45 protein-coding genes, 5 tRNA genes and 3 pseudogenes (1 of these 53 running past the window's edge) are annotated in these 57,671 nt (G+C 54.4%); 19 read left to right on the top strand and 34 right to left on the bottom strand.

Annotated features, from left to right (window positions below; translation table 11 throughout):
- The 8 genes from OM794_RS06605 to OM794_RS06575 form a co-directional block, all read right to left on the bottom strand.
- Window positions 1-1,037, bottom strand: partial view of a mannose-1-phosphate guanylyltransferase/mannose-6-phosphate isomerase gene (locus OM794_RS06605; RefSeq protein WP_226251173.1) — the 5' portion only. It extends 403 nt beyond the left edge of the window; 1,037 of the gene's 1,440 nt are visible here — the first part of the coding sequence; its start codon is at window positions 1,035-1,037; its stop codon lies beyond the left edge, outside the window.
- A 149-nt stretch (window positions 1,038-1,186) separates the two neighbouring features.
- Entirely contained in the window at window positions 1,187-2,080 is an 894-nt protein-coding gene (locus tag OM794_RS06600; RefSeq protein WP_265154628.1) for an exopolysaccharide biosynthesis polyprenyl glycosylphosphotransferase, read from the bottom strand.
- Complete coding sequence (locus tag OM794_RS06595; RefSeq protein ID WP_265154377.1) at window positions 2,050-2,514, bottom strand: hypothetical protein; 465 nt, start codon at window positions 2,512-2,514, stop codon at window positions 2,050-2,052. The genes OM794_RS06600 and OM794_RS06595 overlap by 31 nt, the downstream gene beginning before the upstream one ends.
- A gap of 57 nt (window positions 2,515-2,571) precedes the next feature.
- Window positions 2,572-4,023, bottom strand: a complete 1,452-nt coding sequence (locus OM794_RS06590) for a TolC family outer membrane protein (RefSeq protein ID WP_226251171.1) — start codon at window positions 4,021-4,023, stop codon at window positions 2,572-2,574.
- Window positions 4,023-4,394 (bottom strand): HlyD family secretion protein, encoded by a 372-nt coding sequence (locus OM794_RS23245; RefSeq protein WP_319001109.1) that lies wholly within the window; start codon window positions 4,392-4,394, stop codon window positions 4,023-4,025. Before OM794_RS23245 ends, OM794_RS06590 begins: the two co-directional genes overlap by 1 nt.
- Window positions 4,375-5,400, bottom strand: coding sequence for an HlyD family type I secretion periplasmic adaptor subunit (locus tag OM794_RS06585; RefSeq protein WP_319001108.1), 1,026 nt, complete (start codon window positions 5,398-5,400; stop codon window positions 4,375-4,377). Before OM794_RS06585 ends, OM794_RS23245 begins: the two co-directional genes overlap by 20 nt.
- Before the next feature lies 1 nt (window position 5,401).
- Complete coding sequence (locus tag OM794_RS06580) at window positions 5,402-7,165, bottom strand: type I secretion system permease/ATPase (protein ID WP_226251170.1); 1,764 nt, start codon at window positions 7,163-7,165, stop codon at window positions 5,402-5,404.
- A gap of 156 nt (window positions 7,166-7,321) precedes the next feature.
- The gene (locus OM794_RS06575; RefSeq protein WP_226251169.1) at window positions 7,322-9,661 is read right to left on the bottom strand and encodes a DUF4214 domain-containing protein; all 2,340 of its coding nucleotides are present in this window, start codon (window positions 9,659-9,661) and stop codon (window positions 7,322-7,324) included.
- 217 nt (window positions 9,662-9,878) lie between these two features.
- Here OM794_RS06575 and OM794_RS06570 point away from each other — a divergent pair, with 217 nt between their 5' ends.
- Window positions 9,879-14,441, top strand: coding sequence for an ExeM/NucH family extracellular endonuclease (locus tag OM794_RS06570; RefSeq protein ID WP_226251168.1), 4,563 nt, complete (start codon window positions 9,879-9,881; stop codon window positions 14,439-14,441).
- A gap of 155 nt (window positions 14,442-14,596) precedes the next feature.
- Window positions 14,597-16,045 carry a phosphomannomutase gene (locus tag OM794_RS06565; protein ID WP_226251167.1) on the top strand — a complete coding sequence of 483 codons (1,449 nt, stop codon included), beginning with the start codon at window positions 14,597-14,599 and terminating at the stop codon, window positions 16,043-16,045.
- A 75-nt stretch (window positions 16,046-16,120) separates the two neighbouring features.
- Here OM794_RS06565 and glyA read toward each other — a convergent pair whose 3' ends face one another.
- A complete protein-coding gene (gene glyA / locus OM794_RS06560) occupies window positions 16,121-17,386 on the bottom strand; it encodes a serine hydroxymethyltransferase (protein ID WP_226251166.1) in 1,266 nt (421 codons plus the stop codon).
- A 243-nt stretch (window positions 17,387-17,629) separates the two neighbouring features.
- On the opposite strand from glyA, the gene OM794_RS06555 reads away from it, so the two are divergent.
- A complete protein-coding gene (locus OM794_RS06555; protein ID WP_226251165.1) occupies window positions 17,630-18,061 on the top strand; it encodes a LexA family protein in 432 nt (143 codons plus the stop codon).
- Window positions 18,058-19,428 (top strand): Y-family DNA polymerase, encoded by a 1,371-nt coding sequence (locus OM794_RS06550; RefSeq protein ID WP_226251164.1) that lies wholly within the window; start codon window positions 18,058-18,060, stop codon window positions 19,426-19,428. Before OM794_RS06555 ends, OM794_RS06550 begins: the two co-directional genes overlap by 4 nt.
- On the opposite strand, the gene OM794_RS06545 is transcribed toward OM794_RS06550, so the two are convergent.
- The 5 genes from OM794_RS06545 to OM794_RS06525 all read right to left on the bottom strand — a co-directional run bounded on the left by OM794_RS06545 (window position 19,390) and on the right by OM794_RS06525 (window position 25,626).
- Entirely contained in the window at window positions 19,390-20,853 is a 1,464-nt protein-coding gene (locus OM794_RS06545; protein WP_226251163.1) for a sodium-dependent transporter, read from the bottom strand. The genes OM794_RS06550 and OM794_RS06545 overlap by 39 nt on opposite strands.
- Window positions 20,854-20,985: 132 nt before the next feature.
- On the bottom strand, window positions 20,986-21,339 hold the full coding sequence (locus OM794_RS06540) for a hypothetical protein (protein WP_226251162.1): 354 nt from the start codon (window positions 21,337-21,339) through the stop codon (window positions 20,986-20,988).
- A complete protein-coding gene (locus OM794_RS06535) occupies window positions 21,326-22,732 on the bottom strand; it encodes an acyclic terpene utilization AtuA family protein (protein WP_226251161.1) in 1,407 nt (468 codons plus the stop codon). Before OM794_RS06535 ends, OM794_RS06540 begins: the two co-directional genes overlap by 14 nt.
- A complete protein-coding gene (locus OM794_RS06530) occupies window positions 22,729-24,639 on the bottom strand; it encodes a TRAP transporter permease (RefSeq protein ID WP_226251160.1) in 1,911 nt (636 codons plus the stop codon). Before OM794_RS06530 ends, OM794_RS06535 begins: the two co-directional genes overlap by 4 nt.
- 21 nt (window positions 24,640-24,660) lie before the next feature.
- A complete protein-coding gene (locus OM794_RS06525) occupies window positions 24,661-25,626 on the bottom strand; it encodes a TAXI family TRAP transporter solute-binding subunit (protein WP_226251159.1) in 966 nt (321 codons plus the stop codon).
- A gap of 156 nt (window positions 25,627-25,782) precedes the next feature.
- Between OM794_RS06525 and OM794_RS06520 the strand changes: the two genes are divergently transcribed.
- Complete coding sequence (locus OM794_RS06520) at window positions 25,783-26,667, top strand: LysR family transcriptional regulator (RefSeq protein WP_226251158.1); 885 nt, start codon at window positions 25,783-25,785, stop codon at window positions 26,665-26,667.
- An 80-nt stretch (window positions 26,668-26,747) separates the two neighbouring features.
- The gene (locus OM794_RS06515) at window positions 26,748-28,079 is read left to right on the top strand and encodes a M20/M25/M40 family metallo-hydrolase (protein WP_265154374.1); all 1,332 of its coding nucleotides are present in this window, start codon (window positions 26,748-26,750) and stop codon (window positions 28,077-28,079) included.
- A gap of 1,455 nt (window positions 28,080-29,534) precedes the next feature.
- Here OM794_RS06515 and OM794_RS06510 read toward each other — a convergent pair.
- A pseudogene (locus OM794_RS06510) lies at window positions 29,535-30,220 on the bottom strand (type 1 glutamine amidotransferase domain-containing protein).
- Window positions 30,221-30,313: 93 nt separating this feature from the next.
- Between OM794_RS06510 and OM794_RS06505 the strand changes: the two are divergent.
- Complete coding sequence (locus OM794_RS06505; protein WP_226251156.1) at window positions 30,314-31,093, top strand: CLCA_X family protein; 780 nt, start codon at window positions 30,314-30,316, stop codon at window positions 31,091-31,093.
- Between the two features lie 58 nt (window positions 31,094-31,151).
- Here OM794_RS06505 and OM794_RS06500 read toward each other — a convergent pair.
- The 4 genes and pseudogenes from OM794_RS06500 to OM794_RS06485 all read right to left on the bottom strand — a co-directional run bounded on the left by OM794_RS06500 (window position 31,152) and on the right by OM794_RS06485 (window position 37,272).
- A pseudogene (locus OM794_RS06500) lies at window positions 31,152-32,712 on the bottom strand (TRAP transporter permease).
- A gap of 384 nt (window positions 32,713-33,096) precedes the next feature.
- Window positions 33,097-34,224, bottom strand: coding sequence for a TAXI family TRAP transporter solute-binding subunit (locus OM794_RS06495; protein ID WP_226251154.1), 1,128 nt, complete (start codon window positions 34,222-34,224; stop codon window positions 33,097-33,099).
- Window positions 34,225-34,325: 101 nt separating this feature from the next.
- A complete protein-coding gene (locus OM794_RS06490; RefSeq protein ID WP_226251153.1) occupies window positions 34,326-35,522 on the bottom strand; it encodes a CaiB/BaiF CoA transferase family protein in 1,197 nt (398 codons plus the stop codon).
- Window positions 35,515-37,272 carry an acyl-CoA dehydrogenase family protein gene (locus OM794_RS06485; protein WP_226251191.1) on the bottom strand — a complete coding sequence of 586 codons (1,758 nt, stop codon included), beginning with the start codon at window positions 37,270-37,272 and terminating at the stop codon, window positions 35,515-35,517. Before OM794_RS06485 ends, OM794_RS06490 begins: the two co-directional genes overlap by 8 nt.
- A 149-nt stretch (window positions 37,273-37,421) precedes the next feature.
- Between OM794_RS06485 and OM794_RS06480 the strand changes: the two genes are divergently transcribed.
- Window positions 37,422-38,321, top strand: coding sequence for a LysR family transcriptional regulator (locus OM794_RS06480; RefSeq protein WP_226251152.1), 900 nt, complete (start codon window positions 37,422-37,424; stop codon window positions 38,319-38,321).
- 85 nt (window positions 38,322-38,406) lie between these two features.
- On the top strand, window positions 38,407-38,571 hold the full coding sequence (locus tag OM794_RS06475; RefSeq protein ID WP_226251151.1) for a hypothetical protein: 165 nt from the start codon (window positions 38,407-38,409) through the stop codon (window positions 38,569-38,571).
- A gap of 93 nt (window positions 38,572-38,664) precedes the next feature.
- Here OM794_RS06475 and OM794_RS06470 read toward each other — a convergent pair.
- The 10 genes from OM794_RS06470 to OM794_RS06425 form a co-directional block, all read right to left on the bottom strand.
- A tRNA-Ser gene (locus OM794_RS06470) sits at window positions 38,665-38,752 on the bottom strand.
- A 156-nt stretch (window positions 38,753-38,908) separates the two neighbouring features.
- On the bottom strand, window positions 38,909-39,418 hold the full coding sequence (locus OM794_RS06465) for a YiiD C-terminal domain-containing protein (protein ID WP_226251150.1): 510 nt from the start codon (window positions 39,416-39,418) through the stop codon (window positions 38,909-38,911).
- A 2-nt stretch (window positions 39,419-39,420) separates the two neighbouring features.
- On the bottom strand, window positions 39,421-39,981 hold the full coding sequence (locus OM794_RS06460; RefSeq protein WP_226251149.1) for a nitroreductase family protein: 561 nt from the start codon (window positions 39,979-39,981) through the stop codon (window positions 39,421-39,423).
- A gap of 61 nt (window positions 39,982-40,042) precedes the next feature.
- The gene (queF, locus tag OM794_RS06455) at window positions 40,043-40,876 is read right to left on the bottom strand and encodes an NADPH-dependent 7-cyano-7-deazaguanine reductase QueF (protein ID WP_226251148.1); all 834 of its coding nucleotides are present in this window, start codon (window positions 40,874-40,876) and stop codon (window positions 40,043-40,045) included.
- A 44-nt stretch (window positions 40,877-40,920) separates the two neighbouring features.
- On the bottom strand, window positions 40,921-41,694 hold the full coding sequence (locus tag OM794_RS06450) for an ABC transporter permease (protein WP_088701145.1): 774 nt from the start codon (window positions 41,692-41,694) through the stop codon (window positions 40,921-40,923).
- On the bottom strand, window positions 41,691-42,674 hold the full coding sequence (locus OM794_RS06445; RefSeq protein WP_226251147.1) for an ABC transporter ATP-binding protein: 984 nt from the start codon (window positions 42,672-42,674) through the stop codon (window positions 41,691-41,693). Before OM794_RS06445 ends, OM794_RS06450 begins: the two co-directional genes overlap by 4 nt.
- Window positions 42,675-42,927: 253 nt before the next feature.
- A tRNA-Gly gene (locus tag OM794_RS06440) sits at window positions 42,928-43,002 on the bottom strand.
- Between the two features lie 40 nt (window positions 43,003-43,042).
- Window positions 43,043-43,118: transfer RNA gene (locus OM794_RS06435), tRNA-Glu, on the bottom strand.
- A gap of 3 nt (window positions 43,119-43,121) precedes the next feature.
- Window positions 43,122-43,196: transfer RNA gene (locus tag OM794_RS06430), tRNA-Gly, on the bottom strand.
- Window positions 43,197-43,250: 54 nt separating this feature from the next.
- Window positions 43,251-43,326: transfer RNA gene (locus tag OM794_RS06425), tRNA-Glu, on the bottom strand.
- Window positions 43,327-43,698: 372 nt separating this feature from the next.
- Here OM794_RS06425 and OM794_RS06420 point away from each other — a divergent pair.
- From OM794_RS06420 to htpX, 8 genes are all read left to right on the top strand, one after another.
- On the top strand, window positions 43,699-44,802 hold the full coding sequence (locus OM794_RS06420) for a TRAP transporter substrate-binding protein (protein ID WP_226248743.1): 1,104 nt from the start codon (window positions 43,699-43,701) through the stop codon (window positions 44,800-44,802).
- Window position 44,803: 1 nt separating this feature from the next.
- On the top strand, window positions 44,804-45,313 hold the full coding sequence (locus OM794_RS06415; RefSeq protein ID WP_226248741.1) for a TRAP transporter small permease subunit: 510 nt from the start codon (window positions 44,804-44,806) through the stop codon (window positions 45,311-45,313).
- Between the two features lie 3 nt (window positions 45,314-45,316).
- Window positions 45,317-46,642, top strand: coding sequence for a TRAP transporter large permease (locus OM794_RS06410; protein ID WP_226248739.1), 1,326 nt, complete (start codon window positions 45,317-45,319; stop codon window positions 46,640-46,642).
- 43 nt (window positions 46,643-46,685) lie between these two features.
- The gene (locus tag OM794_RS06405) at window positions 46,686-48,272 is read left to right on the top strand and encodes a gamma-glutamyltransferase family protein (protein ID WP_226248736.1); all 1,587 of its coding nucleotides are present in this window, start codon (window positions 46,686-46,688) and stop codon (window positions 48,270-48,272) included.
- 127 nt (window positions 48,273-48,399) lie between these two features.
- The gene (msrB, locus tag OM794_RS06400) at window positions 48,400-48,798 is read left to right on the top strand and encodes a peptide-methionine (R)-S-oxide reductase MsrB (protein WP_088701139.1); all 399 of its coding nucleotides are present in this window, start codon (window positions 48,400-48,402) and stop codon (window positions 48,796-48,798) included.
- An 83-nt stretch (window positions 48,799-48,881) separates the two neighbouring features.
- Complete coding sequence (gene ylqF, locus OM794_RS06395; protein ID WP_226248734.1) at window positions 48,882-49,838, top strand: ribosome biogenesis GTPase YlqF; 957 nt, start codon at window positions 48,882-48,884, stop codon at window positions 49,836-49,838.
- A gap of 105 nt (window positions 49,839-49,943) precedes the next feature.
- The gene (locus OM794_RS06390; protein WP_226248732.1) at window positions 49,944-51,191 is read left to right on the top strand and encodes a pyridoxal phosphate-dependent aminotransferase; all 1,248 of its coding nucleotides are present in this window, start codon (window positions 49,944-49,946) and stop codon (window positions 51,189-51,191) included.
- Between the two features lie 129 nt (window positions 51,192-51,320).
- Window positions 51,321-52,226, top strand: a complete 906-nt coding sequence (gene htpX, locus OM794_RS06385) for a protease HtpX (protein WP_226248731.1) — start codon at window positions 51,321-51,323, stop codon at window positions 52,224-52,226.
- 75 nt (window positions 52,227-52,301) lie between these two features.
- Here the strand turns inward: htpX and OM794_RS06380 are convergent, their stop codons facing one another.
- From OM794_RS06380 to pdxB, 3 genes are all read right to left on the bottom strand, one after another.
- Window positions 52,302-52,565, bottom strand: coding sequence for a type II toxin-antitoxin system RelE family toxin (locus OM794_RS06380; protein WP_226248729.1), 264 nt, complete (start codon window positions 52,563-52,565; stop codon window positions 52,302-52,304).
- On the bottom strand, window positions 52,552-52,785 hold the full coding sequence (locus tag OM794_RS06375) for a hypothetical protein (protein ID WP_226248727.1): 234 nt from the start codon (window positions 52,783-52,785) through the stop codon (window positions 52,552-52,554). Before OM794_RS06375 ends, OM794_RS06380 begins: the two co-directional genes overlap by 14 nt.
- Before the next feature lie 104 nt (window positions 52,786-52,889).
- Window positions 52,890-54,059, bottom strand: coding sequence for a 4-phosphoerythronate dehydrogenase PdxB (gene pdxB, locus OM794_RS06370; RefSeq protein WP_226248725.1), 1,170 nt, complete (start codon window positions 54,057-54,059; stop codon window positions 52,890-52,892).
- 98 nt (window positions 54,060-54,157) lie between these two features.
- Here pdxB and OM794_RS06365 point away from each other — a divergent pair.
- Window positions 54,158-54,438 (top strand): annotated as a pseudogene (locus tag OM794_RS06365) (hypothetical protein).
- Window positions 54,439-54,459: 21 nt separating this feature from the next.
- Here OM794_RS06365 and OM794_RS06360 read toward each other — a convergent pair.
- On the bottom strand, window positions 54,460-54,795 hold the full coding sequence (locus OM794_RS06360; RefSeq protein ID WP_226248723.1) for a glutaredoxin family protein: 336 nt from the start codon (window positions 54,793-54,795) through the stop codon (window positions 54,460-54,462).
- Window positions 54,796-54,807: 12 nt separating this feature from the next.
- Window positions 54,808-57,045, bottom strand: coding sequence for a bifunctional 23S rRNA (guanine(2069)-N(7))-methyltransferase RlmK/23S rRNA (guanine(2445)-N(2))-methyltransferase RlmL (gene rlmKL / locus OM794_RS06355; RefSeq protein WP_226248720.1), 2,238 nt, complete (start codon window positions 57,043-57,045; stop codon window positions 54,808-54,810).
- Between the two features lie 348 nt (window positions 57,046-57,393).
- On the opposite strand from rlmKL, the gene rmf reads away from it, so the two are divergent.
- Window positions 57,394-57,603 carry a ribosome modulation factor gene (gene rmf / locus OM794_RS06350; RefSeq protein ID WP_035577708.1) on the top strand — a complete coding sequence of 70 codons (210 nt, stop codon included), beginning with the start codon at window positions 57,394-57,396 and terminating at the stop codon, window positions 57,601-57,603.
- Window positions 57,604-57,671 lie beyond the last annotated feature (68 nt).

The raw sequence follows: 57,671 nt of genomic DNA, 5'->3' as shown, positions 1-57,671 counted from the left end.
TTCACGATTAACTTTGTGTCCTGAGCCTGATGGCGGTCAGCAACTAACACAGCATCGTCGGTTTCGACAATGATCAAATCTTTAACGCCAACAGCTGCCACTAAACGTGAATCGCTATAAACTAAGCTGCTCTGGGTTTCATGAAGCATCACATCGCCATGGACGACGTTACCGCTCTGTTTATCCTCGCTAGAGCGCAGTTCGTGGAGCGCGTCCCAAGCGCCTATATCACTCCAGCCAGGTGACATAGGAACAACGGCTGCCTGCTTGGTGTGCTCCATCACCGCATAATCTATGGACTCGTTTCTGCATTGGGCAAACGATGCCTCTTCAATGCGCAAAAAGTCCATGTCTTCTGTGCGTGCTTGGTAGGCGGCTTGGCAAGACGTTAAGATATCAGGTGCATACTGCTTTAATGCTTCTAAGTAGCTGCTTGCTTTAAATAGAAATATTCCACTATTCCAGAGGTAGTCCCCACTTTTTAAGTAGCTTTCAGCCGCAGCTAAATCCGGCTTTTCGACAAACGCTTCAACGGCAAATCCTTCACTCAGTACTGAACCACGCTTTATGTAGCCATAACCTGTGTGCGGCGAAGCTGGCGTAATACCAAACGTCACTAGCTTGCCTTGCTGACTCAGCGTATGGCCTTTTTCTACTGCATCAGAGAATGCTGTTACATTTTTGATCACGTGATCAGCAGGCATTACCAACAATTCAGCTTCTACGTTTACCTCAATTGCTGCCAACGCAGCAATTGCTAATGCGGGTGCGGTGTTCCGACCGCAGGGCTCTAGTATAATTTGACTGCCTTTGAAGCCGACCTGCTGCATTTGTTCGGCAACTAAAAAACGATGTTCTTCGTTACATACAATCATGGGTGCGCCTGCATTGGCGACATCCTTCAGGCGAAGTGCCGCTTCTTGCAGCAAACTAACATCATCTTTATGCAGGTTCAAAAACTGCTTGGGGTAATGCTCACGAGACACTGGCCATAAGCGTGAACCTGACCCACCTGATAAAATTACGGGTAAAATCATAAATCCTCCTTGAGACAAGCCACTTGGCGGCTATCAGCATCCAAACTTAAAATTTTCATTTAGCATTTATACTCATGCCATCAAACACTAATTCACTTCAAAACTTTTAGCTGAGTACTCATTATTAGCCGTAAGCGTACTTTACTTTTTTAAGGCTGGCCGTTAACAAAACCCTTAGTCAAGGTCATTGTTAATATTTTCAAGTCAAATCCTAAAGACCATCGTTCAATATAATATAGGTCGTACTCTACTCGCTTCTCCATAAGCTTTACATCGTCGGTTATCCCTCGTAGACCATTGACTTGAGCCCAACCTGTCATACCCGGTTTAACCCGATGCCTTTGCATATAGATATCAATATGATCTTTGTAGTGGTCGTTATGATCCATTGCATGGGGCCTGGGCCCTACCAGCGACATGCGACCCTGAAGAACATTATAAAGCTGAGGCAATTCATCGAGGCTAGTACGCCGCAAAAAACGCCCCAGGGGGGTTACCCGCTCATCACAATGTGATGCCTGCTTGGTTTGGCTGCCATCGTGCAAGAGCATTGTTCTAAACTTGTAAATTCTGAAGCGTTTACCATCCAGACCATGACGCTCTTGTTTAAAAAGTACCGGGCTACCCATACTCCATTTGATCGCGACAGCCACAACTAGCATTACAGGAAGAAAGATTACAAAGAGTACTAGACCTAGCACACGATCCTCCAAGGCTTTAACTAAACGCATAGGGCCATTGAGGGGAGTATAATTGAGCTCTAATGAGTAAAGACCTGCCACCTGCGCAATGCGATGATTCAGAAAACGAATATCAGGTAGATCGGGAAAAAAGCGGATACTCGATGGAATACCGGCCAGTAAACGCATTAAGTGGCGCACGCGATTACCTTGAATCAATGGATAGCCTAACCATATTTCATCAAAGTTACGTTGAAATATATTTTCTTTCGCAAAAACAGCCATTCTGTGAAAAAAAGTTGTGTCGTCCTCATCTACGTAATGCCCTACTACTACATAACCAGCATGGGGCGTTTCGACGATTTTTTTTCTAATAGGGCGATATTCTCTTTTTTACCGATTAGCAGCACGCGCTTTAAATTGTGCCCCTTTGCACGCAGGCGCCTTAAATACCCATACAACAAGGTACGCATAACGCTGCCCACTGCCAGAACTGATAATGCAGAAACGCCCATCCATAACCGGGAAAAACTCTGTGTACCTTGAATAGCGACAAGCAAGAGGCTAAGCAGACCTATGGTAGCAATCCAGGTGGCGAGATAAATGCCGAGCATGGTGTAAAGGCTGCGCCCGCGCCATGGCTGGTAGAGTCCAATTAGCTCGCCTACTGCTGGCAGTAATAGACTGCCAATAAGTATTAAAAAAAGGTAATCATTGCCGTCGGAATCGATATCGGGCATTAGCCAAAGGGCAACCAATGCCACTAACGTGGCGATACCCGCGTCAAAGCAGCGCATAGCGCGCCGCAACCATTCGCTACCTTGACTTGTTTTTATAACGGCCATAGTTGCTGACTACCGCGCTACCTGCGATGAAGTGGACAACGAGGCCAGTAGCGACATGATGCGATTAAGATCGTCACTTTCTAAGCTACCCACTGCAGTGTGAAGTGACAACATATCCAAAGCATAGTTACCGACTGTGTCGACATACTGAATACGCTGATCATAGAGGCTTGCTCGTGCATCAAGCACATCCACTAGATCCCTCAATCCCAGTTGTTCACCCTTCTCGGCAGCTTCTAAAAACAGCTGACTGGATGAGATGGCTTGATTGAGAGCTTCAAGGCGGCGTTCGCCGCCATTGAGAGCCCTAATCCGTTGCCGCACCTCTTGTATGGCTAAGTTGCGCTCGTTGTCCAGAGCAGCCGAGCCCGCTTCAATACGTTTTTCGCCCTGGCGAACGCTTGCGTTAGTATAGCCGCCCCGATAAATTGGCACACTAACCTCGACATTGGCTCGGTAATCTTCGCTTTCACGAAGATAATCTTCACTTTGTCTATCCGAATAGCTAAGCGTTAAGTTTACCTCAGGGTAATAACCCGAACGCCTAACGCTTGTATTAGCTTGCGCAACTTGTTGCTCTTCCTGGGCTAATAATACCCTTAGGTTTTGGCTGGTGCGTGGAATCCATTCGTCGGGATTACCAATATCGCCATTGAGGGTAACAGTGGTCAGCTCACCAGGAGCTGAACTTTGAAACCTTGGCGTAACACCAGTAAGGCGTTCCAATTCGCTAAGCGCATTGTCTAACTCATTTTCAGCTTCAACTGCGTCGGATACTGCCTGATCGTACCTCGATTGAGCTTCCAGCAAGTCCACACGGTTACCAACACCTAGATCAAATGCTCGACTCGCTTGGCGTACCTGTAGTTCAAGAGAAGCTTGTTGAGACTCTAAGAGTCCTAAACGTTGGGAGGCTAAATAGGCTTTTATATAGGCTTCACTAACCTGCAGTGCCAATTCTTGCTCAACGACGGCAAGCTGTAATTCGGCGGCACTAACCTGAGCGTTAGCAACATCCATCTTGCGCCAACGCTCGAGGCTAAACAGTGGTTGCTGAAGCTGAACCTGGTAATAGGTTTCATCGATTTCAGCAGGGCGCGGGGCATCCCCTGTCAAGTTCAACTCATCAACCGTTTGAGAATTCGATGAGTCCTGCCATAAATAGCCTCCTGAAGCACTAACTTGTGGCAGAAGCTGAGAACGCGCCATCGGTACTTCTTCGCGAGTGGCATCCAACTCATAACGCTGACGTGAAAGATCTGCGTCATGGCGTAGAGCCCTGGAAAACAGATCAGGCAGTGAGGGCAACGCTTGGGACGTTGACTCGCTATTGGCAAGCGCTTCTAATTCGCTAAGGGCTTGCTGATCAGCAGGCACATCACTCTGTGCTAATGCGGTCTGACTTAACAGCGTGACAGTCAGTGCAAGCGCACTAAGAGCAAAACGTGGCGTCCGTGTCATTAATCCTCCCGGATAGCGCGAGCTAGCATGTCGGTAACAGGCTTAGCAATGTAGCTAGCAAAAGTACGTTCACCAGTACGAATCATGACCTCGGCCGGCATCCCAGAAAGCAGGTGCATCTGCTCGGTCATATCTTCTTTTCCTTCATCGGTTACCCGAATACGTGCTTTGTAGTAACGCTCTCCAGTTGCCTCATCTTCAAAACTATCGGCACTAAGGTGAATAATTTCACCGTCAATAACATTTGTTAATCGTTGATTGAAGGCAGAAAAACGAATTTCAGCAAGCTGGCCTATGAACAGGTTGTCGATGTCGCGCGTTGGTACACGTGCTTCTACCACAAAGCCATCATCAGAAGGCACTACTTCCATAATGGTGTCGCCGGCGAACTACCGCGCCAACAGTATGAACTTGACGCCCCACAACGGTGCCTGAAACAGGGGCACTCACCACGGTGCGATTTACTTGGTCGGTCAACGAGGTAATTTGCTCCTCAGCTTCCGCTATTTGCGCCTGAGCACTGCGTAGTTGCTCCCCCACTTCAGCCTGAAACTCCTGCTGAGTGATCTCTTTTTGCATACGGTTTTCGCTGATTTGCGAACGTAATTGGGCAATATTAGATTGGAACTCCGCATTATCGCCTTGGTATTGCAGTATTTGTCGTTCTAGTTCACGCAGCCGCTGGTTGTCACCCAGCCCTTCACGGTACAACGAACGAAAGTCTTCTGCCTCTGACCGCAATGAACTAATACGCTGGTTGTTGACTCGTTCGCGCGCCTCTAGACCTTCAATCTGCTCCTGCATTTGGATAATTTGCTGATCCATTGAGTCGAGCGTACTGAGCAGCGATTGACGGCGCGCATGAAACAAACTTTGCTGAACAGCTGTTACCTGCTGGATTCTTTCGTTGTCCACAGACATCAGCTCTTCGGGCATCTCAAGCGTTTCGGCACCTTGCTGCTCTGCCAGCAAACGCACCTCCATAGCACGATTTATAAAGTATTGTGACTGGGCAATTTCCAACTGCGAGCGTGCCTGTGTATCGCTCAAGATAACCAGTGGCTGCCCCGCTTCTACCTTATCGCCATCTTGCACCAACAGCTCTCGAACAATCCCCCCTTCAAGGTGCTGAACAGTACGCTTAAAAGACTCCATAGAAACATTGCCAGGGGCTACAACAGCCACCGCCAAAGAGGCAGTCGCAGACCATAATACGAATCCGCCAAGCGCTATACCTAAAATAGCGTAGCCAAGCCTACGATAACCTTTATCACTGGTTGGCAACTTCTCTTGCGCCTCGCCTTCGATGGTAGCAGGGCCTTGTGGCGTTACATCTATTTCGCTTTTAACTGGGAGCTGATCTTTGCGGTTGCTCATATTACGACTCCTCGCTGCCACCGGTACCACGCCCACCTGCTATGGCAGAGAGACGAGCAGCGCTTTGCTGGTTCACCTGGGGGCGCGATTTTTTAGCAAACTGAGCAAGCACTTGGTCGCGGGGCCCAAACATGCTTACTTGGCCTTCTTTCATCACCAGTAGCTTATCCATGTTTTTCAACACACTAGTTCGGTGGCTTATCACAAATAGCGTTGTGCCTTCAGCTTTTAGCTGAGCGATGGCTTGGCTCAGTGCTCGCTCTCCAGCATCATCCAGGTTGGCATTAGGTTCGTCTAAAACGACCAAAACAGGGTTGCCGTATAAGGCACGAGCCAGGCCTAAGCGTTGACGCTGACCACCAGAGAGGGCGCCACTGTTAGAACCAATAATGGTGTCATAACCATTAGAAAGCTCTAGCACCATTTCATGAACACCCGCTTTTTTAGCCGCTGAAACGACTTTTTCCGAGTCGATATTGCCGAACCGAGCGATGTTCTCGCTGATGGTGCCATCGAATAGTTCGATATCCTGGGGTAAATATCCGATATAGGGGCCTAGCTCGTCTCGGTTATATTGATTAATTGCCCCGCCATCGAGCCTTACATCACCTACCTGTGTTGGCCATATACCCAACAGAACGCGGGCAAGCGTTGACTTACCTGCCGCACTAGGACCGATAATCCCAACGTGCTCACCCTTCGCAACACTAAAGTTTATCCCGCGGATGGTGGCCATGCGGGTACCCGGCGGTGCGGCAGCCACGTTCTCAATATCCACTACGCCCTGGGGTGAAGGTAGCGACATGTGGCGCTCCTCATCAGGGATTTGTGTCAGTAACTCGTTTAACCGGCTGTAAGCACCACGAGCTGACACAAATCCCTTCCAGCCCCCTATCATTTGGTCAATCGGTGCCAATGCACGCCCCATTAAGATAGAGCCCGCAATCATCATTCCTGGTGTCATTTCACCTTGGAGTACTAAAAACGCCCCCAACCCCAGAATCATGGACTGAAACAAAAGCCGCATAACTTTTGAGGTATTCGTCAAAGCGCCAGCACGGTCACTGGCTTGCGATTGTTTAGCTAAAAATTCGTGATGACGTTTCGACCAGCGCCCCATGATACCAGGCAGCATACCCATAGCATGCAATACTTCGGAGTTTCTTAAGTTAGAGTTAGCTAGATTTTGCGCTTGAATCTGCTCGCTATTGGCTTCAGCAAGCAGGTTTTTAGTAGACTTTTCATTGGCAACGGCAAGCGCGAACAAAATAATCCCTGCACAGGTGGCAAATACGCCTAGCCATGGGTGAAAAATAAACAAAATACCCAGATATATGGGCACCCAAGGAGCGTCAAAAAAGGCAAACAAGCCATTGCCAGTAAGAAACTGTCGCAGGCTGGTCAAGTCATTTAGCGGCTGAGCGCTTTGAGACCCTGGTGCAACTAAACTACGGCGAAACATGGCACCATAGAGGCGCTGATTAATCGTGGTATCTAATCGGTTTCCTATCCTTACCAACATTCTTGACCGAACTAGCTCAAGCCCCCCCATCACCATAAAAAGAAAAACGACGACGAGCGTCAACATAATGAGCGTATCGAGACTTTGCGTGGTAAGCACGCGGTCATACACTTGGAGCATGTACATGGGGGGAACTAGCATGAGCAAATTGACGAACATGCTAAAAAAGCCCACCGATACAAACGAACCCTTACAGGCGCTTAATGCACGCTGTAGATCCGTTGCTTCCTGTTGCTTTGCCATGGAGGGGTCACCGTTGAATCAAAGAAGTCACACGAAGATTATCGCGGCAGCATAACAGAAACGCCCCTGCCTAGGGTAGGGGCGTTATGAGAGTTAAAACTGCCTGACGGGGGTCGAGTTTATCTATCTATCAACCTAAGTCCTGCAAATAAATCACTACCCAAACAGCATCATGCTCTCATCTGACTCTGTAAAACCAACCATTACGGTGCCTCGATCGACACCATTATCCAACTGATTCAGCCAGTACTCTTTCCCTGCTGAATCAGCCTCTCTTTCGAGTACATTCGAATACATCAGTTCAACAAAGATCTCATCTTCTAGATTCCCGTGTTGACCACTGAACTCAGCAGAGGCGATAAAGCTATTAGCAATATCACCTAATCCCGTAGCCCCTTTCACATCCACCCAGTAGCCCAGCCCTTTCCCGTCTGCATCGCGGTCAAAGGCTGCGTCATAAAGGCGCAATAGCGGACCCACGGGTGCCTCGAAAATAGCGTCAGAGCGCTCACCAAGGTTTTGGATTCGCAGGTCTTCGCTAACGGGGGTTTCTTCTTCACTAAACGGTGTTTCGCTGAACATGCTGGCCATGTATTCAGCAAAGGCATCCTGCTCAGTGCCTTTGTCAGCGAAATCAAACAGGCCGTCATTCTCGAAGGCGCTCATAAGATCTACCCGGTCTTGGTAGCTGTCTTCACCCAGCGGATAGCCGTCGCCGCCGTCGGCCAAAAAGCCTAGTGTAACGACTTTGACAGTCTCTTCAGCACTACCTACCAGGCGGCCATTGGCGGCGAGTACATCGTTGGCACTGCCATCTTCGTTGACAATGACCGCATTTTGAATGCGCTCGCCAGCAGGTTGGCTGGCATCATAGCTGTACTGAATACCCCCCACCTGGGCGAACTGACCTGCGGTGACACCTGGTGCCGAAGCAGCGACCGCGTGTTCCAGAATTTCCAGCAGTTTGCTGCGCGTGACGCTCAGGATGGTCAAATCGTTATTGAAACGCAGCGAAGAGGCTGCATCTAATTGGGATACGCCCCCTTCTGGCTTGCCGATAGCGGGATTGGCACCTGGTGGTTGGTAGCTTGGCTCGCTATCGCTCCCTTCTACTACGACATTACCAATCGGTTCACGGATACCACCGCCATTTTTGAACGACACCACGACGTCTTCGTCCACTTGTTTGGCATACCAGAGGTTGGCATCGGCTGTCAGATTACCCAGATTGGTTTCTTCGGTGCGCACCGCTTCCCGCTCACCGACCAGATAAACGTCGGTTAAGCCAAGAATGTTACCATCTTGTTCAGCGACAAATTCACCCACTGAGCCGACTAAATCATTAGCAATATTGCCCTTGGTGCCTTCGGCAAAGGCACTTGCCAAGTCACCCCATAACGCTTCCACTTGCTCGTCAGTAGTGGCGTAAACACCGGACGTGCTCTCGTCAATGGAATCGACAATAATTCGCCCCTGTTCGTCAAACTCCACCACCAGTTCGGCAACGTAGCGCCAGCCCCCATCAGTATTAACGACGACTACATCGTTACCTGAAGCGTCCTGGGTAACGATGGGGTAAGTGTCATAGGGCTCGCCGGCCCCCGGAAATAAGCCACGGTCTTGATCTTCTTGATCTGCCAACAGGCTATTTGAACCACCCGCTATCACAATATCTACACCGTCCAGCAGTGTCGCTAACTCCTCTTCAAACTGAATTTGCTGAAGGTGCGAGCTGAGGATGATTTTATTGATGCCTTGCGCCTCAAGGTCATCAATGACAGGCTGAATAATGTCTGCCAGGGCTTGCATGTCATTGCTGCCACCAGTCAGCACGTCTACATCGCCAGGTGAAGAGATGCTCTCCAGAATTTGGGTAGTTACGCCAATAATGCCGATTTTCTCCCCACCACGCTCGGCAATCACCGCCGGAGCGAGCTTAGGTTTGTTAGCGCCCGCCAGCAGTTCCTCCAAGGTGGCTTGAAAAGCATCTTGATTTAACAACTCATTAGTCGACAGCTCACTTAATGCGGCATCGCCGGAGAAATCCAGATTGGCTGAGAGGTAAGGGAATTGTGAGCCTAACCATTCAATGTCGGCCGCGGAGTCACCGTTCACAACCGAAGCAATCATTGCTTCGATAAGCCCGGTGCCCAAATCAAATTCGTGATTGCCCAATGTCACGGCCGCCGCGTCTACCAGATCCATCAATAGAGTCTCAACGCGCCCAGAGGCTGCCGTGATACCGCTCATAGAACCGGCTTCCAGCCCATAAATCTCTTCAACCGCTGCTTGGAAAGCCGCTTGCAGACTTGAATCAGCGGCGGCATTCAAGTATGGCCCAGGCAAAACTAAATCTCCCGAGCTGACAAACAGCGAGTTGGCGTATTGGTCTTCTAAGTGATCCACAATAGAGATGAAATTGGGTGCATTAAGCAGGTCTCCCCCTCCCCCTTCCATATCGGCTGCGTGTAGGAGTTGAAGTTGGAAGTTACTCATGGCGATTCCCTTTTTTAATCAGTGGAAAAAATAGGCAAACGTGAGATTACGCAGCCAACCATTGCAAATACATGACGCTTTAAAGAAAAAGCATTTTCACGTTGTTAGCAATTTCTTTGTCATCCAAGCATCATAAAAATAAAACATTTAAGTCATTTGATTGCTATGACTTAGTAATACATTCAACTTTTCTATTGATCCTGTGAGGGCTGGTTAAATGACCAATTTTGAGCTTGTTGCTACGTTATATCGCGATATTCTGTTGCGGGAGCCGGATCAGGCTGGCGCTAATTATTGGACTGCCGCACTGGATAACGGAACGGCCGATGTATCGACCATTCTTGACTCAATAGTAACCAGCAATGAATTTCAGCTACAAATCCAACCTATTATTACACTCTATAGTGTTCACCTATTACGTACGGCAGACCCTGCAGGCCTCGCGTACTGGGTCAATGAGTACCGCAACGGCTTAGCTTTAGAAGAGATTTCTAATAGTTTTCAAGCGTCTAATGAGTTCGAAACCATCGTTTCCGACTTAAACGATACTACTTGGCTAAATCAGCTCTACAACAGCGCTCTGAACCGTGAGCCTGACCCAGAAGGCTTAATGTACTGGTCAGCGCTGCTGGCAGATGGGCTGTCTCGTGAGGAACTTGCCGCAGCATTTTTTAACGGCAGCGAAAGCATTGAACAGCAACCAGCACGTGTATTAGCTCCTTTGATCGGCGATGGCTCCAGCGTGGATGATGTTGAATCGCTACTGAGTCGTTATATTGAGCAGCTTGAGAGTGAGCTAGAGGAGCCAGGTGAACCTGAAGAACCTGAAGAACCTGAAGAACCTGAAGAACCTGAAGAACCAACAGAGCCTGAAGAGCCAACAGAGCCAAGCAACCCAAACTTCAATCTGGGAGAGCGCTACCACACGGGCACTTCTGACGCTTCAGCAGCAATTGCAGTAGGTGAGGGTTTAATGCTGGTGGCGGATGATGAAGACCAAGTGCTACGCCTCTATGAGCGCGACAGTGACGGCGCTCCTCTAGCGGAAATCAACCTGAATGATGCCCTGGGTTTGAATGACACCCAAGAAGTGGATTTGGAAGCAGTGGCGACTTACCAAGGTACCCACTACTGGTTAGGCTCCCATGAGAGCAGCCAGCGTTCGATGATTTTCGCCACTGAAGTGACCGGTGATAGCGCTGAGAGTTTGAGCATCGAGGTGACGGGCCGGTTTACCGATTTAGCCAGCCAACTTAACGACTGGGATGCCCAAAATGGCCATGGGCTTGGTGAAAATGCGCTGAGCCTCTCGTTAGGGATCAATGTTGAAGGTGCAGCCTTTATCGGTGACTCCCTTTATCTCGGCCTACGCTCGCCGCTGGATAATGGTTTTGCACAATTAATACCGGTAGAAAACGCGATTGATCTGGTCGCTGGTGAGGCTAGCGAAGCAACTTTTGGTGCCCCCCTGCGTTTAGACCTGGATGGTCGTGCGGTGCGCTCTATTGAGCCTGCTGGCGATGAGGGTTATCTGATATTGGCAGGCCCGGTTAACGATGATGATGACGTAGGTTTTGGTCTTTACCTGTGGGATGGCGACTATGCCGTTCGTGAAATAGACGGCCCCGATCTCAATACCCTACCGGACGCACTAACAGCGAAGCCGGAATCACTTTTCGATGTTTCCATCACAGAGTCGGGCGCTACCGCGAGCGTTCTGTTTGATAGCGGTACGGTGGATTGGTTAGAGGACGGCCAAGAGTCTAAAGATCTGCCCGCCGAACAGCAGCGCTTTATCAGCACTGATATTGAATTTACCTTACCTGACTTCTCACCACAGGCCGGTGATATTGCGATTACCTCGGTCGGAGGTAGCGAAAAAACCTTCCAGTTTGTGGCGCTAAAGGGCATCAGCGAAGGCGCGGAAATCACCTTTACCGATTCCGGTTGGGCAGGCGATGGTTTCCGTTCCAGTGAAGGCGCCGTTAAGTGGACAGCGCCTGAAGGCGGCGTATCTGCAGGCACAGTTGTTACTTACACTGCAGATTCTTCGCAATTCACCACTGCTAACAGCAGCGAAGTGGGTAATAACGGCTTCAACCTTTCGGTCAGTGGTGACCAAGTACTGGCTTTCGTCGGTGAGGCTAGCGACCCAACGTTTATCTACGCGGCTCAAACCAACAGCAATGAGTGGCAGGACACCGCAGACTCCTCCAACAACTCCGCCCTTCCTCCTGGCCTCGAAGAGGGTGTAACAGCGGTTGCTGTTGGCAGTGCCCGCAATGCCGCCTTTAGCGGCGATGGCTTCGGCACAGCAGATGAGCTATTAAGCGCAATTGGCAACCCGGCAAATTGGTCTTTTGAGCAAGATATGCTGCCTACCAATGCCACCACTGACTTTCATGTAGGCACGATGGAAGCCATTTATGTACCTGGCGAGCGCGATATTGGTTTGGCCATTACTGAGATATGGTCAGGCCAGAGTGGAACCGACATCACCGAAGACTGGTTCGAAATTACCAACCGCTCTAACGAAACGTTGGACTTTTCCGCTCAGTCACTTTATTACGACGATGACAGCGCCGACCCCGTGGATGCCGTCGAAATTCAAGGATTAACATCACTTGCCCCAGGGGAATCGGCCATTGTCATGGTGGATGGCAACGCCGAATCTGTCGCAGAGTTCCGCGCAGCGTGGAGCAACTTACCAAATATCGATAGTCTAAAAATTGGCTATGCCGAGGACGCTTCAGGCCTGGGTGGTGGTGGCGATGCCGTAACCCTATGGCAAGGCGACCCGCGTGTTGACGGCAACCAAGTGGCGATGGAAGCTTATCCAGATACCGATGGATTTGACGCTGCTTCATGGGATGTAGATCTACAGGCATTTACGACCACTCAGAGTAACGGGGCAGTCAGCTCCGATGCCCTGGGTGGTAAAAATGACGATGTACCCGCCGTCGCGTCACCGGGCCTGGCTAATGAGCCTCAGGTCGATATTACGCTGATCTCTGCGGTGCAGGGCGAGGGCGATGTCAGCCCTCTGCTAGATGAAGAAGTGACGCTTGAAGCCATCGTCACCATGGTAACCCCTGGTTTGGACGGCTTTTTCCTGCAAGAGGAAGATAGCGATAACGACGATAATGCAGAAACATCAGAAGGTATATTCGTCTACGCGGGCAGCGGCAGTGGTGAGTGGTTGGATCAGCTCGCTGCCGGTGATCAGATTCGCATCAGTGGTAAGGTCTCAGAGTATTTCGAGAAGACCCAGCTAACCGCCGAACGCAATAGTCTGGAGGTTCTGGACAACAACCTGCCCTTGCCCGAAAGCCAGCGTATCATCATGCCGTTTACCGACAAACAAGGCCTGGAAGCCTTTGAAGGTATGCGGGTCGCCATAGAAGCGCTGGAGGGTGAGCCATTGGTCGTTACCGAGCTTTACGAGCTGGGCCGTTATGGCGAAGTCACGCTTTCATCAGGAGGCCGCTTAGAACAGTTCACGGAAGTCAATGCACCTGACGTAGAAGCTTATAGCGCCTGGCTTGAAGATGCCGAGGCACGTACCATCAAAATCGATGACGCGAACTCCTCACAAAACCCCGACCCGATTATCTATGGGCGCAATGGTGAAGAGCTTTCAGCCACTAACCCACTGCGTGGTGGCGATGAGCTGCAAGTACTCGAAGGGGTACTTGATTACAACTTCGAGGAGTGGAAAGTCCAAAACGTCGAAGGTCTGGACTTTACCGGCCCAGCGCGCCCGGAAACACCTGATACAGATGCCCTGGGTGACGCCGATATTACGGCCGCATCGTTCAATGTTCTGAACTACTTCACTACGCTGAATGAGAACGGCAAGAAAACAGAGACCTTAAATGGCACTCTGCATGATCCTCGCGGGGCCAATAATGCTGAAGAGTTTGCCCGTCAGGAAGCCAAAATCGTTGAGGCCATTAATACCAGCGGTGCTGATGTGGTGGGGCTCATGGAAATCGAGAACAACGGCTATGGTGACGATAGCGCCATTGCAACGTTGGTTGATGCGCTGAATGCAGATGTGCAGGATAAAAACATTCAGGGTGTCACTTGGGCTTTTACCGTCCCTGAAGATGGGGATGGCAACACCACTAGCCCTGGTGATGATGCCATTGCGGTTGGGGTCATCTACAACAGCCAGGCGGTGACACCTAACGGCGCTGCAGCCACTAAAACCGATGGGGCTTTCACTACTGCAAACCGTGCACCGGTGATGCAAACCTTTGTGGATGGCAATGGGGAGGAATTCTCTGTCGTCGTAAACCATTTTAAATCCAAAGGCAGTGTGGTTAACGGCGAAGATGCCATTGGCGATGGCCAGGCGAATAATAATCCTACCCGCGTTAAGGCCGCAGAGGAGCTGCTCGAATGGCTTGGCACCAAGCCCACCGGTAGCGATGACAGCGACGTGCTGATTCTGGGCGACTTGAATGCTTATGCCATGGAAGACCCCATCACGACACTGAAGAATGCTGGCTATGATCTGCTTGACGATGACTATAGCTACGTCTTTGATGGCTTCTGGGGCTCTTTGGATCATGCGTTAGCCAGTGAATCTCTGGCAGGCCAAGTCACAGGAACCACGACCTGGCACATCAATGCGGATGAGGCATCGGCGTTGGACTACAACACCGACTTCACTAATGATCGTCAGGATGACAATCTATACGCCGACGACGCGTTCCGTAGTTCAGACCATGACCCTATCTTAGTAGGTCTGAACTTAGGCCTCGCTGAAGCCTAATTAAACGTACTACCGTTTGAGATGGCCTCCGCTTGCGGGGGCCATTTTTTGTCTTAGTAGCCATTTTTCCTGATCGCTTCAGCGATCAAAGCGCCCGTAGCGCTTCCCACCTAGGGTGTTAAACTCACTGCAAGCACTTTCCCAGGAGAAATACATTGAGTTCAATACGTTCGACTACCGCGATTATTCATGACAGCGGCATTGCTTTTGGTACCAGCGGCGCACGAGGGCTGGTTGAACAGTTTACCGATGAAGTATGTGCAGCTTTCACCGTGGCCTTTATTACCGCCATGCGGGACTCTTTTCCAGTAGAACGTATTGCGCTAGGCATGGATCGCCGCCCCAGCAGCCCGGCGATGGCAGCCGCCTGTACCAGTGCGGCCCATACGCTGGGAGTGGAAGTGGATGATTACGGTATATTGCCAACGCCCGCTCTGGCATTAAAGGCAATGGAGGATGACGTACCCTGCATCATGATCACTGGCAGCCATATCCCGTTTGACCGGAACGGCATCAAGTTTTATCGCCCCGATGGCGAGATCACCAAAGCTGATGAAACCGCCATTCTTAATGCCGAGGCAGCAATGCCTCCACTACCTCCGCCGACGCGCAGCGAGGTCTCTGAAGCAGCTAATAAGGCATACTCCCAGCGCTTCACTGCATGGTTTCCAGGTGAGCCATTAAAAGGTTGGCGGGTAGGCTTGTACCAACACTCGGCCGCAGGGCGCGATTTGAATGCGCATATTTTGAGCGAGTTAGGTGCGGATGTAGTGGTACTAGGCCGCAGCGAAGCCTTTGTGCCTGTAGATACCGAGGCCGTTAGCGACGAGGATCAGGCTCAAGGGCGTGCCTGGGCAAACCAACACCAACTACAAGCCCTGCTTTCTACCGATGGCGATGGAGATCGCCCATTGCTTGGAGATGAAACGGGTACGTGGCAGCGTGGTGATATTGTCGGGTTACTCTGCGCCCGTGCATTGGGAATCGAAGCGCTGGCTGTGCCGGTAAGCTGCAATACAGCGATAGAAGCCTGCGGTGCCTTCCAGCTAGTTGAGCGCACGCGCATTGGTTCACCGTATGTATTGGACAGTATGGCTAAGCTCAGTAAGCGGTTTACGCGAGTGGCTGGGTTTGAAGCCAACGGTGGTTTTCTATTGGGAAGCAGACTGGAGAGCGATGGTCGTCAATTAGCCGCCCTACCCACCCGTGATGCGCTGCTCCCCGCCCTTACTTTGATGGTGATGGCCGCCCAACGAGGGATTAACCTCTCGCAGCTAATCTCTGACTTACCTGCCCGCTATACGGCAAGCGACCGACTCAAGGATTTCGCCACGGAGAAAAGCCATGCGTTACTGGCCGAATGGCAAACCTCACCTGAGCTGATGCAGCAAACATTAGGGTTACAAGCTGGCATTGCAGCAGTCAATAGCACTGATGGCTTGAGAGCCACGCTTGAAAATGGCGATATTGTGCACCTTCGCCCCTCTGGCAATGCACCGGAGCTGCGCTGCTATAGCGAATCTGCTTCGCAAGCAGACGCTTCGGCACTGGTAAAACAGAGCTTGGCCGCTCTCGAAAAGCTGAACCAGGAACCCAACCATTAACAAAAAACGGGTGCCCCTAATGGGCCGCCCGTTTTTTTGTGGCTTTCCTTAGCCAAGGAGAATGGCTATAGCTGCTTACTTATAAACCGGAAGCCGCGCACATACCTCGGCCACTTTATCCAGCACCTGGGCTTCGATGGCGCTGGTGTCTTCGCCCTTGGCCAGAACGTCCAGAATGTCACAGATCCAACCTGCCAACGAACTACACTCTTGTTCACTGAAACCGCGCGTGGTCACCGCCGGGGTGCCAATACGCAGGCCAGAGGTGACAAACGGGCTTTGCGGGTCGTTAGGAACAGCGTTCTTGTTCACGGTGATATGAGCACGACCCAAAGCAGCATCGGCATCTTTGCCGGTTACGCCCTGCTTAATCAGCGAAAGCAGGAAGAGGTGGTCTTCGGTACCACCAGAGACGATGTCGTAACCGCGATCGATAAACACCTTGGCCATTGCCTGAGCGTTCTTGACTACCTGCTGCTGGTAGGTTTTGAACTCGGGCTCCATAGCCTCTTTGAAGCAGATCGCTTTGGCGGCGATTACGTGCATCAAGGGACCACCCTGGCCGCCGGGGAAAACCGCTGACTGCAGCTTCTTCTCGATATCAGCGTCGTTTTCCGCTGAGAGAATCACCCCACTGCGGGGGCCGCGTAGGGTTTTGTGGGTGGTGGAGGTGACCACATGGGCATGGGGCAAGGGGCTAGGGTAAACGCCCGCCGCGACCAGACCTGAGACGTGGGCCATATCAACGAGTAAGTAAGCGCCTACTTCATCGGCGATTTCACGGAACTTGGCCCAATCAACAATTTGTGAATAGGCTGAGAAGCCGGCGATGATCATTTTGGGCTTGTGCTCGCGAGCAAGCTGGGCCACTTGAGCGTAATCAATTAACCCCTGCTCATCCAGACCGTACTGAATGGCGTTGTAGTGTTTACCGGAAAAATTAGGCTTGGCACCGTGGGTCAGGTGGCCGCCCGCATCCAGGCTCATACCTAAAATGGTATCGCCTGGCTTAACCAGCGCTTGGAACACCGCGCTGTTGGCTTGCGAGCCTGAGTGGGGCTGAACGTTCACGTAGGTGGCGCCGAACAGCTCTTTGGCGTAATCAATGGCCAGGTTTTCAGCGATATCGACGAACTCACAGCCGCCGTAGTAGCGCTTACCAGGGTAGCCCTCAGCGTATTTATTGGTCAGCTGGCTGCCCTGAGCTTCGAGTACGCGGGGGCTGGCGTAGTTTTCGGAAGCGATCAGTTCGATGTGGGCCTCTTGGCGCTCCACTTCTTTCTGCATGGCATCAAACAGCACATCATCAAATCCGGCAATTGTCATATCGCGGCTGAACATCGGCGGGAACCTCGTAACGAGAAAGGGTCATCATGGAAGAAGCGAGGGCGCTATCATAACGCAGCCTGACGCGACTTTCATCGCATCCTCGTCAGGTCTTGCATGAGCGTGATTCATGTAATGACAGAGGGAGAATCATCGCGAACGCAATGAAGCGATCTCAGGGGGCGTCAATTTGCATTTTTCTTCGCCATGAAAAATACTGTATATTTATACAATATTCTAAGCACCAGGATGCCAACGATGCCGGGCCAGTCAGCTTACTTTACATCAGCCTTGCCGTTAACCTCTCAGCCGCAGCCTTGTGGCCGCGCTGGCTTTAGTGGCTTTCCTTCGCCAGCCCAGGATTACGAGCCATGCACTCTGGATCTCAATACACGGCTGGTTAAAAACCCTACTGAGACGTTTTATGTCACCGCCACCGGCGACAGCATGGAGGGTTGGGGAATTTTTGAGGGTGATTTGCTGGTGGTTGATCGCAGTATTGAACCGCAACTGGGACATATTCTGGTCGCTATGCTAGAGGGCGAGGCGCTAATTAAACGCTATGCGCTTTATCGGGGAACGCCACACCTGTGCTCAACACATCCTAACTATCCGCCACTGCCACTTGAAGGCAGCGACTGCCAGCTATGGGGGGTGGTGCGCGCCGTCGTGCACGAGTACTTGCGATGATCGGTCTAATTGATGCCAACAACTTCTACGTAAGCTGCGAGCGGGTTTTTCAGCCCGCGCTGGAAGGCAGGCCTGTGGGGGTGATGTCAAACAACGACGGCTGCGTGATCGCCCGTTCAGCGGAGTTGAAAGCACTGGATATTCCCATGGGCACGCCAGCCTTTAAGCTTGAAAGGCTACGCCAGCGCGGAGAGATTCACCTGCTTTCATCCAATTACGAGCTCTACGGCGATATGTCGAGGCGGCTGACTCAACTACTACGTGATGCCTGCCCGGAGGTGGCGCCCTACTCAATAGATGAGATGTTTGTCTATTTAGAAGGCTTTACCAGCAAAGAGTGTGAAGCGCTGGGGCGACACCTGCGCCAGAGAATACGCCAGCACTTGGGCTTGCCGGTGTGTATTGGGCTGGCACCCACGCATACGCTTGCCAAACTGGCCAATCACTTTGCCAAGAAAGACCCTCTCTACCAAGGCGTTTGCTTACTTAATGGGCAGGATCACACCACGGAGGCGTTGCTCAAACGTACACCGGTAGGCAGCGTGTGGGGCGTCGGCCACAGGCTTGCCGAGCGCTTGGCCATTGGCGGCGTTAACACCGCCTGGGACTTGCGTGAAAGCAATGAAAAACAGCTCCGCAAACACTTCTCGGTGGTACTAGCGCGTACGGCGCTTGAGCTACGCGGCGTACCCTGTTTGACGATGAACGCGCTAGATAAACCCCGAGAGCGCATTATGACCTCCCGCTCTTTCGGACAACCGACCGGTGTGTTTGCAGAGGTGCATAACGCGCTGCGCCGTCACGCCCAGCGCAGCGCTGAAAAACTTCGCGAGCAGCGCAGTTTAGCCCGTGCGGTGATGATATTCCTCAACACTAACCGTCATCGTCGCGATCAGTTGCAATATTTCCCGCAGGAGCTGATCGCCCTGCCCTCACCCAGCGACGATACCCGGGTGATCCTTGATGCCGTACGCCAAGGCCTTGAGCAGATTCATCGCCCCCGCTACCAGTTCATGAAAGCTGGCGTGATGCTGCTGGATTTAGTGGATGCCGAACAGTACCAAATGTCGTTACTGCATCAACCTGCCCGCGATCACCACCCGTTGCTGATGGCAACCATTGATCAAATCAACCAGCGCATGGGGCAAGGCACTATCAGCTTTGGTATGACGGATGCCCCTGCTGCTTGGCAACTGCGCTGCGCCCACCGCTCAGACCGCTATACCACGCGCTGGGACGAGTTGATGAAAGTGGGCACTTACCCCGGCGCAGTCGCCGCCGCCGAGGCAAAGCAGAAAGAGAAAGAGAAGCAGAAAAAGCAGCAGGCGTTAACCAGCCCTAAGCGCAGTAAGCAGCCGCGGGCTTAAGGTTTCGCCAAGCGCGGCCATGGCAACCAGAATCCCCAGCAACCAGGGCCAGTGAGCCGCAAACGAGACCTGATAAACGCCCAGCGCGTCGACAAAAATCACCACAATGCCGAGCGGACTAACGTAACGCACCATGGACAGCCACAGCGCATAAGGTACAGGGGCAAGCCCGAGTTCCTGACGGAAAGCATCATTTTTTATTACAAACCCAGCCAGTACCACCATACCCAGGCCACCCAGCGGCATCATCCAGCGCGATGTCAGGTAATCCAGCCAGTCAAAGACATTCTTATCGGCCAGTGTCCAATCCTCGCCCAGGTTAAACGACAGCATCGCCAGCGTGCTGATCAGCCACAGCACAATACCGGTGCCCCAGGAGGCAGCCGAACGCGAGATGCCTTTGTTGTCGCACAGCCAGGAAACCGTGGCTTCGACCATTGAGATCGAAGAGGTCAGCGCTGCCATAGAGAGCATCAGGAAGAACAGAATGCCAAACAGCGTGCCCAACGGCATCGCCTGGAAGGCCAGCGGCAGGCTCATAAAGATCAGCCCAGGGCCTTCACCGGGGTTCATGCCATTGGCAAAAATAACCGGGAAGATTGCCAGACCCGCCATCAAGGCAACAACGGTATCCGCTACCGCCACACTGACCGTGGTGCGGCCAATCGAGGCGCTCTTGGGCAGGTAGCTGCCGTAGGTCAGAATCGCACCGGAGGCCAGCGAGAGGGTGAAAAATGCATGGCCAAGCGCTGCCAGCATGCCCTCGCTTGAGAGGCTGCCCGCCTTGAACGAGAACAGAAAGCTCACCGCCGCACCAAAGCCACCGGAGAACAGGCCAAAACCGATCAGCACTACCAGCATAATGACCAGACCCGGCATCATCCAACTGACGCTCTTCTCAATCCCTTGCTGAACCCCCTTGCCCACAATCAGCATAGTGGCCAGCGTAACGAGAGTGCTCCAGAAGCCGAGGTTCAGCGGATCAGCGTTGTTGGCGCCAAACACGGCGGCCATCTCATCGACGCTGCTGCCCGCCAAACCGCCGGTGAGCATTTTCCATAGATAAGAGAACGACCAGCCTGCCACAACCACGTAAAACGACAGGATCATAAAACCGCAGAGCATGGCCATCCAGCCAATCAACGACCAGGCAGGCGAGCGGCCGGACTCATTAACCATACGCCGTATGGCATCCACCGGGCTACCGCGCCCGCGCCGACCAAAGGCAATTTCGACCATCATCACTGGCACGCCCACGGCAAAGATGCACGCCAGATAGACCAGCACGAAGGCACCGCCGCCAAACTCCCCGGTCATGTAGGGGAATTTCCAAATATTGCCGAGTCCCACCGCGGAGCCGGTGGCCGCTAACATAAACCCCCAGCGGCCTAGCCATTGGGTGCGAGGTTGCCTAGAAGAGGTCATTGGCCCATTTATCCCGTCAGAAAAAGGCGACTATCCTAGAGGATTTCGTAGGCAATGCCCACTAAGCCCCAGCGTCTAAGCGTACACCGTGGCTTTGGCAGCGGGTCATAACCACCTAAGTCGAGGGTCTGGCTAAATATTCATTTCAAGGCTTAACAACAAAAACGACAGCGTCTTGCCATGCCCATCCAAATTAAGCGCGCCATTAACACCGCCTTCCAGCACATCATCAATCACGAAGTTCATGCCCGCCAAATTAGGCAAAGGGTAGCGCCGCACCCGGCTGGCACCGCGGTGAGCAAACAACGCCAGCACACGCTCCTCGGTTACCTGCTCCAACAGGGTGGTGTAGTGGTCTGGGTCATAGGCAAACAGTGCCACGTTAAGCCGCTCACCTTTGTCACCAGCACGGGCATGGGCGAGTTGATGAAGAGCGATTGAGGAAGGCAGGCTTACCGCTGCTTGCGTGTGTTTAGTTTGCAGCATAGCGTTCACTCCTGCGTTCGCCGAGCGGCGACGATTCAAACAGACTGGCATGGGGATGAATATCGCTACGCTTTACCAAATAGGAAGCGGTAAACACTCGCCTTTGAAATTGACGCCGCACGCCGCCGCCACCTGCTGGCCCAGCGCAGTAAAGCGCCAATAGCTCCTGGGTGGCACGGGCTACCCAGCGCCGCTCGCGGTGCTCGGCCGCCAACCGCAGCCGATAATCGCCGCTGGCGGAGGCTGAAGCGCTGCGCTGCAGCTCACCGCTATCGCTATCGAATACGCTGGCCAAGCCAATGATATCCAAGCGAGTGCGCAGCTCGGCAGGCGCTCGAAACACCAATCGTTCACGCAGTACCTGGGCGGCAAGCTGAGCTCTTGCCAAGGCGTTCGGGCCGGCATAGGAGATTTCCGCCTCGCCCTGCCAACCGCCTTCATAGCACACAGTGGTTTTGAGTCTCTCGGGCGCAGGCTTGCCACGAATTCCCGTCACCGCCACGCGATTGGGTGACAACTGACGCACCTCGGCGTGGGAAAGATCCACCGTGACATCCGGGGTTAGATAATTCGCCGGGTCATGCACTTCGTAAAGCAGTTGTTCTTTCACCGTTTGCTCGGTAACAGAGCCACCGGTATTGGCAGGCTTGGTAATAATAAGGCTGCCATCCTGCTCCACTTCAATAATCGGGTAGCCCACCGTGGCGAGCCCAGGCACGTCTTTAAAGCCCGGATCGGCAAAGTAGCCTCCGCTTACCTGGGCGCCACACTCTGCTAAATGCCCCGCCATCATGCCGCAAGCCAAGCGATCCCAATCGTCCCAACGCCAATCGAAGTGGTGCATCAGCGGCGCTAAAAACAGCGCCGGGTCGGCAACACGGCCTGTGACCACCACATCCGCCTGCATGGCCAACGCCTCAGCCAGCGCCTTGGCGCCCAGGTAGACATTGGCTGAAATCAGGGCGTCATCGACCGGCATATCCAGCCGCTCAGCCTCCCAGCGCTGTAAGTCCAAACTATGTAACTGCTGGCGAATATCATCACCGTGCACCTGTGCAATGCGTATATCCCCGCGCCCAAGCTGGTTAGCCAGATCGGCGATAACCTGACAAGCCCCGGTTGGGTTGGCCGCGCCAAAGTTACCTAGCACTTTAATATTGTGATCCAGACAATCCCGAAGCACTGGCGCCAACAGTTCATCCAGCAGTGGCTCGAACCCACTTTCGGGGTCGTCGCGCATGGCCCGATGAGCCGCCGCCAGCGTCCGCTCTCCCAGGGTTTCAAACACTAAGGCAGAGGGCTGCTGACGCTTGATTAATTCCGCCACTACCGCCACTGCCGCATCGGTGCGGTCACCTGAAAAGCCTGCGCCACTGCCTAATAAAAAGCTCATAGCTGTGTCTCCTTGGCCTGAAGAGTGTGGGGATCACTAGAGAGTGACGGAGGCACTTCATCCAACAGCGCACGACGACGAATAAACAGCCCAATAATTAATGCCAGTGCGGCTAGCGTGGAGAGCCAACCAGGCGTTAGGGCAAGAGCGACCACGACCACCAACGCCACAACGTCAATGACGCGTTTACCGGTCATCGCTACGCGACTCGTTAGCGCGGCAAAGGCCATTACGAACACCACGCCTTGGCAGCTAGCCAACGCAATATCGACAGCGGTACCAAACCCCGCCAAAGCTGGATAGATCAATAGCAAGAAAGGAATCACGTAGATCGCCGCCGCCAAGCGCACCGATTCAACCGCCGCAGGCAGCCAGTTGGTGTCGGCAATACCTGAAGCCACAAAAACCGCAATGCAAACGGGTGGTGTAATCACCGATAGCGTGGCGAAGTAAAAAACAAACAGGTGGGCAATCAGTGGCTCCACACCGATGGTGGTGAGCGCGGGCGCCAGTACCGACCCCACAAGCACATACGCTGCCGTGGTCGGGATCCCCATGCCCAAAATCAGACACACGCCGCCGACGATAAAAGCGACCAGGAACAGCGATTCGCCGCCTACCGTGACGATCAAGCTCGCTAGCGTCACACCGATGCCGGTCATACCGATCATCGCGACCAAAATCTGTGCGCCAGCCAGCAGCACGCCGATAATCACCATGCCCTTGCCTGCATCAACCAAGCCTGCCACCAACTTGCCGACAACCTCGCGCAGCGGCATCTTGGCAATCAGCGCAAAAGGCACAAACGTCAGTACGGTCATTAAGATGCCGTAGAACGCCGACATTTGAATCGAACGGCCGCTAAGCACGCCGTAAAACAGCCCGCCTAATGCAGCGAGAATGGGAATGATCCGCTCTGGCCGCATCACTTCAGACCAGCTTGGCAGCTCATCATCGGGCACTACCTGCAGTTGTCGCCGCTTGGCGACCAAGTGAATAGTGACAAACACCCCGAGATAGAAAAGAATCGCTGGTAACAGGGCCGCTAAGGCAATACGCAGATAACTTTCACCGAGGATTTCCGCCATGATAAATGCCGCAGCACCCAAAATTGGCGGTGCGATTTGACCACCGGTGGACGCCACGGCTTCAACCCCGGCTGCGAATGGGCGTGGATAATTCAAGCGTTTCATCATCGGAATGGTGAAGTTGCCCGTCGTAGCCACATTGGCCACCGCACTACCGCTCACCATGCCAAACAGTCCGGAGGCTACCGTGGCCACTTTGGCGGCACCGCCCGGTGAACGCCCGCTAATACGCAGCGCCAGATCCATAAAGGTATTGCCGCCCCCCGTGTGCAGCAGCAAACAGCCAAACAGCACGAAGGCAGCAATGGTCGTCGCGGCGACGCCCACCAGCATGCCCCAAACGCCTAAGTCACCGAGGTAGATGGTTTCAGTCATGTAGTAAAGATCGAAGCCCCGGTGACCAAGTGGCCCTGGGATTGCCGCCCCCAGCCACGCATAAGCCAACCCCACTAACACCAACAGTGGAAAGATCACGCCGATGGCACGCCGTGACAGCTCCAGAATGGCCACTAGGAGTACGCCGGTCAGCAGCATATCGCGAGGTGTTGCCCAAGGAAGCTCAACCAGAATTTGTTCGTGATTGAACGCTACATAGCTGCAGGCGACTACCACGCCAATCGCCAATGCGATATCAATAGCGATGCCAAGCGGTCGCCAGCGCTTGCCTTGCCCTAATGGGTAAACGGCAAGCCCTAGCAGGATGACCAGCGCGAGAAAGAGACTCCGCTGAATCAAGCTCTCGAACGGCCCAGTGGCGGAGGTATAAAGAATTAGCCCACCCAGCAGGAGCGCTAAACCTTTGGTGAGTATCTCACGCATGATCATCTTCTCCGATTGGCCTTACTGAACAGGCTGCAAGGCATCGGGGATGTCGTACCCCTGCTCTTCGAAATAACGCGCAGCACCGGCGTGAAGTGGCACAGTGCCAACCTCCAACGTCATCTTCGCCATATCCGCATCCTGCATGGCCGCAAACGCATTAACCTGAGGCTCCGGGTTTTCCATCACGGCTTTGACGATTTGATAGGCGGTCTCTTCATCCATATCCGGATGGGCGTGCACGGCAACCCCGAAGGCCCAAGTGGTGTAAGCGGGAATACCCTCTGCTGCCCCTTCAGGGACATCGACAATGGCTACGTCGGGCATTTCGCTGCGCAGTGTGTCGGCCTGCTCTTGATCAAGCGACAGCACACTTATCGGTGTGAAAGTGGCAATATCCATGGAGGAGCCATCCAGGCGTTCTCCGACACCCGACTTAACGGATCCCATCACCCGGCCATCTTTCATGGCGTCGACCATATCGGTCGTTGAGCCACGCACATAGTCAGGCTCAATACCTAGCGTGCGCATTACCGCTTCGGTGGTTTTCTCAGTAGCTGACCCCGTGATCCCAGGGTTGAAGCGAACACCGTTTAAGTCAGCGAAGGTTTCCACTTCAGCATCCTGGCGCATCACGGTATTTTGCGGTGCTACGGTGTAGACCCATAGCAGGCGGTTATCGACGGGGCGGCCTTCAAAATCCTCCTCGCCCGCGTAGGCGTGATAGCCGGTATTGGTAGTAACCAGCCCCATATCAATTTGATCACGCCCTAAACGGCGCAGGTTATCCACCGTGGCGCCGGTTTCGGCAACCGAAGAACTGATTCCTTCGACTTGGTTATTAATAATCTGATTAACCGCGACAAAGTAGCTGTAGTGACTGGAGGAGCTTGAGGTAGAGCCGATCAACAGGCGCTCATCAGCATGAAGGGTAGCAGCAGCCAGCACCGTGGCGCTGGCCACCATGGCAGTAAGTAGCGTTTTCATTGTGTCTCCGAAGCTCGCGAAGCGAGCTATTGTTATTGTAGAGCAGTTTTTTTGTAAACGGTGATCGCGACGCTGTTGGCATGCGATACAGCAAGCATGGTCTGCCAGTTATATTTTGTATATTGAATAGTTTTTAATTTATGTTTTACTTTCTAAATGAATCCAAGCATCCAGCAGTTGCGTGTTTTTGTAGCCGTCGCCCATTCCCGCAGCCTTGCAGAGGCCAGCGAGCGGATACACCTTTCCCAACCAGCGATCTCCATCGCGTTGCGCAAACTTGAGGAGAGTGTGGGCGGTGCGCTGTTTGCCCGCACTACTCGCCAGCTTGCCCTCACACCGGAAGGCGAAGCCTTTCTGCCGGTTGCCGTGCGGCTATTGAATGATTGGAATGAAGCTTTTGAGGATCTTAACGATCAGTTTTCAAAACAGCGTGGCAAGGTGACTATCGCCGCCCTGCCCACCCTCGCAGCGGGTCTGTTTCCTCGAGTTATTAAGCGTTTCCATGAGGCCTATCCGCGCATCAACCTCAGCCTGCACGACGTGTTGGCCGAACAGATCAATCAGATGGTGAGCGAAGGCCGCGCTGACCTGGGGCTTTCAGTGCCGCCAAGCGATGCAGATGACCTGACGTTTGAGCCCGTTCTTGAAGATAGCTATGTGGCCGTTTGCTCCAGCGGGCACCCGCTGCTGGCACAATCGACAGTGGCCTGGAGAGAGCTGGCGGAGTATCCATTTATTGGCATTAATCGCCTTTCCAGCTCACGCCAGGATATTGACCGTATTATGCAGAGCGTGGGAGAGCGGCTGGATATTTTATGCGATGCGCGCCAGATCGCCACGGTAGGCCGGATGGTAGCTGCTGGGTTAGGCATTAGCGTGCTGCCCTCTCTCAGTTTTCGTCAGATCGCCACCGATGGCATCGAACACCGCCCTCTGGTCGAGCCAACCATACGCCGTGAGCTGGGTATTATATTAAGTCGACGCCACCCTCCTTCCGCCGCAACGAGTGCTCTACGTCAACTGATACATGATCACCCCTGAGGGGTTTTCTCTACACAAGAGATAGGAATCTGGCAGACTAGAGGTGATTAACATCCACCTCAAATGAGTGAGCGACAACGATGAGCGATAGTGCAAAACCCTGGACACAGCCGATGCCCGACGCGCAGTTCAAACTAATGCGCGAAATCCTTGCGGCCCCCAGCCCAGTAGGTTTGGAAGCCGCGATGACATATGGCGTGCTGAAGCCACATTTCGAATCTTTCGCCCCTAAAGGCTGGCACCTTCACCAGTTTAAGGGCAACGCAGGCGTTGTGTTGGACACCCACCCTGACCGCGACGATATGTTCAAGGTCATGATCATCGGCCATGCGGACAAAATCCGTATGCAGGTGCGCTCGATTGGTGAGGACGGCAAGATCTGGATCAACACGGACTCCTTCCTGCCCACCGTGCTTATCGGCCATGAGGTGAAGCTGTTTAGCGAAGACCCCGACACTCCAGGTAGCTACCGCTGCATTGAAGGCGGCACGGTAGAAGCCCTGGGCGCAATACACTTCTCTGACCCTGCCCAGCGCGATGGTAGCAAAGGCCTGAAAAAAGAGCAGATCTACCTGGATCTACAGATCCATGGCGAAAACAAAAAGCAGCAAGTGCTGAACCTAGGTGTGCGCCCCGGCGACTCGATTATTTTTGACCGCCCTATTCGCCCCGGCTTTAGCCCCAATACTTTCTACGGTGCCTACCTGGATAACGGCCTGGGCTGTTTTGTGGCCGCTGAAGTGGCGCGTTTGATCGCGGAAGCAGGCGGCACCAAAAACGTGCGCGTACTGTTTGCAATTGCCAGCTACGAAGAAATTGGCCGTTTCGGCAGCCGCGTGATGGCCGGTGAAATGAAGCCGGATGCATTGATTGGCGTCGATGTAAATCACGACTATGTAGCCGCCCCAGGCATCGGCGACAAGCGCATGCAGCCGTTAGAGATGGGCAAAGGCTTCACCATGGCGGTGGGCTCGATTGCCAGCGAACAGCTCAACCGGATTATCGCCACTGCCGCTAAAGAACAAGGCATTCCGCTGCAGCGCGATATTGTGGGTGTAGATACGGGTACCGATGGTATGGCGGGCGTACTGGCCTCTATCGACAGTGCCGCCACCTCGATTGGGTTTCCCATCCGCAATATGCACACTATCTCAGAAACAGGTCATACCCAGGATGTACTGGCGGCTATTCACGCCCTCACCCACACCTTGCAAGCCCTTGACCGCCTGCCCGACCTGCAGCGTGAGTTCCTTGATAACCACCCACGCTTAGACCAAGCGAGCCCGCTTACTCACCAAGGCAGCGACAAGCCTGACAGCGAGGATGATGTTAACAACGACGAAAGTAGCGAGAGCCAAGCAAGTCACCAAAGCAATCACAGCAAGAAAAACAAGAAGAAAGGCAAAAAGTAAAACAAGCGTATAAAAAAAGAAGCCCCGACCTTTCCCTGGCCGGGGGCTTTATCAAACCTTCCTTGATCTGTCTTCACAAACATCCTGTTTGTGCTTCCATGAGCGTAAGCTTTCCTAGCTCGATCTTCCCTGTTTCCACTTCCTTATGGTGTTCACCCACAGTGAACCTTAAAGCAAGTTATTTATCTAACCTATGTTATCAAAACGGAAAAAATATCTTTTTTCACTTAGGTTAATTGCACTAATTTAAAGCACATTATTTTATATTTTCATATGGCGCTTATGCCCAGCAGCGCTATACTTTTATAAGTATCGGTAACGATACTGCTCTACACGGACGTTACCACGCCTGAACCATCAACAACCTACTGGTAGGAGGTCAGCGTGCGCGACATTATAATTATCAATAAAGTCAACGGACTGGATGTCATCTGTCGTCATTGCGGTAACTCAGAGTCACCCAAGAATCCGTTTTTTAACCGCTTCCGCTTGGAAGGCACCGGCAAGAACAGCGCCACCATACGCTGCCTAAACTGCCAAACAGCGGTTGAAACACCCATGAGTGAATTAAGCTCACTTTATTATCACTATGCTTGTTGAAGGAAGTATTTCCTTGCTGACGGTTCTATTATAGAAAGGAGTAGTTTTTGTAAACCAGACTTTCCATCATCGTCAGCATGAGCCACAAGCATAAAAATTAATAAAAGCTTTATAAGAGCTTAATTAAACTGTCATTGATGTCAAAAAAAACCCGGCCAATCCCTGGCCGGGTTTTCATCAGCTCATCCTTGATCTTACGCAACAAACATCCTGTTTGTTCATCCTTGTGCTATACAAGCAATCCTTGCTTGTTTTTCCCTATCGCGAGTTCCTTTCGCTGCGTTCACACAGTGCGCCTTATAACCAAGTGTTTATCTAACCTATGATATATAATAGGAAATAAATTGTTTTTTAAAGCTTCTTATACCTTAGATCAGACACTTGGCAAACTTAAATAAAACAAACATACAGTCACGAACGTTTACTAGCTACTGTTCTGAAACCTCATACACTCACATTTAGCATGAACCGCTGCCGCACTTAACATCAACATAGCCCCTGAGGCTTGGTCACGGTAGTGCTAAACAGTAGCCGGTGTGGCAAGCGGCTACCATGACCGACTTAGGCGTCTAACTGACTGAGTTGTTAGAACATACGCATTACTGGAGAAATCTTCCGCATCACTTTTGTACAATAATTTACAAACCAACTGTTGTACAAATTCCTTTTACGATATAGTATTTGTATTGTTCGCGGCAAGGACACCGCGAGACAATGGAATGTTCACTCAGGAAGAGTGAAAGCACACCAAGGAAGGTGCAGGCAACTCAAAAGCGCTCCCTCATGGGGGCGCTTTTGCTTTGCACTGAGGAACACCTCACCGTTGCCATCAAACGCGTTAGTCATAGCGGAGCGTTATTTCGAGAGCCACGCCATCAGCGTCTCAGCTGTCAGCGCTGAGGAAGGGGGGTTTTGTCCAGTGATCAGTTGGCCATCTTCACGTACATAAGGAGTGAAATCATCCGCTTTACTATAAATCCCGCCGCACTTTTGCAAGGCATCTTCAACGAGATGCGGCACGATATTAGTCAAGCCCACCGCCTCCTCTTCGCCGTTGGTAAAGCCTGTTACCTGGCGGCCTTTTACCAGCGGCTCGCCTGCGCTGTCTTTGGCATTAATCAGGACAATCGGCGCGTGACAAACCGCGGCAACCGGTTTGCCTTGGGCGATAAAGGTTTCAATCAAGCGAATCGAGTCCGCATCGTCAACGAGATCCCATAGCGGGCCATGCCACCGGGGTAGAATACCGCATCGAAATCCTCGGCCTTCATGTCGCTCAGACGATGGGTAGCGGCAAGCTCCGCGTTAGCTTTTTCATCTTGCTTAAAGCGCCGCGTTTCATCGGTTTGGCTATCGTCTGCGTCACTTTTGGGATCCAGCGGCGGCTGCCCACCCTTGGGCGATGCCAGCGTTACTTCAGCACCCGCGTCTTTAAAGACATAATAGGGGGCTGCCAGCTCTTCGAGCCAAAAGCCAGTTTTATTGCCGGTATCGCCCAACTGATCGTGAGACGTCAGCACCACTAAAATACGCTTGCTCATATCTCTCTCCTGACGGTGGAAAATAAGGCAATTAAAATGCGTTACGGTTAGTTAGTGGGGGTCTGGATGGCGGAATGCAAGGAGACACGGCAAGTGAGCATCGAAGCGCGGGATTTTTATCGCAGTGGCCCTGACCATCGTCAGGGGCAAGCCAGCAGTTTTACTCTGATCCGGCGTCAGTTTGATTTTCGCTCCATTGAGATTGGCCGCTGGGTCACCAACGCTGAGCGCGACCGGGCTGCTGAGCTGTTTCATGATGCACTGTGCGATCTCATGCTGATTCTACAGGGGCCAGAGGCATTGATTTCACTACGCGGCTCAATCGCACTGCAGTATGGCAGCGGTGGTCGACCTGGCGTTTCTGCCCACTACGACCCTAGCCAACGCAGCTTTTCACTGGCCAAAAATGCAGGCCCCGGCAGCATCGCCCATGAGTGGTTTCATGCTTTTGATCACTACATCGTCAGCAAGTGTTTTCGCGGCACACCAGTCAGCATGTTCGCCTCTACCGCCTGGCTCGCCGATGCAGTGCCCATCCCCCACCCGCTTAATCAATTATTGATGAAGTGCTTCAAGGCTATTCTGCTGCAGCCAGCAGGCGATCAGCCTAGCGAGCTGTTTAAGCGCTCCGCACAAATGGACAAAAAACTCGGTCAGCTCTACTACAGCAAACCCGAAGAGCTCTGCGCCCGCGCCTTTGAAGCCTTTGTTCAGGATGCGGCCATCACCAATCACTTCCTGGTCAAAGGCACCAAGGCCTCTCCTGAAGCGGAAAGAGGCCTTTATCCACGGGGCGCACAGCGAGAACAGATCAATGCCGCGTTCAGCGACTACTTTGGCAGGCTGGGGAAAGCGTTGCGGGAGGTAGAGTAAGCATGACGGCGTTCGGCAGGCTCTGCTGACAAACGCCGTGGGTGTTAAGCAGCTTCACCTAGGTGGAGCACTTCGTAATGCTTGCGTGTTTCGTAGTGTGCAGCATCGCCATCAGGTAGCACAATGCAAGCGCTAGAAAGCCCAGCAGATCACTGATCCATTCAGGGTAGATCATCAGTGCGGCAGGCACCAGTAGCGCACAACGCATGCGCACTCCCACCGAACCTATTCGATAAAGATATCCTTCCATCGCCGCTGCCACCAGCCAAATCGCAGTCATGGCTGTAAAAGCGGAGGCTATCACGCTCAACAGGGGGCCCTGCAAAATCAGCGATGGGTTGAGCACAAACAGGAACGGCAGCACGAACAGCACGGCTCCCAACCGCACGGCATGCAGGCTCGTTAGGGTACTGTTGGCGCCCGCCACACCGGCCGCAGTAATGGCGGCCAGCGCCACGGGTGGCGTGATATAGGAGAGCATTCCCCAGTAAAGAATGAACAGGTGGCTGGCGAGAGGATTGAGACCAGCCCCCACCAGCGCTGGCGCAAGCAGGATCGACAGGAAGATGTAGCATGCGCTGACCGTCATTCCCATCCCGAGGATAAAGCTGGTAATCGCGCCTGCCGCCAGCATCAGGGGAATGCTGTCACCTGCATACAACAGCAGTTCGCGAGAGAAAGCCCCTGCAACCCCCGTATAGGAAAGCCCACCGACCACCAAACCGATACCGGCCAAGACGGCGACCAGACTCCCCACCCCGTGTGCTAGCTGATAGAAAAAATCCAACAGTTGACTGATACGCAGCCGCTGCTGACGGCGTACCAGTGCAATCGCCAGCAATATCAAGGTGGCATAGTAAGGCGCCTGACTTTCCAGACGCATGACAAGCAGCATGTAGATCAGCACGCCCAGGCTGAGCAGGTACGGCCATCCAGAGAGCAGCGTGTCACGCACCCTGGGAATATCCTTGGCGGGCATGCCCGTGAGGCCTTTGCGGGCAGCATAGTTATCCACCTGAAGCAGCAGGGCCAGGTAGAAGAGCAGTGCGGGCAGCAACGCCGCCATCATGACCTCACCGTAACTGACGCCGAGGAAGGAAGCCATGATGAAGGCAACGGCCCCCATAACGGGCGGCATCAAGGTTCCGCCCGTGGAGGCGCACGCCTCTACGGCTGCGGCATACTCGCGTGAATAGCCACTGCGTTTCATGGCAGGAATGGTAATCGTCCCTGTGGTCAGGATATTGGATACCGCACTACCGGATAAGCTGCCCATGAAGGCACTGGAAACGACGGCCACCTTGGCGGCCGCCGCGGCTTCGGCCCATCAATGCAGTGGCGAAATTCATGAAGAACTCACCGCCACCGGTGATGGTCAGCGCTATCCCGAACACGACGAAGCCGATAATCAGGTTAGCGACGACCTGCATCGGCACGCCCACAATGCTTTCCGCCCCCATGACATGGGCTCGGATGGTTTCCCCCCATCCAAAACCATTACTCCACAGGAAACCAGGCATGTGGCCTGCATAGAGCGGATAGAGCCCAAATAGTAGTGCCACGGCAAAAATTGCCCAGCCACCACAGCGGCGAACGCCCTCCAGCACCAGTAGCAGCATCATTGTTGCCACCAGTGTGGCTTCGAGCGGGGCGAAATACTCCCATCCTTGCTGGGTCATGCGCAGGCCATTAAGGCCAAGGTAGATAGAGCCACCAAGAGCAGCCCCCGCCAGCACCCAGTCATACCAGGGGAGGCGTTCGGTATCAGCCTTGCGAGCCGGAAAGATCAGCAGTGCCACCGATAGGAACAGCCCTATCAGGTAGTAGATGAAGGCATTACCGATCGGATAGAACCCCAACAGCTTTAGGGCAAAGGTTTGGTTGATCGTCATCAACAGGCCGACGGCCCCCAGCCCCATCACTATCCACCTTGCCGAACCTTCCAATCGCTCTTGACTTGAATTGCTCATGATGTCGCTCCCAGTGACATATCCACCCCGTGGTCAAAGCGCGCCAATCACTTCTTGCCGACGAGCTTCCCAACGTTCGGCAAGCGCATCCCCTTCGAGGTCGGGCTCCTCGTCCAGCAGGCTATCCCAAGCTTGCTTCAGTGCTTCCAGGCGGGCAAGGCGGTTATCGTTCCATGTTTGCATCTCCTCGCTCCATAGCCCTTTCTCTTCCATGTAGCGGATAGCCCCAGGGTGGAAAGGTATATCGATAGGCGGCACGCCGGAGTCCTCGATTGCCCAGCGGTGAATGGCAGCGGTCGCGTCACGATAAAGGTCATAACTCTCATCCAGGCTCTTGATGAACTGGTAGACCTCTTCTTCGTCACGATTAGCCATGGCCACGATGATCGGGTAACGGTAGGCAAGCATGTTGGCGGGAGATTCTTCGCTTAGCCCGGCGCCAATGGTTTCACGAAATGACTGGAAGACGGGGGCCACCTGGTTCATGCGCACCCAGCCCTCATCGTCATCTGCAGGAATATCCACCCAGCGAATACCACGCGACGACTCTTCCAGCTCATAAAGCTGGCTGGCGGTGGTGGTCGTGCAGGTGGCATCGGCCCGATCCTCGACCAGCGAGCTCATGGCGGCGCCGTGAGTCGGGAACAACACCGCCTCCACATCGTCTCGACTCAGCCCTGCAAAGGCCAGGATCGCATCACATTTCACATTGACCGAAGGGTTGCCTGCCACGTAGGCAACCCGCTGCCCCCGCAAATCTTCGAGCGTGTGGATATTGGCGTCGGCAGCCGATGGCACACCGAAGGTAGAGGGTCTTCCAGCAACGGCTCTGAGATCTTGGGGCCCCCAGCGACGCTCGCTGAAGTCGTAAATTCCCTCCGTTGCAAAGAAGGACTCCGTGGCCAGGTAGGCATAGTCAGCTCGGCCGCTCACCAGGGGCTGCAGTCGCCCAATGGCCGATCCCGCAGGCTGGATACGGATGCGGGTGTTGTAGGCCTTGCCAAAGGCATCGGCGATGGCGGAGGCCTCCGAGTGCCCTTGCGAGCCTACATCATAGGCGGTCCATGTCATGGTGCTGGGAAGCTCTGCGGCCGAAGCCGTATTGGCTAGAACGGCAAAAACGGTGGAGATAAGGCCAGTGGCCAGGTGCGTGCGTTTCATGGTTTTGCTCTCATGTTGTGTTGTTATTGGCATCAACATCATTGGTGATTGTTATCAGCCCATTCGACTGGGCAGTCAGGCACACAATGGTGCACTGGGGGCTAGGCCACCGGCACATCCGGCAGCACGCCTTTCGCTCTCAGGTGCTCTATTTGCTGCACGGTCAATCCTGCTTCATGAAGGATTGCGTCGGTATGTTCGGCAAAGCGTGGCGGTGGCGTTTCATAGCGCGAGGGCGTACGGGCTAGCTTGATCGGTGAGCCAGTGCCCTTGTAATGGCCGATATTGACGATCATATCGCGGTGCTGGGTATGCGGGTGCGCCAGCGCTTGCGTGGTATCGAGTACCGGCCCGCAGGGAACGCCGATACGCATCAGCCGATCGGCAAGCTTATCCCCTTCCCATCTGGCCATGGCACTCTCCAGCACATCACGCAGCGCATCGCGGTTACCCAGGCGGGCACCATTGGTCGCAAAGCGCTCATCCTGGCCAACGTCGTGGCATTCGAGCAACTCGCACAAGCGCGCGAACTGCACATTATTGCCAACCGCCAGAAAAATCGGCTGTGTCGCCGTCCGGTAGACCTCATAAGGGGCAATATTGGGATGCTCATTTCCCGTGCGGCGCGGCGGCGGCCCACCGTAGAATACGTTGGGAAAGTGGGGGTGCATCAAGGAGAGCCCGGAGTCGAACAGTGCTGTCTCGACAAACTGCCCACGCCCGCTGCGCGTACGCTCATGGAGAGCCAAGGTGATACCGATGACGGCATTGAGGCCGGTCACGATATCGACAATGGGCAGCCCCACGCGCAGCGGCTCCCCCTGTTTCTCACCGTTGACACTCATCAGCCCCGCCATTGCCTGGATGACGGCGTCATAGCCAGGCAAACCGCCCATCGGACCATCAGCACCAAATCCACTGATTCGGCACTGGATCAGACGGGGAAAGCGCGCGCTGAGAATGTCATAGCTCAGCCCCCACTTTTCCAGGGTTCCCGGCTTGAAGTTTTCCACCAGCACATCGGCGCCCTCCAGCAACTGCAGTAACAGTGCCTTGCCGTCAGGGTGACGAAGATCCAGCGCCATCCCGCGCTTGCTGCGGTTCAAACCGTGGAAATAGGAAGCTGCATCGCCTTCGAAAGGAGGCCCCCAGCCGCGGGTTTCATCCCCCCCGGGAGGCTCGATCTTGATCACATCCGCACCGTAGTCACCCAGCACCTGGGTGCAGTACGGGCCTCCCAGCACACGGCTAAGATCAATCACCCTGATTCCGCTCAGTGCACCATTGGGCTTATCCATGCCCCACCTCCAGCCCGAGGGAACGCGCCAGTGCTTGGGTATTCACCACCGCCGCGACCTGTTCGTCAGTCATCGGCGTTTCGTTGAGCAGCGTCGCCAGCGCTTCCGGCGACGCTCGACTGACCGATAGCGGATCGGGGGGTAGTAACTTGTGGCGTACCACCAGCCAGGCCAGTGCCAGTCGCCGCCTGTCTCCCGTGATCCGGGACGCCTCCCAGGCCATAAGAATGGCGGAGGTAATGTGGTAGAGACCGCTGGCAATCCGTCGCGCGTCGTGCTCGCAGGCAGGATCCTCTGCCAGTGCATTCGCGCCCTCTACTGCCTTGTCGAGGAGCACCTGCAACAGGTGGCGCTCGTGCTCCTCGATGACGGACGCTTGCAACTGTTGATGCAAGTAGTCAGCCAGTACCGGCAAGGTCTGTTCACGCCGTATCGCACGGAAAACATCCAGGGCAACGATATTGCTGGTGCCTTCCCATATTGAGCCAAGGTGGGCATCACGCAGCACGCGGGCATCCGACCACTCCTCGATGTAGCCACATCCACCACGTACTTCCATGCCATCCCCAGCCACCTTGCGTGCATCCCGCGTGGTACGGAACTTGATCATGGGTGTCAGGATGCGCAATAGCTTGGCTGACTGGGCATCCCCCGCATCGGCCCGCCGCAGGCACTCGGCCGTGTGGAAAACCATCGTGCGCCCCTGCTCGGCAGTGAGCACCATCTTGCTGAGCTGACGCTGCATAAGCGGCAACTCGATGAGCTGGCTACCGAACGCCTGACGGTGGCGAGCAATGAAAAGCGCCTCGTTGAGCGAGCGCCGCATCAACCCCGCCGACCGCACCCCGTTCGAGAGACGGGACATGTTGATCATGTCCGTCATCTGCTTGAAGCCCTGCCCCGGTTCCCCCACTACATAGGCTTCGGCGCCTTCGAACAGGATCTCACCGCTCGCCATGGAGCGAGTACCCAGCTTGTCCTTCAGTCGTACGATGCGGTAATGGTTAAGATCACCATTTTCTAGATACCGGGGCAGCAGGAACAACGTGAGGCCGCGAGTTCCCCGCTCCCCTTGATCGGGGCGCGCCAACACCATCGCCAATTCGGCATCGGGGTTAGAGCAGAACCATTTGTCGCCATAAAGGCGCCACTTGCCCTCTTCCTGCCTCGCTTCCGTGGTAATCGCCCCTACATCAGAGCCTGCATCCTGCTCGGTCATGAACATGGCTCCCTGATAGGCCAGATCCATATCCTGTGAGGTCAACGCTTCCAGGTAGCGGTTCACCAAGGCGTCGTCGCCGAACTTGCGCAACGTGCGAGTCAGTGCATCGGTCATGCTAAGCGGACAGCAAAGGCCAAACTCAGCCTGCACGAACAGGTACGTCAGCGCATACTTCACTACCGGTGGCATAGGTTCCGGCCAGCCAAGCACGCCACCGCGATGCGACAGGGCCGCCAGTCCGAACTGTCCATAGGCAACCGCTTCCAGGCGTTGATAGGCTGGATGTTTGAGGATCTGCTGGCGCTCGGCACCATTTCTGCTGCGCAGGGCAAGTTCAGGAGGATGCTTGTCAGCCTCGATGGCCAGCGTTTCCAGTTCACCGCCAGCAAGGGCTCCCATCTCGTTGAAGTGGCGCTCCAGGTGCTGACGTAGCGCCGTCGGCAAATAGAGATCCAGAAGTTGGGAAAGGGTGGGATCGTTATGGTAACTGTTCTGCCCCCAGGAATCGGGGATATTGCGGTGTATCATTTCATTCACGACGGCGTACCTCTTGGACTTATTATATGTTTTATCGTCACATTAGGCGGGTATGGAGGCCGTCTCCAATACTGTTTTAGGATCCATTGATTCAGTTTTATGTATGATTGAAGAACAAGAAATGATAAGGAACGAAACCAATGGCGCTGACATTTCGACAGTTGCGTTACTTTCTGGTGCTCTCGGAAGAACTGCATTTCGGCAGAGCAGCGCAGCGCCTGCACATTTCTCAGCCACCGCTAAGTGCCAGCCTGCGTCAACTGGAAGAGGAGCTAAAGGTCACGCTGCTGCTGCGCAATAGCAAACGCGTTACCCTCACGCCCGCCGGAGAAGCCTTTCAGCGCCAGGCACGCCGGATTCTCGAGCAGCTAGAAGACTCGCAAACGCTGGTGCAGCGTATTGCCTCAAGCGCCACCGGCCTGGTGCGTGTCGGGTTTACGCCCGCCATGCTCTTTCGCGGCCTGCCGGAACTACTCAAACGCCTGCAATCCCGCTATCCCGGCATCGAAATACAATTGATCGAACGCAACTCGGCAGATCAAGTAGAAGCAGTGATGCAAGAGCAGCTCGATATCGGCTTCATCCACTCGATGCCGTTACCCGAGGGAATCGAGTCGGTCATCCTGTCGGACGAACCCTTCCTGTGCTGCTTGCCAGCGCATCACCACCTGGCAGGCCGACGCGAGTTGGCGGTCAAGGAACTGGCCAATGAGCCCATCATCCTTTTTGGTCGCGACCTTGCCCCTCACTATTACGACAGGATCATCGGCCTGTTTCACCACGCCGATGTTAAACCCCATATCTGCCACGAAGTCTCCCACTGGTTGACCATTCTTGCTCTGGTAGCCAATGCGATGGGAGTTGCCCTGGTTCCTCAATCACTTGCCAAAGCCGGGTTTTCCAATGTGAGTTTTCTCCCCCTGACCGATTCAACGACACGACACCAGTCGCACTGCATATGGCGCGGCGATGCGGAGAAACATGAAGAAATCCGTCAGTTGCTGCTTAACTGCCTAAAAGAACAACAGCAAGTCAGGTAAGCCGACGACAAGCCCAACAGCCACCTACCGGCCCTACTGCCGCTGGCACATGCTGGTCACTTCATTCCATCTTGAGGAAATCGCGGTGCAGTCGTTTTCGCCAACGTGCGAAATAGCGCTTTCGCGACTACGCTATAGCAACGCTCACTACTCAAAGGAAGAGAATATGTCTACTACCACTATCGTCGTTATCGTTGTTGTTATCGTTGCCGTTCTAGGCATTGGCTTCGGTGGGGTGCTGCCTTTTTAAGCAACTTTCTTTATTTTTTCCCCAAAGACAATTCTAGACAGCCAAAACGAAAAAAGCCGTCGAGCTAAGAGCTTGACGGCCTTCAAAATTTTGTGGCGGAGGGGGAGGGATTCGAACCCTCGAAGCCTTGCGGCTTACACACTTTCCAGGCGTGCTCCTTCGACCACTCGGACACCCCTCCGCGTTTTGGCGCTGTTGAAAGGCTGAACCTTTCGCGACAGAACGGCGCATATACTATTGGCTAAGCCTCGAAATAGCAAGCCTTTTCCGGCTGACGAACCTTTAGGTAGTGGCACACGGCGGTTAACGTTTTGATGCAACCCATGTTGTCGCGCCATTAACGTTCAGACAATACAGCGTAGCTGCCGCGGGCTTCCAGGCAGAGCGTCTCACCACAATAGAGCTGCTGGGTTAGCGCTATGCGCCCTCTTCCTCGCTCAGCGAGCTTGTTGGCAAGCTGAGGGGGGCCTTCTGGCACAGCTGGCGTACATACCAGGCGGTAGTCACTTGTTACCGGTGCAAGAAAGCGCTGGCTGGCCTCGGCAACGACGACATCCCGATTGATGCCTCGATCACGCAACCATAACGTTACCCAGCACCAGCCTTGCAGCGTGGTTTGTGCCGTTAATGCACCACCAAAGCCCGTGCCTTTATCGTTAAGGTTGGGCTCCAGCGCTAACTGCCAGACTAGTGAATCTCTCTGGCGCGTCATTTCGCTAATACCTAACGCGCTCACCATGGGTATGGCGTCACTCAGCCACTGCTGAAAAGCGGCCATGTCTTCCAACGAACCTTCTGGCAGCGGTAATCGTGGATGAGGGATGCCTGGCTGACGGGGGAGACTCATTGCTAGTCCCAACGCTCCACAAAGTCAGCAACGTTATGCTGGGGTACCGGTTTATGGCGACCACCCAAAGTGCCCAGGTAGATAAATGCGACGACTTCGTCGTCCTCATCCAGGCTCAGCCCTTTGCGAACCACGGGGTCGAAAGCATACTTCCCGCTGCGCCACATCGCGCCTAGCCCCAACGCATGGGCAGCCAGTAGAATACCGTGAGCGGCGCACCCGGCAGAAATCACCTGCTCCATTTTAGGTACTTTTTCGAGCTCAGGCGTGACCTTGGCGATCACGGCGATAATCATCGGCGCCCGTAGCGGTTTTTTGCGTGCAGAGTTGAGCGTTTCGTCGTCGGCACTGGGATCTTCCTGAAACTCCGCCTCAGCAAATAGCTCGCCTAGCCGCTCACGCCCCTCCCCGCTGAACTCGATAAAGCGCCAGGGGCGCAGCTCTTTATGGTCGGGCGCACGTAGTGCGGCCTGGTAGATAGCGCTGAGCTGTTCGGCGCTGGGCGCTGGTTCCGTCAACTTGCCCATTGAGCTACGTTCGTGAAGCAGCGTAAGTGCGTCCATTAATGACTCCAAATCCAATCGTAAAGGGCTACTGTAGCACCACCCTTTATAACACTGCCGTTTACTGCCTTGCCAGACGCAGCGGCGTGGGCGGGGTTAGCCCGGGCGTTGCCCGCCAGGGGCTGATATCCAAGCCACCACGGCGAACATAGCGCGCCAGCACTAGCAGTTGTGTGGGCTTTGCCTGGGCCATTAGGTCGGTAAAGATATGTTCAACGCAGTGCTCGTGAAAATCCTGGTGCTGACGAAACCCAATGAGGTAACGAAGCAGTCCTTCGCGATCGATTTTAGGCCCTTTATAACGCACCATCACGCTGCCCCAATCTGGCTGGCCGGTAACGGGGCAGTTAGATTTCAGCAAGTGCGAGTAGAGTGTCTCTTCGACGATCTCCTCCCCTACCGTTAGATGGGCGCTGCTAGGCGTGTAATCGCTTACGGCGATATCTAAATTATCCAGGCACTCCCCCGGCAGGGAGCGTGCTGAAAGCTCTGGAGCATCCACATCGAACAACTCAACGCTCACCTCGGCACCCGCTGCAGCGGCCAAGTCGTGAGCGAGGGTTTTCATCACATCCTCACGACTATAGAAACGGGTTTGATTGAAGCTGTTGAGGTAGAGTTTCCAGGATTTAGACTCAATCAGATGGGGTGAGGCGGCTGGCAAACGAAAGCGTGCTACCGCCACAATGGGCTTGCCACGGCTGTTCAGCCAGGAGACTTCGAAGGCGTGCCACTCATCTTCGCCTACAAACGGTAAGTCACCCTCTTCTATCCCCAGAGGCGCGCGGTTGGCCGCTCGGGGAATCGGATATAACAGCCCTGCGTCATACTGCTCAGGGTAGGCGGAATCGCGCCCTAACGGCGCGTGTTCTAAAGTATCCGGTCGATGCACCATGGCGTCAAAACTCCCTAATGATTCTCAATCTGGCGGTCATGAGTTTAGCTGCGGATTCCCTTACCGCGCTCCAGCATCACCAACGCTATACCAAACAGCACGATAATAAAGGCAAAAATGGCAGCGAGGGCCCAACCAACTGGAATATCCGAGACGCCCAGGAAGCCGTAACGGAAAACGTTAACCATGTACAAAATCGGATTAAGCATGGAAACGCCCTGCCAGAAATCAGGCAGCATTGAGATCGAGTAAAACACGCCGCCCAAATAGGTCAGCGGCGTCAGGATAAAGGTCGGCACGATAGAGATATCGTCGAACTTATTGGCCAGTAATGCATTAATAAAGCCGCCAATAGAGAACAACGCAGAAGTGAGCACGACAACCAATACCGTGAGCAGCGGATGCTCCATGGTTAAACGGGTAAAGAACAGCGAAACGATTGTAACGATTAACCCCACGCCCAAGCCTCGCGCCATTCCGCCTAAAATAAAGCCGGCCAGTATCACCCAGTTGGGCATGGGCGAAACCATCATCTCTTCAATCGAGCGCTGAAACTTATTGGAGAAAAAACTCGACGCCACGTTGGAGTAGCTGTTGGTAATCACCGACATCATGATCAGCCCTGGGACAATAAAGTCCATGTAGCTGAAGCCGTCCATGTCACCAATCCGCGAACCGATCAGGTTACCGAAGATAATAAAGTACATCGCCATGGTGATTGAGGGAGGGAGCAGCGTTTGTGGCCAAATGCGGGTGAAACGTTTGATCTCTTTTAGCACCAGCGTCCACAGGGCGATCAATGTTTGCGTAGCATTCATACGCGCGCCTCCCTATCTTTAACACCGGCGTCATCCACACGCTGATCAATCGCCCCAAGGCCGTTTCCTTCCACCATCGACACAAACATCTCCTCTAAGCGATTGGCCCGATTGCGCATGGATACCACCTGGATGCCGTTCTCACTCAAGGCATTGAAGACATCGTTCAAGCGCTGGCCGCGATGGACTAACAGTGAAAGCTGAGTAGGTTCTATCTGATGAAGCTCAAAGCCCTCTATTCGCGGAACTTCTACGACAGGCTCAGCCAAGTCGATCAGGAAAGTCTCGGTATCAAGCTCAGCTAGTAGCTCACGCACGCTGGTATTACGCACAATGTCGCCATTGTTGATAATCGCCACATTGCGGCACAGGCTCTCAGCCTCTTCCAGATAGTGAGTAGTCAGGATGATCGTGGTGCCTTCGTCTTGGTTAATCCGCCGCATGTACTCCCACATACTGCGCCGCAGTTCGATATCCACCCCGGCGGTTGGCTCATCCAGAATCAGCAGCTTGGGACGATGCATCAGCGCTCGAGCGATCATTAGGCGGCGCTTCATGCCACCTGACAGCATGCGCGCGCTGCCGTTGCGCTTTTCCCATAGGCCCAGATCGGTCAGTAGCTGTTTAGCGCGGGGCAAGGCCTCACGGCTGGTCATACCGTAGTAGCCCGCCTGGGCCAGTACGATATCGAGCACTTTCTCAAATTGATTGAAGTTGAACTCTTGGGGTACCACGCCCAGTTGGTACTTGGCTTTAGCGAAGTCTTTATCCACATCAATGCCGAATATGGAGACCTTGCCCGCCGTCTTTTGCACCAGCGAGCAAACCACCCCCAAGGTGGTGGATTTACCGGCGCCATTGGGGCCCAACAGGGCAAAAAAATCGCCCTGCTGGACGTCTAGATCAATACCTTTAAGCGCCTGAAAGCCGTTGCCATACACCTTAGTGAGGCCACGGATCGACAATGCCGGTTCGGCCATGAACATGTCCTGTCAGCAAAATAAGAAGAGAAGGTAAAACATTAGGGCGCAAACGACTTTTTTCAAGGCAAGCAGTCGCGCCGAGCGCTAGACACGCAACAAAAGACGCCCAGCAAGGAGCTGATGCATCATAGAAATAATAAAGAGTGAATATAGTAGCGCTTGGAGCGGGAAAGGAGATTTGATCGGACTGGCGCACCAGCTCCCGACCCTCGCCTTGGCAAGGCGACACTCTTAACCACACCATCAAAACTGGAGCGGGAAAGGAGATTCGAACTCCCGACCCTCGCCTTGGCAAGGCGATGCTCTACCACTGAGCTATTCCCGCTTATATACCTCTTGCTATACAACGTTCTGGCTATCGGAAGTGGCGTCCCATAGGGGGTTCGAACCCCTGTTACCGCCGTGAAAGGGCGGTGTCCTAGACCACTAGACGAATGGGACGTGTGGAGCGGGAAAGGAGATTCGAACTCCCGACCCTCGCCTTGGCAAGGCGATGCTCTACCACTGAGCTATTCCCGCATTCCGATAAACCTGACGACCACTTATCTTTAAAGGCTTAGCCTCAAAAATAAGTGGCGTCCCATAGGGGGTTCGAACCCCTGTTACCGCCGTGAAAGGGCGGTGTCCTAGACCACTAGACGAATGGGACGTTTCATTGCCTCGTCGAGGTGGCGCGTATGTTACTCAGACCTTATTGAGCTGTCAAGCACTCTGCCAACACTAAGCTAACTGCCCCTCTTTCAATCACCTACACACGAAGCTCTACCTAAAGCTCCCAAAACCGAAAGGGTCAAAAAAAGCAAAGCCTGCGATGCCAACGTGCACGCAGAGAGTGCTCTTCGCACTCATTAGGCGCCATATCGGTGCAAGCAGTTATTTTTCTTGTACTTACACTCGCAAGCCACAACCTACAAAACCCTTTAAAATCTTTTATTTATAAAAAAATCGATTTTTATGGCACACCCCTTGCTACTTTATTGTGTTCCCTTGCTGACCCATTTCCCCATTAATGAGGTGTGCTATGTCCTTATCCCGCCGTAAGTTTCTGACTACAGCCGCGGTCTCCTCTACTGCCGGCTTGGTATTAGGCGCCCCATCGATTGCCCGTGCGCAGTCCACCGAGAGCTTCAACTGGCGCATGACCAATGCCTACCCGCCCGGCTCGCCCTTTTACGTGGAAGGCCCTGGCAGCCCCACTGACGTAATCACCAAAATTAACGCCATGTCCGGCGGACGGCTCAACATCCAACACTTCTCTTCCGGCGAATTAATTCCTGCCTTTGAAGGCTTTGAAGCGGTTCAGAGCGGCACCATCGAAATGAATGCCGCCAATAGCTACTTCTGGTCAGGCACCACCTTTGCCGCCCAGTACTTCACTACTGTGCCCTTTGGCATGAGCTTTATGGGCCATATGGCGTGGCTTTACCACGGCGGCGGTCTGGAGCTTTGGCACGAAGTATATGAGCCCTACGGCATGGTGGCCTTCCCGCTGAATAACACCGGTGTACAAATGACCGGCTGGTTCCGCGAACCTATTGAGGATATTGGCCAGCTCAACGGGCTGCGCATGCGGGTTCCTGGTTTGGCCGGCCAGGTCTACTCATCACTAGGGGTAGATGCCCGGGTACTGCCCGGTGGCGAAATATTCCCGGCGCTGGAGCGTGGGGTGATCGATGCAGCCGAGTTTGTGGGCCCCTTCCAAGACCGCCGCATGGGGCTGCATAACGCGGCCAAGTTCTACCACACCACTGGCTGGCATGAGCCCTCCACCACGGGTGAGTTGCTGATCTCGAAAACCCACTGGGACAGCCTGCCAGAAGACCTGCAGATGATTGTCAAAACTGCCTGTATGGCCGCCTGCCTGGAGAGCGTGACCTGGTCGGAAGCAGTTAATGGTGAAGCCATGACAGACCTGGTAGAGAACGAAGGGGTAACTGCAAGCATGCTGCCCGAAGCGGTTGTCGATGCGCTGCGCGAAGCGACAATGGACACGCTCTCTAGCGAAGCCGACGCCGACCCGCTGGTGCGTAAAGTCCACGATAGCTATATGGCATTTAAGGCGAATCACGACCGCTGGGCAGGTGCCAGTGAGCGAGCCTGGCTAAACGACATTATTGGAGTCTGATATGCGCGCCGTGGCACTGTTTGTCCACGGAGTTGAGGCGGTGGTTCGGCTATTTGGCTGGATCGCCGCCTGGACTTGCGTGGTTTTAGTCGGATTAGTCACTGGTGACGTATTGATGCGCTATGTGTTTAGCGTTGGCGCGGTATGGCTGCAGGAACTGCAGTGGCACCTGATCTCACCGATCGCTCTTTTTGGCATGTCGTATCTACTGCTGATGGGGGAGCAAGTCCGCGTGGATGTTTTCTACGAACGCTTCCCCGCGGGTCTGCAGCGAATGATTGAGGCGATCGGCGGGCTATTACTGCTGATCATGGGACTATATATCGCCTGGCTGACGCTGCCCTGGATCGCCCAGTCTTACGCCCGCGGAGAGGCATCACCCAATCCCGGTGGCTTGCCCCTTCGTTGGCTACTCAAATCTCTGATTCCGTTTGGTTTTGTCCTTCTCGCCCTGCAAGGATTGGCACACGCGCTACGTCAGGCGTTTGCCCTGCCCACACGAGGTGAATAACGCATGTCTCCCAATGAATGGCTAGCGATCGGCATGATCGTGGCTTTTTTCGTGTTTCTGCTGATCGGCATCCCGGTGGGCATCAGCATCGCCGCTACCGCCTTTTTCTTTGGCTATATTGGCTTCGGCCCGATGCTATTTAACCTGCTGCCGTCGCGTATCTACGGGGTAGTGACTAACTACACCTTTATGGCCATACCGCTGTTTGTGTTTATGGGGGTTATGCTGGAGAAGTCGAAGTTGGCGGAGGAGTTGATTGACGTGATCGGCCATCTGTTCGGCGGCCTCTCTGGCGGCATGGGCGTGGCAATCATTTTAGTCGGTGTTTTATTAGGCGCTGCGACCGGCATTGTCGGCGCCACTATCGTTACCCTTGGTCTGCTCACGCTACCGACGCTGCTTCGCCGGGGATACCCCAAAACGCTAGCCACCGGCATGATTTGCGCGTCCGGCACCTTAGGGCAGATTATTCCGCCCAGTCTGGTGCTGATTCTGCTGGCTGAAATTTTAGGCGAGTCAGTCGGCACGATGTTCGCAGCGGCCATGGTGCCGGGGCTGACCCTGGCGGCGGTATATATTATTGCCATTCTGGTGATCGCTAAACTCTATCCCTGCCTAATGCCACCGATTCCCGCTGAAGAGCGTGCGAATATGAGTCGTCGCCAACTGATACACAAAGTGATTACCGTGGTGGGCCCTCCTGTGGGGTTGGTATTTGCCGTGCTGGGGTCGATTATTGGCGGCATTGCCGCGCCCACTGAAGCCGCCGCCATGGGCGCGCTAGGTGCACTGCTGTTTGTAGCTTGCTCGGGACGGTTAACCTTTGCGCTACTCAAAGAGGTCGCCAAGGCCACGCTGGTGATCTCGGCCATGGTGTTCTTTATTCTGATCAGCGCCCAGGTGTTTGGCCTGGCGTTTCGCGGCTTGGGGGGCGAGCATTTGGTTGCTCGTATGTTCGACTGGGTACCCGGCGGCGAGCTCGGCGCGATGCTGTTTATGCTACTGCTGATGTTTGTGCTGGGTTTCTTTCTGGAGTGGATTGAGATTAGCTATATTGCCTTACCACTGTTTCTGCCGTTCTTTGTCCAGATGGGCGTTGATATGGTGTGGCTGGGTATTTTGGTGGGGCTGGTGCTGCAAACCTCGTTTCTTACCCCTCCCTTTGGCTGGTCACTCTTCTTCCTCAAGGGTGTGGCACCCAAAGAAGTCACCACCCTCGATATTTACAAAGGCGCCCTGCCGTTTATCGGCTTACAGTTTGTCGCTGTGGCACTGGTCTTTATCTTCCCCAGTATTGCCACGTGGCTGCCGAACGCGATTGGCTGGTAACCCTCTACCTGATAATTTTTATTAATAACAAAGGATACTCGTCATGCTCCACACCCAACGCAGTTACGGCGGCAGTTGTGTCGCCCCTCACCACCTTGCCGCCAGCGCCGGGCGCGATGTGCTGAAACAGGGCGGCAATGCGGTGGAAGCCATGGTCGCTGCGGCGGCCGCCATTGCGGTAGTTTATCCGCATATGAATGCCCTGGGCGGCGATGGCTTCTGGTTGATTCATGAGCCAGGCAAAGCCCCCATTGCCATAGACGCCTGCGGCCCTGCAGCAGGCTTAGCGGATGCAAACTTCTACGCCGGTGAGCCATACATTCCCGAACGTGGCCCAAAAGCAGCCCTGACCATGGCAGGCACTATTGGTGGCTGGCATGAAGCGTTAAGCATCGCATCGGCCTGGGGCAAATCACTGCCCCTCACAACGCTGCTGGCCGATGCCATTCATCATGCCGAAGTGGGCGTCGCCGTTACGCAAAGCCAGGAAGCCCTCACTGCCAAACACCTTGAGCGTCTATCCCTGAGCCCCGGTTTTACGGAGGCCCTGCTACTTAACGGACAGGTGCCCCGTGAAGGCGAACGGCTACGCCAGCCGCGTCTGGCCGCGACCCTTAAGCGTCTAGCGGACGCGGGTTTGGATGACTTCTACCACGGAGAGCTGGCCACCAGCATGGCGCGGGACTTAGAGGCCGTTGGCAGCCCGCTGCGTCTGGCAGACTTCCACGCCTACCGCGCCCAGCGGGTAACACCATTGGAAGTCACGCTGCAGGACGCCACGCTGTATAACCTGCCCGCACCGACTCAAGGCATGGCGTCGCTGATGATTTTGGGCATCTACGAACGCCTAAAAGCCACTGAGCCAAACGGTTTTGAGCACCTGCATGGGCTGATTGAGGCCACCAAGCGCGCCTTTATTAAGCGGGACCAGAACGTCACTGATCCCGGTCGCTTGCCTACACCACTGCAGGCGTTACTCAGCGAAGAGAGCATTGACCGTGAAGCGGCTCACATCGACCCTCAGCGCGCTCTGCCCTGGCCCCACGAGCCTGCGCCAGGTGACACCATATGGATGGGCGCCGTGGATAACGAAGGGCGTGCGGTGAGCTTTATTCAGAGCATCTACTGGGAGTTTGGCAGCGGCGTAGTGCTGTCGGAAAGCGGTATACTGTGGCAAAACCGCGGCATCAGCTTTTCGCTTAATCCTGACGACCTGCGCGGCTTAGCCCCTGGTCGCAAACCCTTCCACACGCTGAACCCGGCGCTGGCCAAATTTAACGATGGCCGCACCCTGGTCTACGGCACCATGGGCGGTGAAGGCCAGCCGCAAACCCAGGCGGCGGTATTCTCACGCTACGCACTGCACGGCATGCCGCTGCAGCAGGCGATTACGGCGCCCCGCTGGCTGCTGGGGCGTACCTGGGGCGAAACCAGCACTAACCTAAAACTTGAGAACCGCTTTGATGACGCCCTGGTGACGGCCCTGGCCACAGCAGGTCACGATGTGGAAGTGCTGCCCGAGGCGTTCAGCGACACCATGGGCCATGCAGGCGGGATTGTGCACCACCCGGATGGGTTAATAGAGAGCGCCCACGACCCGCGCAGCAACGGCGGCGCGGCTAGCGTGTAACATCTCTCCTAGCCGTTTTCAGCCGGCTGAACTTGTTAAGGCGGCTGGCTGTCACTCCAGGGAGTGATAAGCTAGTCTGCTTATAAAGCCTCTGAAGAGTGGCAAACCAGAGGGAGAGGAGACCCCCATGGCGAAAATAGAAAAATCCCCTGACGAGTGGCAACAGCAGCTAACCCCCGAGCAGTACCGCGTAGCGCGTGAGAAAGGCACCGAGCGCCCGTTTACCGGCGATTATCAGGTTAGCGACGCCCAGGGCATTTACCACTGCGTATGCTGCCACGCGCCACTGTTTGAGAACGAGCATAAATTCGATGCTGGCTGTGGCTGGCCAAGCTTTGATCGGCCACTGGGTAGCCGCTGCGTTGAGGAGCATACGGATACCACTCACGGCATGCAGCGCACGGAGGTAGTTTGTTCCCACTGTGATGCTCACCTGGGCCACGTATTTCCCGATGGACCACCGGAGACTACCGGGTTACGCTACTGCATCAACTCGGTATCACTGGAATTTCACCCCGACGAGTAAGCAGCGCTAAATCCTCGCAAGGCAACCAGCAAGGCGGGTGCTACAATAGCAGCCCGCTTTTTTTGTACTTGTAGGAGAGACCGATGCTCGGCTGGTTCCCCGGACATATGAACAAGGCCCGCCGCCAGATTGCGGAGGTGCTGCCTGAAATTGACGTCGTCATCGAGGTACTCGACGCACGTTTGCCCTACTCCAGCGCCAATCCGATGCTGGCCGAGCTAACCCGCCACAAGCCGGTGTTGAAAATTCTCTCCCGTGCCGATCTTGCAGATCCGGAGCGCACGGCAGAATGGGTAGCCTTTTTTGATGCCCAAGAGAACATGCGGGCCCTGGCCGTCACTACCACCAACACCCGCGAGCTAAAGAAAATTCCCAAGCTGTGCCATGAGCTGGCGGGTGCCGTGCGCGCTGATCGGGATGTACGCGTGATGGTGATGGGAATACCGAATGTTGGAAAATCCACGCTGATTAACGGCTTGGCGGGGCGAAAAATCGCCAAAACCGGCAACGAGCCAGCAGTGACCAAGCGCCAGCAGAAGGTACGTATCGATGGGCGAGTGGCGCTCACCGATACCCCTGGGGTGCTGTGGCCCAAAATTGAAGATCAGGCCAGCGCCTACCGCCTTGCCGCCACCGGCGCCATTCGCGACACGGCCATTGAGTATACCGACGTCGCCATTGTCACCAGCGCGGAGCTGGCCAAGCGTTATCCCGAAGCACTCTCCAAGCGTTATAAGCTCAAAGAGCTGCCGCCCTACGCGGCACCCGATATTCCTCACGACATTGATGCCGATGGCCCGAAAAAGCCCGACTTCCTTGCCATTGCTGGCTTTGACGGCAATGCCATTTTAAAAGATATCGCTGCCCGCCGAGGCGGCCTGCGTCCCGGCGGCGCCGTTGATCTGCACCGCGGTGCAGAGGTACTGCTTCACGAACTGCGTGATGGCAAGCTGGGCAGGCTAACGCTTGAAACCCCGGCAGACATTCCTCCGCCGCCAGTGCAAAACGACGAAGACAATCAAGCACTTTCCGACGCATAATGACCCAATAGCTCTATAGCCGACGATGGCTTGTAGGCGCTGTTTTTAGACACTCATGCTTTTTGGACACTTTTGGGCCTCTAGCTACTTTTGGACAGACACCTCATGGATACCCCGCAGTCGCACGAATCACAACCGCTGAAGAAATCTCATAAGCTGCACAATGTCTGCTACGACATTCGCGGCCCGGTACTCGACCACGCCAAGCGCCTGGAAGAGGAAGGTCAGCGAATCCTCAAGCTAAACATTGGCAACCCTGCACCCTTTGGTTTTGAGGCGCCGGAAGAGATTCTCCAGGATGTGATGCGTAATCTGCCCACCGCCCAGGGCTACTGCGACTCCAAGGGCCTCTACTCTGCCCGTAAAGCGATCATGCAGGAGTGCCAACGCAAACAGATTCCCGGCGTAGGTATAGAAGATATCTTCATCGGCAACGGCGTCTCTGAACTGATTGTCATGGCCATGCAGGCGTTGCTCAACGACGGCGATGAAGTGCTGATTCCGGCGCCAGACTACCCACTCTGGACCGCCGCAGCCCACCTTTCCGGTGGTCACGCGGTGCACTACCTATGCGACGAACAGGCGGACTGGACGCCCGACATGGCGGATATTCGTGCCAAGATCACCAGCCACACTCGCGCCATTGTACTGATTAACCCCAATAACCCTACCGGCGCGGTGTATCCGCCTACCGTAGTGAAAGAGGTGTTGGCGATCGCCAAGCAGCACAACCTGGTGGTGTTCTCTGACGAAATCTACGACAAGATTTTGTATGACGGGGTTGAGCATACCGCCACGGGCGCCCTGGCGGACGATGACCAGCTGGTTATCACCATGAACGGCCTCTCCAAAAGCTATCGTTGTGCCGGGTTCCGCTCAGGCTGGATGATAATCTCCGGTACCTTGGCCAAGCTCAACGCTCAGGACTATATCCAGGGCCTGAATATGCTCGCCTCCATGCGCCTGTGTGCCAACGTACCCGCCCAGCACGCGATTCAAACCGCGCTGGGGGGCTATCAGTCGATCAATGATCTGATCCTGCCCGGCGGGCGGCTGTTGGCCCAGCGAGATATTACCGTGGAAAAGTTGAATGCGATCCCCGGTGTCTCCTGCGTAAAACCCAAAGGCGCGCTCTACGCGTTTCCGCGTCTCGACCCTAAAGTGTTCAATATTAAAGACGACCAGCAGATGGTGCTGGATCTACTCCTGCAGGAAAAAATACTGCTGGTGCAGGGTACGGCCTTTAACTGGCCAGAGCCAGATCATGTGCGCATCGTAACGCTGCCCTGGGCCGACCAATTAGGCGATGCACTTGATCGCTTTGCCAATTTCTTGTCGCGCTACCGGCAGTAGCGCTTATCATAGCTCTGGCAACTAAAACATCCCATTGCCACGGCTATGACTTGAAACTGCCATGAACAGTACGTATCTAAGCCTTTAATCTAGTAATGCTTCGATGAACCTTAGGGGAGAACCTGCACCATGATGCGAATTCTGCTGTTTTTAGGCACCAATATAGCGGTCTTGCTGGTGGCCAGCATTACCCTGCGCCTGCTAGGGGTTGAAGGCTACCTGCGCGGCCAGGGCATCAACTTCACCAGCCTACTGATCTTCTGCTTTATCTTCGGCATGGCGGGCTCCATCGTCTCGCTGTTTATCTCCAAATGGATGGCTAAGCGCAGTACCGGCACGGTGATTATTGAGACGCCCTCCAACTCCACCGAAAAGTGGCTGCTGGACACGGTCGCTGAGCTCTCTCGGGAGGCGGGTATCAAAACCCCGGAAGTGGGCATTTTTCCGGCTCAGCAGTCCAACGCCTTTGCCACCGGTTGGAACAAGGATGATGCCCTGGTAGCCGTTTCGGCAGGTCTACTTAACCGTATGCGCCCGGAGGAAGTCCGTGCGGTACTGGCTCACGAAATTGGTCACGTCGCTAACGGCGATATGGTTACCCTGGCACTTATTCAGGGCGTGGTGAACACCTTTGTGATGTTCTTTGCCCGGGTAGTGGCGCACCTAGTGGATAACTTCCTACGCAGCCGCAGTGAAGGCGGCGGTGGCCTGGGTTTTATGGGCTACTTCGCGGTGGTCATGGTCGCGGAGATTGTGTTTGGGCTTTTGGCCTCGGCAATCGTTGCCTGGTTTTCACGCTACCGCGAGTACCGCGCAGACGAAGCAGGTGCGCGCTTAGCGGGCACCAACGCCATGGTGAGTGCCCTGGCGCGCCTGAAAACCGAGACCGAAATGCCCGATCAAATGCCCGATACGCTGCGCGCCATGGCCATCACCAAAGGCCAAACGCGCTCGCTGGTGGAGAAAATGTTTGCCAGCCATCCGCCGCTGGATGAGCGTATTCGCGCACTAAAAGAAGCCGCTTATCGTCAGTAAGTTTTTCAGTAACTACATACATTTAAGGCCCGCATCTGCGGGCCTTATTCTTTATTGAGTTTGACATCCGAAGCGTTAGCTGCGTTTGTAGTCATGCTTTCGGTGCCCAACTTTTACGACAGTCACGATAAGAAGCTCATCTGCCACTTCATATATAATTCTATAGGCACCCTGGCGTATACGATAACGCTCTTGTCCTGAAAGCTTTTCACTACCGATAGGACGGGGGTTTTCTTGCAGCTCCTCTATGCGCTGAAGAATCCGGGACACATCTTTGTTTGGAATTGCCCGGAAATCTTTGGAGACAGATTTCTTGAAGACAAGCTTATATTTTGCCATGGGCCTTCAAATCGTCCAGCAGCGCCTCGTAGCTCATTGTTGGCTCGGATATCCGCTCCTCAAACGCGGCTAAATCTTCTTGATCCTCAGCCAGCGCAGCCCGAACAGCGTCATTGACGATATCAGATAGGGAACGGTGGGTATGCGCTGCCTTCAACCGCAGCGCAGCGTGTAGCTGAGGGTCAAAATAGACCGTAGAACGCTTCGATATCTCACTCATGGTGTTTTCCAAATTTCATGACATTTTAGCACTATAGCGTCAGAACACCAAAACGTCAAAACGACTCTAGCAACCATTTCTTCCTGCCTGCAAACACTTAATAACTAACCTTTATTTTCCACCACCACACCAAACCCAGCCCCACGCAGCATGCCCTCTAGCGCTACCGCTTCCCCTGATAGCCGCACGCTGAGGGTGGCAAATTCACGCCGTAGCGGATAGTTAGCACGGCAGTCATCAAAGCCTTTGCGCATGCCGTGATGCTGTGTTTGACGCTGTAGCGCATCGTGGTCGCGGCGCACGTCATACACCGCTCGCATACAGAGCCGCAGGGCGTCTTCTGGGGGGAGTGCGTGCTGCAAATGCAGCGACGCGAGGGCGGGTGGTGGGCAAATATCAGCAAACGTCAACTCGCTGGACTGGTTCCAGTGGCGGGCCAGCGCCTGCTGAATCATCCAGGTGCCGCGTAGCTTGCCGTCCAGGCTATGCCCAGCGATATGGGGCGTGGCCAAAGAGACCAGATCACGCAAGCCTGCGTCGATCCCGGGCTCCTCTTCCCACACATCCAGTATCACACTGATGTCACCCTTTCCTGCGAGGCGGCTGCGCAGGGCCAGGCCGTCCACACAGTCGCCCCGCCCGGCATTTAACAGCACGCTGCCGGGGGCCAGTTCCTCGATGCGCTGTGCATTCAGGAGCTGGTACGTCGCGTGGGGGCCTTCACGGGTTAGAGGTGTATGCAAGCAGAGCACGTCGCAGCGCTCGATCAGGGTGTCTAAGGAGTGAAAGCCCTCTTCAGGCGCCTCTTCTGCACGCTCTATAGCTTCCCGGGGCGGGTCACAGATCAGCGTTGCCACGCCCATGGCGGTTAATCGCGCCTGGAGTCGGCTGCCTACATTGCCCGCCCCCACAATCCCCACGCTACGCTCGCTAAGCGACCAGCCATCCCGCTCCGCCAGCGTGAGCAAGCTGCCCAGCACATAGTCCACCACCGCTTCGGCGTTGCAGCCTGGCGCACTGGCGAAGGCGATATCACGCTGAGTGAGCGCTGCCTGATCGATATGATCCGTGCCGATGGTGCAAGTACCAACAAAGCGCACGGAGCTATCGGCAAGCAGTTTATCGTTGACCTGGGTAATCGAACGCACGATAAGCGCATCAGCATGCTGCAGATGCGCGGCATTTATCTCCCGCCCCGGCACACGGGTGAGCGAACCGAAATGGCCGAAACAGCGTTCGGCAGCGGGGATATTGGCGTCGACGACAAGTTTCATAGGCGTTTTGGTATCCGGGCTTTACAATACGCCCGCGACGGCTTGATGGGCAGGCGTGTTTAAAGGCTATCTTTTAAAGGCTAAGTAAGGAGAGTGTTGTGATCGTACGCTGGGAAACCAACCATGACTATGTGTTGGTCCATATTCACCAGGACATGTTTGGTGACTGGATTTTCAGCCGCGCCTGGGGCCAAATCGGCACCCAGTTTGGGGGCCTGAAACATCAGCTAGCCGATACGCTGGATCAAGCCCATATGTGGCTGGAGGACGAGGCCACTATCCAGTCCTCACGGGTTTTCGCAAGGTGCTGGAAGTGGCCGACCATACGCCAGAAGGCCAGGAAGCCATGCGCCAGCTCTCACTACTGGATGTACTTTAGCCGCCCCACTCGCCCCGATTTTCAACCCAGAAAACGTCGCCCATCGCGCTTATGGGCGCCTTTAGGCGGTGTAGTATCAGGTAGCGCAGTCAACCCTGCCAGTGCCGCTTCATCCAGCCAGCCGCGCTCGCGCAACCAGGCGCTTAAACGCTCCAACTCAAAGCCACAATCCAGCTCATTGCCTTCACTATCCACGATCACCGGTATCCGCACACCGTAGCGTTCAACCAGCGCCTCGTCGTCACTAATCTCGATATGGTGCAGCCACACTTTTTGATTCGTCAGTGCGGTCACCAGCGCTTCTAATTGGCTGCACAGGTGGCAGCCCATCGTTGTATAAAGCGATAGCTGAATCATGCAAGAGCTCTCTTATGGCGCCTTATGACGAAGTAAAAACACATGGTGCAGGTTCGTGCGCCGCTGGAAATCGGGGTCGAAACTGCGCCCGGTGATATCCTCAACAACGTAGCGCTCGCTGAGTGTTTCATCCAGTTTAAAGCGCCGTTGGTTATTAGAAAACACTAACGTGCCTCCGGGCGCCAAACGCGCCATCGCCAGCTCCACAAGCCGCGGATGATCACGCTGTACGTCGAGGGTGTCGCGCATTTTCTTGGAGTTTGAGAACGTCGGTGGATCCATGAAGATCAAATCGAACTCGGCGTTAGCGGTCTCCAGCCAGCGGAAACAGTCGTCCCGCACCACACGATGCAGGCGGGTATCCAGCTTATTGAGCGCAAAGTTATCTTTCGCCCACTCCAGGTAGGTATTGGACATGTCTACGCTGACGCTGTCGCTAGCGCCGCCTAACGCCGCCTGCACCGTTGCCGTAGCGGTGTAGCAGAACAGGTTCAAAAAGCGCTTGCCGGGGGCCATTTCGCCCAGCATCCGCCGTACCGGGCGGTGGTCAAGAAACAGCCCAGTGTCCAGGTAATCACGCAGATTGACCCAAAGCCGTGCCTTACCCTCCTGCACCTCAAAACGCTCGCCACTAGCGGCACGCTTTTGATACTGGGCGCTACCGGTTTGGCGCTCGCGGCGTTTGATATAGATCTTGCTGGCGTCAACATTGAGCGCCTCGGGCATCACCTCCAGTGCATCGTATAAGCGCTTTTGCGCCTGAGCCGGATTGACCGAACTGGGTGCCACATACTCCTGCACATGCACGCGATCACCGTAGCGATCCACCGCCAGAGCATACTCAGGCATATCGGCGTCATAGACACGATAGCTGGTTTCACCGCTCTGCTTGAGCCACTTTTTCAGCCGCTTCTGATTTTTGATCAGCCGATTGGCAAACATTTGGGCATTGTCTTGGTTTTTATGAGCAGCCTGCTCTTCGCTAGCCGCCTCGCTGGGCGCGGCTTCTGCCCCGATCTCAGGTGGTGCAGGTGCTACGTCGCTAGCCGCAGGCGAATGCTCGGCACCGCCAACCTCCATAAGCAGGAGTTTGGCCTCCAAGGCACCGTTTTTGAGCGCGTACTGTTTATGCGCGCGCATAGCCAGTCGGTGGCCGAGGTCAGGGTTGCCGGTAAACACCGCCAGTGTCCAGCCAGGGAATAGCGCTTTGGCTTTCTCACCCAGCTGGGCGTAGAGACGCACCAGTTCAGGCAGCTCGCCCAGGCGCTCGCCGTAAGGAGGATTGGTGATCAGCAGGCCACGTTCGGCGGTGAGGCTTTCGGGGCGGGTAAGCTGGGCAAGGCTCTGCCCATGCAGAGTAATCAATGCCGGGATGCCCGCCCGCATGGCATTGGCTTTCGCCGCATTGAGCGCCGCCGGGCTCTGGTCGAAGCCTAATAGCTGGGCTTTGCAGCGCTTGCGGCCAATCGACGCACGCGCTTCGGCTTCGCGTTTCTGCTCCCGCCACGCTTCGTCATCATGCCCTGCCCAGCCGTGGAAGCCGAACCGATCGCGGTTCAGGTTTGGCGCTTGGTCAGCGGCCATCATGGCGGCTTCGATCAGTAGCGTGCCTGCACCACAAAGCGGATCAATCAACGGTTCACCGGCTTTGAGGCGCTCGGGCCAGCCTGCGCGCACCAGCAGTGCCGCCGCCAGATTCTCTTTAAGCGGCGCATGGCCTACATCCCGGCGGTAGCCGCGGCGGTGCAGACTCTCACCAGAGAGATCCAGCCCAATAGTTAAGTTCATACGGTGCAAGTGGGCGTAGATACGCAAATGCGGCGTTTTGGTATCAACGTTGGGGCGTTCTTGCCCGGCCATTTGGAGTGCATCGACCACACCGTCCTTAACGGTTTGTGCACCAAAGCGGGTGTGGCGAATCTGTTCGCTGCGGCCGTGAAAATCGACTGCCAGCGTATTGCCGGGCGCCAAGTGTTGAGTCCAGGCAATGCGAGCAACTGCATCGCGCACCTGATCGGCTGTGTCGATCATCGATTCGCGTACCAGGGTCAAAATGACCCGGTTAGCTAACCGAGACCACAGGCAAACACGATAAGCGATAGCTTGGCTGGCAGTGAAATAGACGCCCGCTACAGTGGTTTTACCTGGCGTGGCGCCCAATGCCACTAGCTCATCGTGGAGCAACCCTTCAATGCCTTTCGGGCAAGTGGCTAGCAGACTCATGGGGGCGTTTTGATTCGACTCGGTCATGATAATAACGGCGCGTAAAGGCGCGGAATTCCTATATATAGCAAATGAGTTTACGTTTTATGACAAATTGATAGTCGACAGATGACACCATCATGGTCTAACAATAAGAGAGTAGCTACTGAAAAACGCATGCGTTACCTGTCAGGGCCGATATAAGACTCGGCTTATGATACGAATGAGATCGTCGCTCGATTCGTTCAGCTCGTGAGCGCTAGACATTTGAGTTGATGCGGCGACTCGCTCTTGAAGCAAGCTCTCGGAATAATGGATGTTGTGGAATATGTTTTGTGAATAAATCCGGCATCATCCTATTTCTTATCAAAGGCTTTTGTGAAAAGAGGTTAGCCAATGAAACGGCAAAAACGTGATCGCTTCCAGCGGGCTTATGTCCACGGCTACAAAGCGGGTGTATCAGGTCGTTCTCGTGATGACTGTCCCAGTCAAGATATCAATTTACGCGAATACTGGATGAGCGGTTGGCGTGAAGGTCGCGGCGACCAGTGGGATGGTATGACCGGCATCTCCGGTATCCATAAAAACCCCATGGTCATGACGTAACGTTTTATTTTTCCTTACGTTTAAACGAAAGGTTTCAAGTGAGCCCACTTATACAAGTGGGCTTTTTA

Origin of the sequence: Halomonas sp. BDJS001, from assembly GCF_026104355.1 — a bacterium.
GTDB lineage: Bacteria > Pseudomonadota > Gammaproteobacteria > Pseudomonadales > Halomonadaceae > Vreelandella.
The sequence above is the reverse complement of the archived record's forward strand: the minus strand, read 5'-3'. Positions and strand labels throughout refer to the sequence as shown.

Bases quoted from the DNA above. Each gene is read 5' to 3' on its own strand.
- OM794_RS06525 (WP_226251159.1), bottom strand. From the start codon at position 25,626: ATGAAAACGCTACTTACTGCCATGGTGGCCAGCGCCACGGTGCTGGCT.
- OM794_RS06445 (WP_226251147.1), bottom strand. From the start codon at position 42,674: ATGGCCGAACCGGCATTGTCGATCCGTGGCCTCACTAAGGTGTATGGC.
- OM794_RS06490 (WP_226251153.1), bottom strand. From the start codon at position 35,522: ATGGATAAGCCCAATGGTGCACTGAGCGGAATCAGGGTGATTGATCTT.
- OM794_RS06460 (WP_226251149.1), bottom strand. From the start codon at position 39,981: ATGGACGCACTTACGCTGCTTCACGAACGTAGCTCAATGGGCAAGTTG.
- OM794_RS06550 (WP_226251164.1), top strand. From the start codon at position 18,058: ATGATCGGTCTAATTGATGCCAACAACTTCTACGTAAGCTGCGAGCGG.
- OM794_RS06535 (WP_226251161.1), bottom strand. From the start codon at position 22,732: ATGAGCTTTTTATTAGGCAGTGGCGCAGGCTTTTCAGGTGACCGCACC.
- OM794_RS06420 (WP_226248743.1), top strand. From the start codon at position 43,699: ATGTCCTTATCCCGCCGTAAGTTTCTGACTACAGCCGCGGTCTCCTCT.
- OM794_RS06590 (WP_226251171.1), bottom strand. From the start codon at position 4,023: ATGACACGGACGCCACGTTTTGCTCTTAGTGCGCTTGCACTGACTGTC.
- OM794_RS06555 (WP_226251165.1), top strand. From the start codon at position 17,630: ATGCCGGGCCAGTCAGCTTACTTTACATCAGCCTTGCCGTTAACCTCT.
- OM794_RS06530 (WP_226251160.1), bottom strand. From the start codon at position 24,639: ATGCGTGAGATACTCACCAAAGGTTTAGCGCTCCTGCTGGGTGGGCTA.
- OM794_RS06520 (WP_226251158.1), top strand. From the start codon at position 25,783: ATGAATCCAAGCATCCAGCAGTTGCGTGTTTTTGTAGCCGTCGCCCAT.
- OM794_RS06570 (WP_226251168.1), top strand. From the start codon at position 9,879: ATGACCAATTTTGAGCTTGTTGCTACGTTATATCGCGATATTCTGTTG.
- htpX (WP_226248731.1), top strand. From the start codon at position 51,321: ATGATGCGAATTCTGCTGTTTTTAGGCACCAATATAGCGGTCTTGCTG.
- OM794_RS06545 (WP_226251163.1), bottom strand. From the start codon at position 20,853: ATGACCTCTTCTAGGCAACCTCGCACCCAATGGCTAGGCCGCTGGGGG.
- OM794_RS06375 (WP_226248727.1), bottom strand. From the start codon at position 52,785: ATGAGTGAGATATCGAAGCGTTCTACGGTCTATTTTGACCCTCAGCTA.
- OM794_RS06410 (WP_226248739.1), top strand. From the start codon at position 45,317: ATGTCTCCCAATGAATGGCTAGCGATCGGCATGATCGTGGCTTTTTTC.
- msrB (WP_088701139.1), top strand. From the start codon at position 48,400: ATGGCGAAAATAGAAAAATCCCCTGACGAGTGGCAACAGCAGCTAACC.
- OM794_RS06480 (WP_226251152.1), top strand. From the start codon at position 37,422: ATGGCGCTGACATTTCGACAGTTGCGTTACTTTCTGGTGCTCTCGGAA.
- OM794_RS06485 (WP_226251191.1), bottom strand. From the start codon at position 37,272: ATGATACACCGCAATATCCCCGATTCCTGGGGGCAGAACAGTTACCAT.
- OM794_RS06360 (WP_226248723.1), bottom strand. From the start codon at position 54,795: ATGATTCAGCTATCGCTTTATACAACGATGGGCTGCCACCTGTGCAGC.
- OM794_RS06575 (WP_226251169.1), bottom strand. From the start codon at position 9,661: ATGAGTAACTTCCAACTTCAACTCCTACACGCAGCCGATATGGAAGGG.
- queF (WP_226251148.1), bottom strand. From the start codon at position 40,876: ATGGTGCATCGACCGGATACTTTAGAACACGCGCCGTTAGGGCGCGAT.
- OM794_RS06585 (WP_319001108.1), bottom strand. From the start codon at position 5,400: ATGAGCAACCGCAAAGATCAGCTCCCAGTTAAAAGCGAAATAGATGTA.
- OM794_RS06540 (WP_226251162.1), bottom strand. From the start codon at position 21,339: ATGCTGCAAACTAAACACACGCAAGCAGCGGTAAGCCTGCCTTCCTCA.
- rlmKL (WP_226248720.1), bottom strand. From the start codon at position 57,045: ATGACCGAGTCGAATCAAAACGCCCCCATGAGTCTGCTAGCCACTTGC.
- OM794_RS06415 (WP_226248741.1), top strand. From the start codon at position 44,804: ATGCGCGCCGTGGCACTGTTTGTCCACGGAGTTGAGGCGGTGGTTCGG.
- glyA (WP_226251166.1), bottom strand. From the start codon at position 17,386: ATGTTCAGCCGCGATATGACAATTGCCGGATTTGATGATGTGCTGTTT.
- OM794_RS06450 (WP_088701145.1), bottom strand. From the start codon at position 41,694: ATGAATGCTACGCAAACATTGATCGCCCTGTGGACGCTGGTGCTAAAA.
- OM794_RS23245 (WP_319001109.1), bottom strand. From the start codon at position 4,394: ATGGAAGTAGTGCCTTCTGATGATGGCTTTGTGGTAGAAGCACGTGTA.
- OM794_RS06390 (WP_226248732.1), top strand. From the start codon at position 49,944: ATGGATACCCCGCAGTCGCACGAATCACAACCGCTGAAGAAATCTCAT.
- OM794_RS06580 (WP_226251170.1), bottom strand. From the start codon at position 7,165: ATGGCAAAGCAACAGGAAGCAACGGATCTACAGCGTGCATTAAGCGCC.
- OM794_RS06515 (WP_265154374.1), top strand. From the start codon at position 26,748: ATGAGCGATAGTGCAAAACCCTGGACACAGCCGATGCCCGACGCGCAG.
- OM794_RS06595 (WP_265154377.1), bottom strand. From the start codon at position 2,514: ATGCGCTGCTTTGACGCGGGTATCGCCACGTTAGTGGCATTGGTTGCC.
- OM794_RS06380 (WP_226248729.1), bottom strand. From the start codon at position 52,565: ATGGCAAAATATAAGCTTGTCTTCAAGAAATCTGTCTCCAAAGATTTC.
- OM794_RS06495 (WP_226251154.1), bottom strand. From the start codon at position 34,224: ATGAAACGCACGCACCTGGCCACTGGCCTTATCTCCACCGTTTTTGCC.
- pdxB (WP_226248725.1), bottom strand. From the start codon at position 54,059: ATGAAACTTGTCGTCGACGCCAATATCCCCGCTGCCGAACGCTGTTTC.
- OM794_RS06405 (WP_226248736.1), top strand. From the start codon at position 46,686: ATGCTCCACACCCAACGCAGTTACGGCGGCAGTTGTGTCGCCCCTCAC.
- OM794_RS06465 (WP_226251150.1), bottom strand. From the start codon at position 39,418: ATGAGTCTCCCCCGTCAGCCAGGCATCCCTCATCCACGATTACCGCTG.
- ylqF (WP_226248734.1), top strand. From the start codon at position 48,882: ATGCTCGGCTGGTTCCCCGGACATATGAACAAGGCCCGCCGCCAGATT.
- rmf (WP_035577708.1), top strand. From the start codon at position 57,394: ATGAAACGGCAAAAACGTGATCGCTTCCAGCGGGCTTATGTCCACGGC.